45 protein-coding genes (1 of these 45 running past the window's edge) are annotated in these 57,671 nt (G+C 41.0%); 21 read left to right on the top strand and 24 right to left on the bottom strand.

The genetic code is table 11. The features are described 5' to 3' along the window. The 13 genes from uvrB to B3317_RS10055 form a co-directional block, all read left to right on the top strand. Positions 1-1,640: the 3' portion of an excinuclease ABC subunit UvrB gene (uvrB, locus tag B3317_RS10115; protein ID WP_291111124.1), read on the top strand. Its footprint begins 376 nt before the window's first position; only the last 1,640 of its 2,016 coding nucleotides appear in the window; its start codon lies beyond the left edge, outside the window; it ends in the stop codon at positions 1,638-1,640. A 403-nt stretch (positions 1,641-2,043) separates the two neighbouring features. Further along, entirely contained in the window at positions 2,044-2,301 is a 258-nt protein-coding gene (locus B3317_RS10110; protein ID WP_291111122.1) for a hypothetical protein, read from the top strand. 445 nt (positions 2,302-2,746) lie between these two features. After that, positions 2,747-6,805: a two-component regulator propeller domain-containing protein gene (locus B3317_RS10105; RefSeq protein ID WP_291111120.1), complete on the top strand. Its 4,059-nt coding sequence runs from the start codon at positions 2,747-2,749 to the stop codon at positions 6,803-6,805. A gap of 657 nt (positions 6,806-7,462) precedes the next feature. Further along, on the top strand, positions 7,463-10,483 hold the full coding sequence (locus B3317_RS10100; protein WP_291111118.1) for a SusC/RagA family TonB-linked outer membrane protein: 3,021 nt from the start codon (positions 7,463-7,465) through the stop codon (positions 10,481-10,483). A 27-nt stretch (positions 10,484-10,510) separates the two neighbouring features. Further along, positions 10,511-12,133: a RagB/SusD family nutrient uptake outer membrane protein gene (locus tag B3317_RS10095; protein WP_291111116.1), complete on the top strand. Its 1,623-nt coding sequence runs from the start codon at positions 10,511-10,513 to the stop codon at positions 12,131-12,133. Between the two features lie 226 nt (positions 12,134-12,359). After that, on the top strand, positions 12,360-13,475 hold the full coding sequence (locus B3317_RS10090) for a basic secretory protein-like protein (RefSeq protein WP_291111114.1): 1,116 nt from the start codon (positions 12,360-12,362) through the stop codon (positions 13,473-13,475). Positions 13,476-13,490: 15 nt separating this feature from the next. Beyond that, complete coding sequence (locus B3317_RS10085; protein WP_291111112.1) at positions 13,491-15,809, top strand: GH92 family glycosyl hydrolase; 2,319 nt, start codon at positions 13,491-13,493, stop codon at positions 15,807-15,809. 21 nt (positions 15,810-15,830) lie between these two features. Next, a complete protein-coding gene (locus B3317_RS10080; RefSeq protein WP_291111110.1) occupies positions 15,831-17,216 on the top strand; it encodes an alpha-L-fucosidase in 1,386 nt (461 codons plus the stop codon). 112 nt (positions 17,217-17,328) lie between these two features. Beyond that, on the top strand, positions 17,329-19,680 hold the full coding sequence (locus B3317_RS10075) for a GH92 family glycosyl hydrolase (protein WP_291111108.1): 2,352 nt from the start codon (positions 17,329-17,331) through the stop codon (positions 19,678-19,680). 405 nt (positions 19,681-20,085) lie between these two features. Next, a complete protein-coding gene (tatA, locus tag B3317_RS10070; RefSeq protein ID WP_291111106.1) occupies positions 20,086-20,286 on the top strand; it encodes a twin-arginine translocase TatA/TatE family subunit in 201 nt (66 codons plus the stop codon). A gap of 122 nt (positions 20,287-20,408) precedes the next feature. After that, positions 20,409-20,843 carry a GNAT family N-acetyltransferase gene (locus B3317_RS10065; protein ID WP_291111104.1) on the top strand — a complete coding sequence of 145 codons (435 nt, stop codon included), beginning with the start codon at positions 20,409-20,411 and terminating at the stop codon, positions 20,841-20,843. A gap of 447 nt (positions 20,844-21,290) precedes the next feature. After that, entirely contained in the window at positions 21,291-21,713 is a 423-nt protein-coding gene (locus B3317_RS10060; protein ID WP_291111102.1) for a hypothetical protein, read from the top strand. Positions 21,714-21,725: 12 nt separating this feature from the next. After that, on the top strand, positions 21,726-22,676 hold the full coding sequence (locus B3317_RS10055; protein ID WP_291111100.1) for an NAD(P)-dependent oxidoreductase: 951 nt from the start codon (positions 21,726-21,728) through the stop codon (positions 22,674-22,676). Here the strand turns inward: B3317_RS10055 and B3317_RS10050 are convergent, their stop codons facing one another. Beyond that, complete coding sequence (locus B3317_RS10050) at positions 22,677-23,156, bottom strand: low molecular weight protein-tyrosine-phosphatase (protein ID WP_291111098.1); 480 nt, start codon at positions 23,154-23,156, stop codon at positions 22,677-22,679. Between the two features lie 133 nt (positions 23,157-23,289). On the opposite strand from B3317_RS10050, the gene B3317_RS10045 reads away from it, so the two are divergent. Together B3317_RS10045 and B3317_RS10040 are read left to right on the top strand one after the other, a co-directional pair. Next, positions 23,290-24,162, top strand: coding sequence for a LytR/AlgR family response regulator transcription factor (locus B3317_RS10045; RefSeq protein ID WP_291111096.1), 873 nt, complete (start codon positions 23,290-23,292; stop codon positions 24,160-24,162). Positions 24,163-24,375: 213 nt separating this feature from the next. Further along, the gene (locus B3317_RS10040; protein WP_291111094.1) at positions 24,376-25,251 is read left to right on the top strand and encodes a 4Fe-4S binding protein; all 876 of its coding nucleotides are present in this window, start codon (positions 24,376-24,378) and stop codon (positions 25,249-25,251) included. Between the two features lie 18 nt (positions 25,252-25,269). On the opposite strand, the gene bla is transcribed toward B3317_RS10040, so the two are convergent. From bla to B3317_RS10010, 6 genes are all read right to left on the bottom strand, one after another. After that, positions 25,270-26,151, bottom strand: a complete 882-nt coding sequence (gene bla / locus B3317_RS10035) for a class A beta-lactamase, subclass A2 (protein ID WP_291111092.1) — start codon at positions 26,149-26,151, stop codon at positions 25,270-25,272. Positions 26,152-26,154: 3 nt separating this feature from the next. After that, entirely contained in the window at positions 26,155-26,442 is a 288-nt protein-coding gene (locus B3317_RS10030) for a chaperone modulator CbpM (RefSeq protein ID WP_291111089.1), read from the bottom strand. Between the two features lie 18 nt (positions 26,443-26,460). Next, positions 26,461-27,384, bottom strand: a complete 924-nt coding sequence (locus tag B3317_RS10025) for a J domain-containing protein (RefSeq protein ID WP_291111087.1) — start codon at positions 27,382-27,384, stop codon at positions 26,461-26,463. A 108-nt stretch (positions 27,385-27,492) separates the two neighbouring features. Then, positions 27,493-28,080 (bottom strand): 3'-5' exonuclease, encoded by a 588-nt coding sequence (locus B3317_RS10020; RefSeq protein WP_291111085.1) that lies wholly within the window; start codon positions 28,078-28,080, stop codon positions 27,493-27,495. Then, positions 28,074-28,649: a DUF5063 domain-containing protein gene (locus B3317_RS10015; protein WP_291111083.1), complete on the bottom strand. Its 576-nt coding sequence runs from the start codon at positions 28,647-28,649 to the stop codon at positions 28,074-28,076. The genes B3317_RS10020 and B3317_RS10015 overlap by 7 nt, the downstream gene beginning before the upstream one ends. A 117-nt stretch (positions 28,650-28,766) precedes the next feature. Beyond that, positions 28,767-29,504, bottom strand: coding sequence for a DUF5131 family protein (locus B3317_RS10010; RefSeq protein ID WP_291111081.1), 738 nt, complete (start codon positions 29,502-29,504; stop codon positions 28,767-28,769). Between the two features lie 322 nt (positions 29,505-29,826). Here B3317_RS10010 and ffh point away from each other — a divergent pair, with 322 nt between their 5' ends. Then, a complete protein-coding gene (gene ffh, locus B3317_RS10005) occupies positions 29,827-31,146 on the top strand; it encodes a signal recognition particle protein (protein WP_291111079.1) in 1,320 nt (439 codons plus the stop codon). Positions 31,147-31,214: 68 nt separating this feature from the next. On the opposite strand, the gene B3317_RS10000 is transcribed toward ffh, so the two are convergent. From B3317_RS10000 to B3317_RS09960, 9 genes are all read right to left on the bottom strand, one after another. Beyond that, positions 31,215-32,423, bottom strand: coding sequence for a hypothetical protein (locus B3317_RS10000; protein WP_291111077.1), 1,209 nt, complete (start codon positions 32,421-32,423; stop codon positions 31,215-31,217). Positions 32,424-32,618: 195 nt separating this feature from the next. Then, positions 32,619-33,422: a M48 family metalloprotease gene (locus B3317_RS09995; RefSeq protein WP_291111075.1), complete on the bottom strand. Its 804-nt coding sequence runs from the start codon at positions 33,420-33,422 to the stop codon at positions 32,619-32,621. 248 nt (positions 33,423-33,670) lie between these two features. After that, positions 33,671-34,408 (bottom strand): bifunctional demethylmenaquinone methyltransferase/2-methoxy-6-polyprenyl-1,4-benzoquinol methylase UbiE, encoded by a 738-nt coding sequence (ubiE, locus tag B3317_RS09990; protein ID WP_291111073.1) that lies wholly within the window; start codon positions 34,406-34,408, stop codon positions 33,671-33,673. 21 nt (positions 34,409-34,429) lie between these two features. Beyond that, a complete protein-coding gene (locus B3317_RS09985) occupies positions 34,430-34,996 on the bottom strand; it encodes a zeta toxin family protein (protein WP_291111071.1) in 567 nt (188 codons plus the stop codon). 95 nt (positions 34,997-35,091) lie between these two features. After that, positions 35,092-36,042: a phosphoribosylaminoimidazolesuccinocarboxamide synthase gene (locus B3317_RS09980; RefSeq protein ID WP_291111069.1), complete on the bottom strand. Its 951-nt coding sequence runs from the start codon at positions 36,040-36,042 to the stop codon at positions 35,092-35,094. A 606-nt stretch (positions 36,043-36,648) separates the two neighbouring features. After that, the gene (locus B3317_RS09975) at positions 36,649-37,635 is read right to left on the bottom strand and encodes a PhoH family protein (RefSeq protein ID WP_291111067.1); all 987 of its coding nucleotides are present in this window, start codon (positions 37,633-37,635) and stop codon (positions 36,649-36,651) included. A 186-nt stretch (positions 37,636-37,821) separates the two neighbouring features. After that, on the bottom strand, positions 37,822-38,427 hold the full coding sequence (locus tag B3317_RS09970) for an SIS domain-containing protein (RefSeq protein ID WP_291111065.1): 606 nt from the start codon (positions 38,425-38,427) through the stop codon (positions 37,822-37,824). Between the two features lie 121 nt (positions 38,428-38,548). Next, positions 38,549-39,760 (bottom strand): cofactor-independent phosphoglycerate mutase, encoded by a 1,212-nt coding sequence (locus tag B3317_RS09965; RefSeq protein WP_291111063.1) that lies wholly within the window; start codon positions 39,758-39,760, stop codon positions 38,549-38,551. Between the two features lie 233 nt (positions 39,761-39,993). Continuing rightward, positions 39,994-40,653, bottom strand: coding sequence for a hypothetical protein (locus B3317_RS09960; RefSeq protein WP_291111061.1), 660 nt, complete (start codon positions 40,651-40,653; stop codon positions 39,994-39,996). A 352-nt stretch (positions 40,654-41,005) separates the two neighbouring features. Between B3317_RS09960 and B3317_RS09955 the strand changes: the two genes are divergently transcribed. Further along, the gene (locus tag B3317_RS09955) at positions 41,006-42,661 is read left to right on the top strand and encodes a hypothetical protein (protein ID WP_291111059.1); all 1,656 of its coding nucleotides are present in this window, start codon (positions 41,006-41,008) and stop codon (positions 42,659-42,661) included. Between the two features lie 114 nt (positions 42,662-42,775). Here B3317_RS09955 and thrA read toward each other — a convergent pair whose 3' ends face one another. The 8 genes from thrA to rsfS all read right to left on the bottom strand — a co-directional run bounded on the left by thrA (position 42,776) and on the right by rsfS (position 53,497). Continuing rightward, positions 42,776-45,217: a bifunctional aspartate kinase/homoserine dehydrogenase I gene (gene thrA / locus B3317_RS09950; RefSeq protein WP_291111057.1), complete on the bottom strand. Its 2,442-nt coding sequence runs from the start codon at positions 45,215-45,217 to the stop codon at positions 42,776-42,778. Between the two features lie 59 nt (positions 45,218-45,276). Next, a complete protein-coding gene (locus tag B3317_RS09945; protein ID WP_291111055.1) occupies positions 45,277-46,776 on the bottom strand; it encodes a S41 family peptidase in 1,500 nt (499 codons plus the stop codon). 91 nt (positions 46,777-46,867) lie between these two features. Beyond that, complete coding sequence (locus B3317_RS09940; RefSeq protein WP_291111053.1) at positions 46,868-47,476, bottom strand: L-threonylcarbamoyladenylate synthase; 609 nt, start codon at positions 47,474-47,476, stop codon at positions 46,868-46,870. 203 nt (positions 47,477-47,679) lie between these two features. After that, positions 47,680-48,843 (bottom strand): FISUMP domain-containing protein, encoded by a 1,164-nt coding sequence (locus B3317_RS09935; RefSeq protein ID WP_291111051.1) that lies wholly within the window; start codon positions 48,841-48,843, stop codon positions 47,680-47,682. A 194-nt stretch (positions 48,844-49,037) separates the two neighbouring features. After that, positions 49,038-49,856: an enoyl-ACP reductase FabI gene (locus B3317_RS09930; protein ID WP_291111049.1), complete on the bottom strand. Its 819-nt coding sequence runs from the start codon at positions 49,854-49,856 to the stop codon at positions 49,038-49,040. Positions 49,857-49,988: 132 nt separating this feature from the next. After that, entirely contained in the window at positions 49,989-50,876 is an 888-nt protein-coding gene (locus B3317_RS09925; RefSeq protein WP_291111047.1) for a DMT family transporter, read from the bottom strand. Positions 50,877-51,025: 149 nt separating this feature from the next. Beyond that, a complete protein-coding gene (gene ftsH, locus B3317_RS09920) occupies positions 51,026-53,059 on the bottom strand; it encodes an ATP-dependent zinc metalloprotease FtsH (RefSeq protein WP_291111045.1) in 2,034 nt (677 codons plus the stop codon). 78 nt (positions 53,060-53,137) lie between these two features. Next, on the bottom strand, positions 53,138-53,497 hold the full coding sequence (rsfS, locus tag B3317_RS09915) for a ribosome silencing factor (protein ID WP_291111043.1): 360 nt from the start codon (positions 53,495-53,497) through the stop codon (positions 53,138-53,140). 142 nt (positions 53,498-53,639) lie between these two features. Here rsfS and miaA point away from each other — a divergent pair, with 142 nt between their 5' ends. The 4 genes from miaA to B3317_RS09895 all read left to right on the top strand — a co-directional run. Next, the gene (gene miaA, locus B3317_RS09910) at positions 53,640-54,554 is read left to right on the top strand and encodes a tRNA (adenosine(37)-N6)-dimethylallyltransferase MiaA (protein ID WP_291111041.1); all 915 of its coding nucleotides are present in this window, start codon (positions 53,640-53,642) and stop codon (positions 54,552-54,554) included. A 221-nt stretch (positions 54,555-54,775) separates the two neighbouring features. Then, a complete protein-coding gene (locus tag B3317_RS09905) occupies positions 54,776-54,910 on the top strand; it encodes a hypothetical protein (RefSeq protein ID WP_291111039.1) in 135 nt (44 codons plus the stop codon). A gap of 82 nt (positions 54,911-54,992) precedes the next feature. Beyond that, positions 54,993-57,473, top strand: coding sequence for a glutaminase domain-containing protein (locus tag B3317_RS09900; protein ID WP_291111037.1), 2,481 nt, complete (start codon positions 54,993-54,995; stop codon positions 57,471-57,473). 16 nt (positions 57,474-57,489) lie between these two features. Beyond that, positions 57,490-57,671, top strand: a 182-nt coding sequence (locus B3317_RS09895) for a hypothetical protein (RefSeq protein WP_291111035.1), incomplete at its 3' end; no start/stop codon positions are given.

Genomic DNA, 57,671 nt, shown 5'->3' with positions numbered 1-57,671 from the left:
CATCCTTACTGTCGGGACGGCGCGATGTAATCGTGGTATCTTCCGTTTCCTGCCTTTACGGTATGGGAAACCCGGAGGATTTTGAAAATTCGACCATCTCTATACATGTCGGTCAGAAGCTTGTGCGCGATGTGTTTCTGCGTGGGCTGGTCAGCGCTCTGTATTCCCGTAATGAGATTGAGCCTAAGGCCGGGAATTTCAGGGTAAAAGGGGATACAGTCGATGTATTTCTCGCCTATGGCGACCCTATTGTAAGGGTCGTATTTTGGGGGGATGAAATAGAGAGTATAGAGTGCCTCGACCCGTTGAGCGGTGTTAAGATAGATCAGTATGACGATTTTCGTATTTATCCTGCCAATCTTTTCGTGACTACCAAAGACCGGATGGTGAGGGCTATTGCCGAAATAGAGATAGACCTTGGACGTCAGGTCGATTTCCTGCAGTCTATAGGTAAACAACTGGAGGCAAAACGGCTTTATGAACGCGTGACATATGATCTGGAAATGATCCGTGAAGTAGGACATTGCTCAGGTATAGAAAATTATTCACGTTATTTCGACAATCGTAAACCGGGTACGCGTCCGTTCTGCCTTTTGGACTTCTTCCCTGAGGATTTTATGCTTGTAATAGATGAAAGTCATGTAACCATTCCTCAAATACGGGCGATGTACGGTGGCGACCACTCACGCAAAGAGAATCTGGTGGAATATGGCTTCCGCTTGCCTGCAGCATTGGATAACAGGCCCCTGAAATTTGAAGAATTCGAATCGCTTGTACCTCAAACGATATATGTAAGTGCGACTCCGGCTGATTACGAACTGATGAAATCGGAAGGAATTGTCGTTGAACAGCTGATACGGCCGACAGGCTTGCTGGACCCTCCTATTGACGTCCGTCCGAGTCTGAATCAGATAGACGACCTGATGGAAGAAATACAAACACGGGTGGATAAGAACGAACGTACACTTGTCACCACCTTGACTAAAAGAATGGCAGAAGAGTTAACCGCCTATCTCTCAAATAATGGAATGAAGTGCAGCTATATCCATTCCGATGTGGATACACTGGATCGTGTGCAGATAATGGATGACTTACGCAGCGGGGAGTTCGATGTATTGGTCGGAGTAAATCTGTTGCGTGAAGGACTCGACTTACCCGAAGTCTCACTTGTCGCTGTCCTGGATGCCGATAAGGAAGGATTTTTGCGTTCCCACCGCTCTCTGACTCAAACGGTCGGGCGTGCCGCCCGTAATGTAAACGGGAAAGTAATCTTCTATGCGGATAAAATTACGGAGAGCATGGAGAAGACCATAAATGAAACCAACCGCCGCCGCGAGATACAGATGGCCTACAATAAGGAACATGGTATTACTCCGCAGCAAATACGCAAGGCGCGTACGTCGGTCTTCAGCCTGCGTAAAGAGGAACAATTCTCGGTGAAATCATACACTCAGGATTCATCTATAGCTATAGCATCGGAAGACAAAATACAATATATGACGAAAGATGAGCTCAAAAAGGCGATTGAAAAAGCACGTAAGCAGATGTCGGCTGCCGCTAAGAAACTCGAGTTTTTGGAAGCTGCCCAGTTCAGGGATCAGGTGATTAGGCTGGAAGATGAGTTGAAGGCGAAAAAATAATATCCAAAAAAGCTAACAATCATTTTCAGAATAATCTTACTCCTTGATTCGCATTCTTTACTCTTCTTCAAGAAATCTGCATTTGCATTTAAAGCAAGTGCAATCCGGTCCAATATTTCTTATTTATTTTTATCCTCGGAATCTTGTTGATATAGACCTTTAAATTCTCCGGCAAACCGGATATTTCTACCCTGATGTGTCGTATTCTTCTTTTCAACCACTTCACTCATAAGTTTTCTCTTTTATCGAGAATATCTGAAATTAACTTATTTTATCAGAAAAGCATGATTTTTTATCTGTTTTTTTGAAATTACATTTTATAAAGCTAAAAATCGGATTATATTTTAATATTGTTGTGTATATAAAACATTGAACTTATTTTTGAAGGACTAAAACTACATTTATGGAAACGATAACCGACTTTACAGAAATTCAAAACGGCTTATTGAACGTTTATGAGCCTTGCCATATTCCGACAGATAGATATAATGGTATGCTTCTCAGCGACTTTATTAAAAAATTCAGGTGGTTTAATATAAAATATCCATATAAAGAAGACAGGAAGCGGTTTCTGATAGAACTCCGCGAAGAGGATTGTATAATTACATGTAAAATGAAAGATAATATCTGTGTCGGTGCATATATTACTGAAAACAATTAATTAATTTATATATAACAAGCTCCGGGTGGAGTTTCTTTAATATTTCTCATTAAAAAAAATGCCATATTCTATAATTTTGTGGGGATTCTTTGGGTTTTATATACTTTGTTGGTTATTTATAATTTATTCGTTGTACAATGCCTCAAGTGATATAGAATTATAATAAACACTATTCTCTCACCAATGATGTATGTAAGTTTAAGCAATCGATTGTAAATAAGTAAGTAGATCGTTGTCTTGTCAGGATGCCCCCGGAATATTAAAGGGGGCATTTTTTTTATGGTGTTTTCAATGGCTTTTTACCTGATTGACAAAGCGGAAATATAGTTGTGTTGTCTTTGTGCGTGATTATAAATATTTTTTTCGAAAAAGTATATTTTTTAATTTATCCGAATGTAAATTGTATTTTTGTAAAAAAGAATCTCCCTTTTATCAATCCATGGTTATGAAATATCTGCTTTATCAATTTAGTAATAGAAAAAATATCAGGGATTTCAGGAAGTTTTATTTGTTGGCAGCTCTCCTTCTAACTAATATTTTCCTGACCTATGCATCATATACATTACATAGAGCCGATAAACTCGATTTGTCGAATAATGCGATTCTTTGCATGTATCAGGACAAAGATGGTTATATGTGGTTTGGTACATACGATGGATTGAATCTGTATAACGGGAAAAATACCTTTGTTTACAGGTCTGAATTCGATAATGAGTTCTCCTTGTGCAGCAATATTATTCATAATATCACACAAGCAGACGAAGGCAGCCTGTGGATATCTACATTCCTGGGACTTAATAAGTTTTCGCTGAAAGAAAGAAAAGTTATAGAATCATATCCCGAATTGCCGGAAGCCAAGCTTCTGGCGGCGGATAAGAAAGGAAATACATGGGTTATAAGTAAAAAGAACTATATATCCCACTATAACCGGGAGGATAAGAATTTTACAGATATTCATTTGCCGGGGGCTGACATGGCTAACGTGAAGGCGCTGTTTGTCGGTGGTGATGACGAACTCTATATGGTTACTGCCGATGGAAAACTGAAGAATATAGAAATCGCCGGCGCATCGAAAAAAAATGATATCAGATTGCAGATTAATGAATCATTACTCCACGATAAAAGTATAATAAATGCTTACTATGAAGATAACAAGATTTATTATGTAAGCGCCGACAGGAAACTCTATCTGTACGATCTCTCAGATAATAAGAGGATACTGATTACGGATTTATCATCGCTGATAGGAAAATACGGAGGGATATCCCGGGTGATTTCTTTCAAATCCGATTTGTTTGTCTCCTTCAATGATAATGGGCTGATAAGGTTGGATGTAGAGAATGAATATAAACCTGAAACCGTATATCTCGGGATAAGGGTATTCTGTTTGCTGAAAGATAAGAAGCAGGATGTGCTCTGGATTGGTACTGATGGGAGAGGGGTACAAATGTATTATCAGGGACACGATCTGTTCGGAAACATTATATTCGATAACTTTTTTTCAGGAACTCAAAAGCCTGTCAGGTCCATTTATGCAGATGAATCACAGAACCTTTGGGTGGGAACGAAAGGTGATGGCATAATGCGGATCAAGAATTATGATGAACATAACCAGCGTGAAGTATCCCAGTCCCAGTTTGTAAATTATACAACTGCCAACGGGCTATCGAGCAATCTTGTATTTTGTTTTTTGAGAAGTAAATATCGGGATATACTCTGGATAGGAACCGAAGGACCGGGTTTCTCCTATTACTCATATAAGGATAACACGATAAAATCTTTATTGGAGGAGAATGGGAGTGCAATCGGGAAAGTTCATTCGATTTGTGAAGTGAATGATTCTACTCTATGGATGGCGACGGCCGGTAATGGTTTGCTCGAAGTTATCATAAAAGATGAAAATTCCCGCCTTTCGGTTAAATCAGTGAATGAATACATTCTGAAAAAAGGAGATAAAACCTGCGTTGAATTCCATTCCATGTTTTATGACGGAGCATCTACTCTATTCATCGGAAGCCGGGGAGGCTATGGCGTGGCGCGTTATAATATAAGAAGTAAGCAGTATGATTTCATCCAGATGAAAAATGCTGAGAATACTGCTATCGGAGATGTATTATGTGTTTATCAGAGCAAAGATTCTACCTTTTATATAGGAGCCAGTTCAGGAATGACCCGGATACAGTTTCTAAAGGATGGCAATACGCTAATTAAGCAGTTTGACCGGAGGAATGGCATGATTAATGATATGATTCATGGAATACTCGAAGATGCCGATGGGTGTATCTGGTTGAGCTCAAACAAAGGCCTGATAAAATACAATCCGCACAACGACTTTTTTCATAATTACTCATATCCCGATCTCAAGGTGACAGAGTTTTCCGACGATGCCTATTGGAAATGTCCGCAAACCGGACGGCTTTTCTTCGGCGGAATAAACGGGCTTACATGGGTAGAGCCTAAAGAAGTCAATCTGCAAAGCAATTATAAACCCGACCTCTACTTCTTCGACTTGCAGATAGCAGGTGAAAGCCGCTCTCTATATGATTACACAAACAAAAAAGACGGATATCTGGAGATAGGGTCCAATATTTCTTCATTTACCATTTCTTTTGTTGCAACGGATTATATAAACGGCGAAAATTATGAATACTCTTACCTGCTGGAAAACTATAATACAGCATGGACTGAACTTCAGAAAACAAATGAAGTTACATTCACTAATCTGCCACATGGTGAATATGTACTGAAGGTCAAGTATAAAAATGATGTGTTTGACTCGGAAGAGAAGTACTATTCATTGAAAATAAGGAAGCTGCCGCCATGGTATCTGACCGGCTGGGCTTATCTGGCATATGTAGTGGTGTTTGTCCTCATCTGCTCTTATATTATATACCTTATCCGTAAACGAATAATGGATAAGCAAATACAGATTGCACAGAAGATAAATGAGGAACAGAAAGAAAAGCTACTGGAGGCAAAACTAAATTTCTTTACTAATGTTACTCATGAATTCTGTACTCCTCTGACAGTGATAAAAGGGGTAACGGACTATATTGAGAAGTCGGCCGAAGTGGATAAGAATATCCGTAAATATACAGGTATATTACGAGACAATGTGGCTAACCTGAGTGGACTGATACAGGAGATTCTCGATTTCAGGAAGATGGAAGAGGGTAAGTTCGACTTTAGTTATATCGAAGAGGCTTCGGTTTCAGATTTGGTGAGAAAGCAAATGGAGTGGTTCATTCCTATTGCAGAAGAAAACAGCATAATATTTGAAGTCTCAATGCCTGACGATTTATATTGGAATACGAATATATTCGGCTTCAACCGGGTCTTGGTAAATCTGGTTTCTAATGCCTTTAAATATACTACGGAGGAGGGTGAGGTGAAAATATCCGCAGAAATAAATGAAGAGGAACTTACCCTCCGTGTATACAATACAGGACAGGGTATAGAAGAGTCAAACATATCGTCCATATTCGATCGCTACGGCGTACTTGAAAATACGGAGGTGGATAACTCCTATCCACTAATGACATCACGGCACGGACTGGGGCTATCCATCTGCCATGATATAGTAGAGTCTCTTGGTGGAAATATCTCGGTCAGGAGTGAAGTCGGTAAATTTGCCGAATTTATGGTCGTATTGCCGGCTCTTCAGGTAACAGATAAAGAGCAACCGGCAGATAATGAGGATAGTTACCCTGTAGATACAGATTCGTTGATACAACCCCCGGGTGAAAAGCAGACTATACTGATTGTTGATGATAATAAGGATATAGTGTGGCTCATCTCAGATATTTTATCCGACAACTATTATATCAGAAGTGCCTATAATGTTCCCGAAGCCCTCAAAATAATAGAATCGGAAACTCCTTCTCTTATTATTACTGATATTATGATGCCGGGAATGAATGGTCTGGAATTCATAAACAACCTGAAGAATGATAAATTTACAAAACATATACCGCTCGTAATTGTATCGGCTAAAATCAGTGAGAAAGAACAGGCCGAGGGCCTCGATATAGGAGCAGACGCTTATCTGACCAAACCTTTTTCGCCTCTTGTGCTTCGTTCGGTTATAAACCGTTTATTGGTGGTGAAAGATGAATTGAAGGACTACTTCTATTCACCCGAAAGTGCGTATAAGTATTCAGACGGGCAATTGATTCATCAGGAAGATAAAGCTTTCATGGATTCTGTCATCGATATTATATCGGATAATATGGAAGAAGAGAACCTGCGGCCCGAATTCATCGCTGAAAAATTGAATATGAGCACCCGTAGCCTTTATCGTAAATTCAAGAAAATAACAACACTCTCCCCTAACGATTTCATTAAAGATTATAGGTTTACACAAGTTGCCAAGCTGCTTATTACAACGAACCTCACCATTCAGGAAATCATGTATAAAGTAGGGATTAACAATAAGTCATACTTCTACCGCGAATTCCTGAAAAAGTACAATATGACCCCCAAAGAATACCGGCTGCGCAAGTGATCTGACGTGATTCCCGGAGAAATCTTGGGTTAGTATCTTAATATACCAAATAAGTATCCCAATCCGCCATTGGCGGATTGGGATACTTATTTGCGCAAAGAGGATAATTTAAAACGTTTTTATATTAATTAACATTGCAAATGATTGTTTCTGATACCCACAAGTAAAGAACAATGGAGATATTTCTTTAAAAGGATATATATTTTCTATAAAGCTAACAGTATATATGTTCAAAGTATTACAAAATACGGCAATAATTAACAGCATTTTTTCTTCTGGAAATTTGGTGTTTAGCTGTATTTTGCTAGAGAGAGAGAGAGAGACGTAATTTACTAAAAAATAGTTTAATCTTAGCAGAACAGGGATTTAAAAAATCTATTTGTTCCGCATTTTTATACGTTAAAAAATCATTGACCTTATTTCAGAAAGTTAAAAACCTTCTGGAATAAGGTTTTTTTGTGTGCGAAATTTTCTGAATAACCTTCTGATGCCCATTGTATTCATGCATGGCAAACATATTTGATTATTAACCCTTTAAAATCTTTATTTATGAAGAACCAGCTAATCCTTTATTTATGATGTTCAGGCACTGAGGTATTTATTATCTCCTAAGTAAAGTGTGTATTTATTCCCAGTTAACTTAATAAAAATTATATTATGAGAAAATTTGTAGATAAAATTTCAACATGCTACTACAAAAGCTATGGTAGACGGATACTTTTTTTACTACTCATGTTTATACTTGTTCAATATTCATTTGCTTCAGGAGCTGCAAATGATATAAAAGACACTAATAATATTACACAAAATAGTACAACAGTAAAAGGTACTGTTAAAGACCAAAGCGGAGACCCGCTGATTGGTGTAAGTGTTGTAGTGAAAGGAACTACAACCGGTGCGATTACAGATGTAGACGGGGGATTTTCTGTAAGGATTCCCGATGGAAATCATACTCTTGTATTTTCTCTTGTAGGATTTCATACTCAAGAGATTGCTTTAAGAGGAAAAACAAGCTTAGATATAGTGATGGTTGAAAATGCTAAGGTACTCGACGATGTCGTTGTTGTCGGTTATGGAACAATGAAGCGATCTGATGTTGCAACTGCTATTTCAACTATTAAACCGGAAGACTTTAATAACGGAGGTGCAGCTAATCGTGATGTTATGAGTTTGCTGGAAGGAAGAGTAGCAGGCTTGTCTGTAACTCGTACGGGAGGTAGCTCTCCTACATCCGGAGTTGCTGTTCAGATGAGAGGTGTTGTTTCTATTAACGGAGATAAGAGCCCGCTGATTATCATAGATGGAGTTCCCGGAGGAAATCTTAATCTATTACAACCGGGCGATATCGAATCTATGGATATTTTAAAAGACGGTTCTGCTGCTGCAATATATGGCTCTCGGGCAAATGCGGGAGTTATCATTATTACGACTAAGAAAGGAACAAAGGGAACACCTCGATTCGAATATTCTACCTATTTCAGCAGGTATTATAAATTTAATACCCCTGAATTTATGAATGCAGATGAGTTTAAATCTGCAATGTCATCTTTAGGTAATGACCCTTCGAGCTATGATAGAGGAGGCAATACGAATATGTATGACGAGATAATTGATAAAAATAATTTATCTCAGAATCATAACTTCTCAGTGACCGGAGGTTCGGAATCTACATCCTACAGAGCTTCTGTATTCTATGGAAATCTGAGTGGTATAGGCAAAGCTAACACAAGAGAGCAATGGGGCGGGCGTTTCTCGGTAACATCGATAGGACTTAATGATAAGCTGACATTCCAATCCAATATTTCCCTTATTCAGGAAAATATGAACAGATTGGGAAATGAAGGTTGGGAGTCAGCCCTGAAAGCTAATCCTACAAATCCGATGTACAATGAGGATGGAACATTCTATGAAGACCTTACTTCTGATGAAAATAAGTATGCACGATTATTCGAACAAAAGAACAGAAGATATGAAATTACGTCGGGACTTGATGCAAAACTGATATTTGAACCGATAAAAGACCTTAAATTTTCTATGTTCGGTAGCTTGACGCGCAATAGCTATGATGATAATGTATATTATGAACAAAATTCCAGAACATCTCTTAACAGTTATGAAGGTGGTGGATATGCAAGTAAATATCATTATGTAAGAAATAAAAGCGCCGTAGAGCCTACAGCAGAATATTCCAAGTTATTCCTAGATAAGCATAATGTATCCATTGTCGGTGGTTATAGCCATCAATATACAGTATGGGAAGAGTTTTCAGCAAACAATTCAGGCTTCCTTAATGATGCAACAGGAGAAAACGACCTTGGCGCCGGTAGCTATCTGAAGACCGGAAAAGCAGGAATGGCTAGTAATAAAGAATCTGAGACATTAATTGCATTCTTTGGACGTGTCAATTATATCTTTGACAATAAGTATATTCTTCAGGCATCGCTTCGTCGCGAAGGTTCTTCAAAATTTGGAAAGAACAATAAATGGGGTAATTTCCCTTCCATATCTGCGGCGTGGAATGTTTCCAATGAGAGTTTTATGGAATCGGTTTCTGCTCTATCAAATCTGAAACTGAGAATTGGCTATGGAGAAACCGGGAACTCCGGGATCGGACCATACCAATCAATCTCAACACTTGGTACCGGCAACCCTTACCTGACAGACGATGGAACATGGCAGCAAACTTATGGGCCAAATAAGAATCCGAATCCGAATCTTAAATGGGAAACCAAAAAGGAATGGAATATAGGTATCGACTTCGGCGTAGCCGGCAATCGTATTAAAGGAGCAATTGACCTATACAAGAGAGAGGCGGATGACTTATTACTTCAGAATGTATTGGCTCCTCAGCCTTCTAATATTCATGGAAGTTACACAACCAATATCGGGTCCTTATCAAGTGATGGTATTGAACTTACATTAAATGCTACGGCTATATCGACTAAGGATTTGAATTGGAATGTCGCCTTTACGGGATCAAAAATATTTACCAATAAGCTGAAGAAATTCTCTGCAAATTCTGCAGACTACTATTCTACCGGGGGTATCGGTGGCTATGGAGCGTTAGGTGATGCTGTACGTTTATATGAGGGAGATGAAATAGGTAATTTCTGGGGCAAGCGTTTTGCAGGATTTGATGCCGATGGCGATTGGCTATTCTACAATAAAGACGGAGAGGCTGTAAGTGCCAATAAAATAACAGATGCGGACAAAACTGTGATTGGTAACGGTGCTCCAAAATGGAGACTCGGTTTGGTGAATACTGTTTTTTATAAAAACTTTGATTTTACTGTCGGATTCATCGGCAAATTCGGTTTTGATATCCTCAACCGTCAGAAAATGGCATACGAAAATGTAGAAACTTTGAGGAGTGGTTATAATGTTTTGAAAACAGTCTTTACTGATGGTGTAGATGCGTCCTATCAATATTCTGATTATTATTTGGAAAATGGTAATTATGTAAAATTAGATAATCTGACAGTAGGATATACATTACCGAAGATTCCTTATATTTCTTCAGCTCGTGTGTATGTTACGGCCCGCGATTTGTTCTATATTACAAGTTACTCGGGAGAATCTCCTGAATTAGACGATACCGGATTATCTCCAAGTATGGCTCCTTATGTAAGTTCTCCGGTAACAAGAAGTTTTTCTATTGGTTGTAATATCCAATTCTGATTATAAATCATTTGAAAAAATAATAATATGAAAAAGATAGTAAATTATATATCAATGGCATTTATATCCTCTCTCGTTCTTATTTCCTGTACAAATCTGGACGAGACAGTATATCATGACCATACAACAACAAATTTCTATACAAGTAAAGAAGAAGTAATATCAGCTGTGCTGCGTCCTTATACGCATAGTGGTGCTACATTCGTCTGTCAGTCCCGCGAAAATGTATGGAGGTTGAACGAACTCTCTGCAGACCAATTAGCCTGGCCTCAAAAGGGAATACATGGTTATGATAATGCAAAATGGATACAGTTACATTATCATACATGGGCTACTACTCACGATCAGGTGAAGGGTTGCTGGAATCTTATATTTATGGGACTTGGTTTTTGTAATTCAGGAATAGAAAATCTTGAAGCCCGGGAAGCGTCATCTATGGGTATTACTGAAGCTGAGCGTCTGGCATATATTGCTGAATTGAAAGCTAACAGAGCATACTATTACCTGAATGCAATGAATATATGGGGAAATGTTCCTATTGTGACATCGGTTGGTGAAGTTCAGTATCCTCCAACAAACTCAAGACAAGAAGTATTTAATTTTGTTGAGTCGGAACTTCTAAGTGTTATAAATGATATTCCACTAATGTCGAATAAGAATTCAGGTCGTTTGACGAAGGCAGCAGCTTATGCTCTCCTAGCCGATTTATATCTCAATGCAGAAGTCTATACAGGTACTCCCCGGTGGGATGATTGTATCACGTACTGTAATAAGATTATTGCAGGAGAAGGAGGATCGCAACTGGGAACAATGAAATTGGACGAAGATATCCTTACTACATATTCAACGACTAATACAACATCTTCGTATGAAAATATTTTCGTAATGTCATATGATTACCAGTTGACTACAACCCGTTGTGGATGGTCCGGCGATTTTTATCATTTCCGTCAAAGATATATAAACGGAGGAAACCGTGATGGTAATAATGGTGTTGTAGTTATTCCTACAGCTTATGATGCTTTCGATGACAGAGACCTTCGTAAGAAAGAATGGATGCTTATCGGCCCTCAATATCAATACGGTACTAGTATCCCTCAAAACGGTACTGTTGAATATGCTAATGAACCTTTAGTATTTGTGAATGAGATAAGAAAGAAAAAGGCTGGTGGAACAGAGTCTAGTATGACAACCGGAGAGGAAAATAGTGGTGCCAGATTCCACAAATACCGTGAAGATATCTTTGGTTCAACTTACTTCTGTAGTAATGACTGGGTATTATACCGATTAACAGAGATTTATTACATGAAAGCAGAGGCATTGATGCGTAAAAACGGAGGAACTGCAACTCAGGAAGCAGTTGACCTTATAAATGAGACAAGGGAAAGAGCCTTTACTGCAGCGGATTGGCCAGCAATGAAATATACAACTACTACTCTTACTATGGATGAACTTCTGGCTGAAAGAGGACGTGAATTTATATTCGAAGGAAAGAGAAGAACTGATCTTATTCGCTTTGGAAAATTCCTTACGGGAAGTTGGTGGGATCATACTCCTACAAATAGCTCTCATCTATTGTTATTCCCGATTCCTTACGACCAGATGATGGTAAATCCTGGTTTGGTACAAAATCCTGGTTATACAAATTAACTTTAGATAGATATCATCAGCAGCTTTTCTGGAGAAGAGAGTTGCTGATGATTCTTTTTTTTGACTCAAATCCTCAATACTATTGTTGAAATCATAATACACAGAAAATAACGATGTAATTCTTATATAAGTTCTTCAGGATACCTTTATTGCCGAACAGGATAATTAACCTTTTTCCTATAATAATTATACTTGCATCAAATCTAAACCCTATAACGAAAACATAATGAAAAGAATTTTATTTCTGGCTTTTGCGCTATCATTTCTGACCTGTCAGAGTCAGGAAGTTAAAACAGATTATCCGCAACTAACAGACAACAACCTCACCACCTACTATATAGGTAAAACGGGTACTAACAAAATGACATTTCAGGTCTCGTACAACTCTCCTGTACTGAGCTACAAAATATATTCTTCGGGTGATAATCCCGCCCACGACCCGGCTAACTGGGTACTGAAAGGTTCCAATGACGGAAAGAAATGGACCATTGTTGACGAACGGAAAGATCAGAAATTCTGCTCCCGTTTTCAGGAAATATTATGCGTCGCGCAAAAACCGGCTGCATATAAACAATATATGCTCGAAGCCGGCACAGCGGATAAAAAAGAGAATCTGGTTATAGCGGATGTATTGTTATCAGACAGAAATATGCTGGCAGGATGGGAAGATTTCAACTATCCGAATATAGATTTTGAGGTAAAATCTCCCGACACGGAAGGCGCGAAAGTATATAATCAATTGGTGCAGAATCCCGATGAATATATAAAATACCATGCCCGTAAAGTCGCTGAAATCTTATACTATACTGACAAGGACAGCATAAACGATGTAAGAAACATCAGATATACACTGGAAGATCAACCGGGTGTATCGGCAAAGGGAGGCAGTACCCCTAACATCAATATTTTCTACAGCACACAGCATATCGAAAAGTCAGCGAAAGAATCCCTTTTCAAGCTTGATTTCGAAACACGCGGGGTGCTTTACCACGAACTTACACATGGTTACCAGTATGAGCCTAAAGGAATTGGTAACTATGGAAACAATAAAACATTCTGGGCATGTATAGAAGGAATAGCCGATGCCGTAAGGGCTGAGGCCGGTTTATTTGATATGAGTACACGCAAGCCGGGCGGTAATTGGATGGATGGTTACCGCACCACCGGCTTTTTTATCCAATGGCTTACAACGAAAGATCCGGATGCTATCCGTAAGTTCCACCTTACTGTGGAAAAAATGGATGTATGGAGCTTCGACGGAGCTATAAAATTGGTTTTCGGCCCCGAAGCCAGTATCGAAGGAATATGGAACGAATATCAGGAATTTCTGAAGAAACAATAATTCAATAATATACAAATGAAGTTAAGCACACTCACTCTTTCTTGCTTACTTATGAGCGGTATAGTATCCGCGCAGGACAAAGTATCTTTTGTCAATCCGATGATAGGTACGGTAAAAATGGGACATACATTCCCGGGAGCATGCGTGCCCCATGGGATTGTCCAGTTAAGCCCCGATACGGATACTATCCCTCATAGTATAAATGGCGTATATCAAAAAGATACTTATAAGTATTGTGCAGGTTACCAGCACGACGACAAAACAATTGTAGGATTCAGCCATACGCATCTTAGTGGAACAGGGCATTCCGATCTCGGGGATATTCTCATTGTACCCGTAACAGGTGAACTGAAGTTTAATCCCGGCGTAGCCGATAAACCCCGTTCAGGTTACCGTTCAAGCTATTCGCATGATACGGAGGTTTCCCATCCGGGTTATTACGAAGTCGTATTGGACGATTATAAGGTAAAAGCGCAATTGACAGCTACCGAAAGAGTAGGAGTGCATAAATATACTTATCCCGAAAACGAAGAACAAAAGATATTGCTCGACCTTGTTCATGGCATCTATAATTACGATGGAAAGGTATTATGGGCAAGCCTCAGAGTTGAGAACGACACCCTGATTACAGGCTATCGCATCACCAACGGTTGGTCGAGGGAAAATTATACCTACTTCGCCATATCTTTGTCGAAGCCGATAAAAAACTATGGCTATGTAGATCGTGAGAAACCGAAATATACAGGTTTCTGGAGGAAATTTAATCTGTATAAGAATTTCCCTGAAATAGCAGGCCGTAAGATTGTAGCCCATTTTGAATTCGGTTCGGATAATTCACCTCTTATAATGAAAGTCGCCCTTTCGGCAGTAAGCACAGAGGGAGCTCTCAAGAACCTGAAAGCGGAAGCAGCGACAAAGTCATTCGATAAAATTGTCGCCGAAGCCTCGGCTAAATGGGAAAAAGAACTGGATGTGATAGATATAAACGGTGATGCCGACAAGAAGACAATGTTCTATACTTCCCTTTACCATACCATGATAAATCCGTCGGTTTATCAGGATGTGGACGGACAATATCGCGGTATAGACCATAATATACATCAGGCGAAAGGATTTACCAACTACACTATTTTCTCCGTATGGGATACTTACAGGGCGCTTCATCCGCTATTCAATATTATCAACAGGGAAAGAAGCGTAGATATAGTAAACTCAATGATAGCCCATTATGAACAGAGTGTACACAAGGCATTGCCTGTATGGTCGCATATGGGAAATGAAAACTGGTGTATGATAGGTTATCATTCCGTATCGGTACTGGCCGATGCTATCGATAAAGGACTGAATATTGATAAGCAAAAAGCACTGGAAGCCATGATAAGTAGTTCGAATGTCGATTATTACGATGGAACGGGCGAATATAAAAAATTAGGCTATGTGCCTTTCGATAAAAACGGTAGCGGTTCGTCTATTACACTCGAATATTCATATGACGACTGGACGATTTACAATACAGCTCTGAAAGTGGATAATCAGGCGGCTACAGATACTTATAAAAAGAGGGCCTTGAACTATCATAATGTTTTTGATCCTGAGCTGGAATTTGTTCGTGCCCGATACAGCGACGGACGCTGGAAGACTCCGTTCAATCTGCTGAGTACACACGGGGAGGGCTTTATCGAAGGAAACTCCTGGAATTACTCATTCTATGTGCCGCACGATGTAAAGGGACTTATTAAACAGATGGGAGGAGATAAACAATTCGTACAACGCCTCGATTCTCTTTTCACCATGCATTTACCCGATGAATTCTTTGCCGATACGGAAGACGTTACCCGCGAAGGGGTGATGGGTAACTATGTACACGGCAATGAACCCAGTCACCACATAGCATACTTATATGCATGGACCTCACAACCATGGAGAACTCAGTATTGGGTACGCGAAATTATGAACCGTATGTACCGTAATTCCATTGACGGACTTTGCGGAAATGACGATTGCGGACAGATGTCGGCATGGTATATCTTCTCGGCTATGGGATTCTATCCTGTTTGTCCGGGTTCGAATGAATATGTATTCGGCGCTCCGTATTTTCCTTACATGAAAGTGAAGGTGGGTGACGGAAAGTATCTGGAAATAAAAGCAGATAAGGTGAGTGACAAGATGCGTTATGTAAAATCGGTTAAGCTGAACGGAAAGCCTTATACAAAGGCATATATCACATATGACGACATAAAGAACGGGGCGGAACTGACATTCGAAATGGCTGCTGCCCCTAATAAGAAAAGGACATTCAGCGAAGAAGAGAAACCTTATTCATTGTCAAAATAGACAATAAAAAAACGTATTATTATGAGGAAAATATATTCTTTAATCCTCCTGTTATTCTTGTCGTTATCTGTTATGGCTCAGGCAGGAAAATCTTTGGTACAACTTCAGCAGGAGTTTGTAGACCTGAGATTCGGGATGTTTATCCATTTCAATATACCGACATTCATGGAGGACGATTGGGCTGATCCCGATGCGTCTCCGGCTATATTCAATCCTGCGAAACTCGATTGTAGTCAATGGGCTAAGACAGCCAAAGAGGCCAACATGACATACGGGTGCCTGACTACCAAGCATCATAGTGGATTTTGCATATGGGATACGAAAACTACCGATTACAATGTGATGAACAGCCCTTTCAGGAGGGATGTGGTAAAAGAATATGCAGATGCTTTCAGGGCACAGGGCTTGAATGTAATGCTTTATTATTCTATTCTCGATACACATCATAAACTCCGTCCGGGATGGATTACGCCAAAGCATATAGATATGATAAAAGCCCAATTGACCGAGCTATTGACTAACTATGGAGAGATAAAGGCGCTGATTATCGACGGATGGGACGCTCCCTGGTCGCGTATTTCATATGATGAAGTTCCGTTTGGGGATATTTATTCCCTGATAAAGTCTTTACAGCCGAACTGCCTTGTTATGGATTTGAATGCTGCTAAATATCCGGCAGAAGTTTTGTATTATACGGATATTAAGTCGTATGAGCAGGGTGCGGGGCAACATATTTCAAAAGAGAGTAATAAACTTCCTGCATTATCCTGCCTGCCCATCAATTCGGCTTGGTTCTGGAAACCCGATTTCCCTGCAACTCCGGTAAAATCGCCTGAAATGCTCGTCAATGACAATATCATTCCTATGAATGAGGTTTATTGTAATTTTATCCTGAACGCGGCCCCTAACCGTGACGGGCTGATAGACGCCAACGCGGCCGATGCTTTCAGGAAGATAGGAAAACTATGGAAAAATAAAGGACCTGTCGCTAAACTGCCGGCTTATCCTGCCCCCGTTATTTCTAAGAATATTGCAAAGAATAAGAAGACAAATGCCAGTTGGAGCAATGATATGAATATTATGGATTTTGCCAATGACGACAATTTCCGTTCGGCATGGGAATCCAACAAGGCCATAAAAAAGCCTTGGCTCGAAATCATTCTGGATAACACAGAACAGGAGTTCAATTTGATTACCATTGCTCAAAGAGGAGAAAGTAATTTCAGCAAATACCGGATCGAGTATTTCCACAATAATAAATGGCTACCTCTTTTATCCGGTGAAAACAATGATATAATAAAAGTACATAGATTTAATAAAGTTTGGGCCGATAAAGTCCGCATACAAATAGATGAATTTAGTAAACCTCCCGTTATTACCGAATTTGGAGTATATAATGAGCGATAAGAAGTAACAGAAAATATTAATAATATATTCGAATGATAACCTATGTTAGTTATTGTGCATACCAGAGTAATAAATAGGTCTGCGACCTTAACTACACGCTAAAAAAGATAATATGAAAAGTAAATTGCCCTTAGGGCTCCTTCTCTCGGCCTTATTGCTGGTTTCGTCATGTAAAGAAAAATCTCAGGTTACAGGAGAACCGGCGGATCTATCCCTCAATGCCTATGTAAATCCTTTTGTAGGTACATCCGGATTCGGAAATGTCTATCCCGGTTCGCAGATACCTTTCGGGGGAATACAGATAAGTCCCGATACGGATAAAGATTATTACGATGCCGCTTCCGGTTATAAGTACAATCATATGACTATCATGGGGTTCAGTCTCACCCATCTTAGCGGAACGGGGATTCCCGATCTTGGAGACTTCCTTTTTATTCCCGGTACGGGAGAAAAGAAATTTACGCCGGGTACACACGAAAATCCCGATGAGGGCTACCGTTCACGATACAGCCATGAAAGAGAATGGGCTTCTCCAAACTACTACGGAGTTGATTTGCTGGACTATAATGTGAAGGCTGAGATGACCTCCGGTATGCGCTCGGGGATATTCAAGTTTACTTTCCCTAAGACAGACAGTGCCTTTGTTATGGTGGATATGGATCATGTACAATGGTTCAAAACAGCATGGTCGCAACTCCGTATAGAGAACGATTCTACTATCTGCGGTTTCAAACTTGTGAATGGATGGGGCCCTGAGCGCTATGTCTACTTTGTAGCCAGATTCTCCAAACCATTTGCCCGTTCGGGTATTATGCAGGACGGCAAGCCTGTTATCTATGATACAAAGCGTTTCCGGAGCGATCGTGTTGCCTATGGGAATAAAATCATAGGATGGCTCGATTTTGATGCAAAAGACGGAGCCGGGATAGAAGTGAAGGTTGCCATATCATCTACAGGAACCTCAGGCGCATATACAAATCTGAAAGAACTCGATAATCAAAATTTCGAAAATCTCAAGAAACAAGGTGAAATATTATGGGCAAAGGAACTTGGTAAATTCAAGGCCAAAGGCACAAAAGAGCAGCTCGAAACATTCTATACTTCGGTTTATCATGCGTCTCTGCATCCTTTTGTTTATCAGGACGCGGACAATAATTACAGGGGACATGACTCAAATATACATCAGGCCGATAAATTCACCAATTATACAGTATTCTCTCTATGGGATACTTATCGTGCCCATCATCCGCTACTCAATCTCATAAACCCTGAACGTAATGCCGATATGGTAAATTCCATGCTGGCGCATTACGACCAGAGTGTGGAGCATATGCTGCCTATCTGGTCTTTCTATGGAAATGAAACATGGTGTATGATAGGCTATCATGCGGTGTCCGCTATTGCTGATGCCATTGTAAAAGATGTGAAAGGGTTCGACTACGAACGGGCTTATCAGGCGATGAAAAGGACTGCGATGAATCCTAACTACGATTGCCTGCCTGAATATACCGCGTTGGGCTGGGTGCCATTCGATAAGGAACGGGAATCTGTATCCAAGACACTGGAATATGCTTATGATGATTACTGTGTAGCTATGGCCGCAAAAAAATTGGGTAAAGAAGAAGACTACAAATACTTCCTGAACCGTTCGCTAGCTTATCAGAACCTGATAGATCCCGAATCCGGATTTATGCGGGGACGCGACTCTCATGGAGAATGGCGTACACCTTTCGATGCAGTCGCTTATACCGGGCCGGGCTCGGTACACGGTTGGGGTGATATTACCGAAGGATTCACATATCAGTACACATGGTATGTGCCTCAGGATGTACAAGGATATATCAATGAAATGGGAGGGAATGAGGTATTTGCCCAGCGTCTCGATTCTATGTTCACAATGGAGTTGCCGGATGATATCCCGGGGGCGCACGATATACAGGGACGGATTGGGGCATACTGGCATGGCAACGAGCCTTGCCACCAGATACTATATCTTTACAATTATGTGAAACAGCCATGGAAAGGACAGGAAAAGATACGTTACGTACTGGATACCTTCTACGGAAACAAACCTGATGCGTTAAGCGGGAATGATGATTGCGGACAGATGTCGGCATGGTATATCTTCAACTGTATGGGCTTCTATCCCACTTGTCCGTCGAGCAATATCTATGCTATCGGTTCTCCGGGACTTGAAGCTGTAGAGATGACTCTCGGTAATGGAAAGAAAATATCCATGACTACAGAGAATTACAGCAAACAGAATGTCTATATCCAGTCTATGACCCTCAACGGAAAGGAGTATAACAAGACTTATATAACCTATGACGACATAAAGAACGGGGCTGATATAAAGTTCGTTTTGGGAAGCAATCCGAACAAAGACTGGGGCACATCCGACGAATCTGTTGCGCCGTCTATATCAAAGCCAAATCAAACATTGCGTTATCAAAAGAGTAATTAAATAATAAACAGGTGAGAGAAGTGGCTGTCTCAAAAGTATTTTTCACTATCTATTTACATACGCTACGCTCCTGTGACCGTTGGTTGTCATGTTGAACGGAGTGAAACATCTCGTTTCTTAGGGTCGAGATTCTTTACTCCGTTCAGAAACAACGTTCGGCAGAGCGAAGCAGAGCCAATGACAATAGGAAGTAATACTTTGCTAGCACAATATTACTTTTGAGACAGCCACTTCTTTATTAAATTATGATGGCCGGTCAGCATCTATAATCACTTTAAATAACGGTGGCCAGTGATTTGACGCGATTTGAATATAAAAAATGCAAAAAAATGACTGGAATAATATTATTCTGACTACTTTAGTAAACTAATTATTTAATAAGTAAATATAATTGAGATAAACCAGATGAACACATTATTATTTCTAGGCAACCTTGGAACCGGAGAGATTATTATCATTGCCATCGTTGTTTTATTATTATTCGGAGGAAAGAAAATTCCTGAACTTATGAAAGGTATCGGAAAAGGCGTCAAGAACTTCAAAGACGGGGTAAACGGCCTTGAAGATGATATAAAAGGTACTACAGAGAAGATAGACAACAAATAAGTTTGTTCTGTCATGTTAAGGATATATGAAACTCGGGCTTTACAGTCTGGGTTTCTGTTTTTTATAAATTAATCAGGCGGAGGAAAACAGGTATCTTCATTTGCCCGGATTATTATTCGATTATGAGAATTTTGGAGATCAGAGAGTTTACGCAGGAAGGATTTAAGGCTGTACAAAAACTTACCGGGACATTAATCTCTTCCGGTACGATTCATTTGACAGAGTCATATTATAGGGAGTTATTGGCTTCAGATAACAGTCATCTGTTCTTTATTACCGATGGTGGGAATATTGCCGGAATGCTTACTGTGGGCGTATATAAAAGCCCGACAGGGGCAAAGGCATGGATCGAGGATGTTGTAGTTGACGATTCATACCGCGGGCAGGGCTTAGGCAGATTACTTGTAGAACATGCGATAAGCTTTGCAAGATCGTTAGGTGTTGATTCGTTGATGCTGACCTCTAATCCTTCACGTATAGCGGCTAATAAGCTTTATCAGTCTTTGAATTTCACACAGAAGGAAACAAATGTGTACCGTATGACGTTTGAACAATAATATCGATTAGTAATGCGCGCTAATATTTAAAGGCCGGGTGTTACTTTATCTATATAATTTTATCTATATATTGCTTTTAGCCGATAGCTCTTTGAAAGATCTGGAAGGATTTAAAAATTTAATGTTTAAGAATTTAAAGATTGGGAAAAAGTAAAAAAGCAGGAAAAGTTGTCAAGTTTACATACGCTACGCTCCTGTGACCGTTGGTTGTCAGATTTTAACAAGTAGTAAGCAGTGAGTAAAAAGTTACGGGTTGGCTGGCACCCTGTTTTGTTTCACGCAAAGACGCAAAGACGCAAAGTTTTTACATTTTACGGGTTGTTAATTGCTAATTGTTGACTGTTTACTGTTTACTGAAAAGTTGTCAACTTTGTCAGATTTTAACAAAACAGTTGCGAGTCATAACCTGTAACTAAAAAATGAATATTATTACATACAAATACAATTATGGATATATGTCTGGATTTTGACGGTACATGCGTATCGCACGAATTTCCCAAAATAGGGAAAGATATAGGAGCAGTGCCTGTTCTGAAAGAACTGACGGAAAAAGGTCACAAACTAATCCTTTTTTCGATGCGGAGCGACCGTAAGAAAAAAAAGAAAGTAGACGGACAGGAAGTCGTGGTAGAAGAAAATGTACTGACCGAAGCTGTACAATGGTTTGCCGATAATAATATCCCGTTATATGGCATACAGAAAAATCCTACACAGCGATTCTGGACTTCTTCGCCAAAAGCTTACGGACATCTCTATATAGACGATGCCAATCTGGGCTGTCCGCTGATTACGGATGATCCCGAGGCCGGCAGGCCCTACGTGGATTGGATGAAAGTACGGGAAATGCTTATAGAAAAAGGAATCCTATAAAAAGGTAACAGCATGAAGAAGATATTGATGGGGCACAACTTCGTAAGAGAAGGATTTGCTTCCCTCGAAGGAAAATATGAAGTTATATATCCCGAAAAACAATTGTTTACGAGGATAGAAATACTGGAACGGATAGCAGATGCGGATGCTTTTGTTCCTAATTTCTCATTTCAGACCGATGAAGAAATGATAGATGCGGGGAAAAAACTGCGGCTGATAGCTAATTATGGCGTGGGATACAACAATATAGATACCGCTTACGCAGCAACAAAAGGTATTACGGTGACCAACACTCCGCAATCGGTGCTGGAACCGACCGCGGAGTTATGCTTTGCCCTGATGATGGCAACTGCCCGCAAGGTAGCCTATTACAATCATAAGCTGCATAATGGAGTGCGTCTCGACTGGAGTCTGTATGGCGATCTGGGCATGCCTGTCTATGGGCAGACGCTCGGCATATACGGTATGGGACGTATCGGGCAGGCGATAGCCCGCCGTGCGGTGGCTTCGGGAATGAAAATTATCTATCACAACAGGCATGCCTTGCCTAAAGAGGTGGAAGAGAAATACGGCGCGGTGTATGTAGATTTCGATACATTGCTCAAAGAATCCGACATTGTATCGCTGAATGCGCCTGCAACAACCGAAACGTACCACCTGATAGGAGAACGGGAATTGAATAAGATGAAGAGTTCAGCTATTCTTATCAATACCGCCCGCGGGCAGCTGGTAGATGCTCAGTCTCTGGCTAAGGCCTTACAGGCCGGGACAATATATGCTGCCGGGCTGGATGTGTACGAAAACGAACCGAAAATTCCACAGGAACTTATCGGGTTGGATAATGTCGTGCTTTCCCCTCATGCCGGAACAAAGACATATGCCGCCCGCCTGGATATGGAACAGGAAGTGGCAAAGAATATAATCAACTTTTTTGAAGGAGGGGAGATAGATAAAGTGAACTGATTACAGTTCGTTTTTCTTCAGTTTATCCAGTAATCCTTCACAGGCGTCTTCCAGTAAATCGAGGACTAGTTCGAAACCGTCAGCACCCGAATAATAAGGGTCGGGGATATGGTCGTGACCGAATCGGTTCGAAAAATCTACCATTCGGTACACTTTCTTCTCCGATTCCAAATCAGGAGCAAGGCGCATAATGTTATGGTAATTGCTGTCGTCCATAGCCAGTATGACATCAAACCGGTCAAAATCCCGGCTTGTAAACCTGCGTGACAGCGAATCGAACTTATAGCCCCTGCGTGCGCCATGCTGTCTCATCCGGTGGTCGGGCAGGTCGCCATCGTGATAGCCTGATGTCCCTGCCGAATCGATAGATATTTTATCTTCGAGTCGCTGCTCCCTGACCATCCTTTTGAGAATGCCTTCGGCGGCGGGAGAGCGGCAGATATTTCCGAGACAGACAAAGAGTATTTTATATTCTTTCATAAGAGTATTTTAATTTGAGAATGGCAAAGATACAAAATCCTTATTTTAGAGCCTGTCTAAATTTTGCTCGTTCCAATTTTTAGGACTATTTTCAGGCATTTTTTTAAAGCATATTACTGTTTATATTATATAGATGAGTAGAATAATTAGATATTTAAAAGAGCCGTATCCGGTCAGTGAAAAGCCGTGGCAGACTATTGTCGTGGCATTTATTGCTGTCTTTCTGCTACTCGCTCTGTTCCAGCCTTTCCAGCTACAAGGTGAATTTAATAAATGGTTGATAATAGGAGGGTATTCTCTGGTGACGGCAGTATGTACTTCAATCGTAACTTATGTGTTTCCTGCGATATTCAAAAAATTCTATAACCCTGCCTGTTGGACTACATGGAGGAATACACTCAATAAACTGATTATAATCCTAACTATTAGTATCGGTAATTTTTTGTTTGATATTTCTATCAGACATAGAGATCCGGAGATACTCCTATCCGTTTTTACCTTCTATGTGGTTGCTACATTTATGGTCGGGTTGGTTCCTACTATTGTCATATCATTCTTTATACAGAATAATGCACTGAAACGGAATCTGCGTGAGGCAAAAGAGAGTAACAACAGGCTGCTCGAACGTTTGGCTGCGAATCAGCAGGCTTTGCCAGCTAACTCCGGCATAATTACATTGAGTGGCACTACAAAAGACTCCGTTAGTTTCAATCCTGAGACACTCCTTTACATCGAGTCATCGGGGAACTATACTACATTTTATTATCAGGAAAACGATATTGTAAGACAAAAACAACTCAGGGCTACCATCAGTCAGATAGAGACAGACCTGCAATCTTATCCTGACATCGTACGCTGCCACCGGGCTTTCATGGTGAACATAGCACAAGTCGTTTCAGTCACAGGAAATTCGCTAGGATTCCAGCTAAAACTGAGATATACAAAGGACGAAGTTCCCGTATCGCGTACCTACACAAGACTCATCCGTACCCGTATCGCGGGATAATAAGCTTATATTTTATTATAACTGGCTTATGATGGGCAGACATAGCTGTTTGTCACATTTATTGCTGTCTGTCACAGAACTTTTGAAACTGTTTCTATACGGTCTATATTTGCCTCAAATCAAGAAACAATTATTATATGAATAGGATTGCTTTTACTTTAGGCTTTGTCTCAGGATTATTGTTGGCTCTATTAATCTATTAAAATATAATGTATGAAATTCAAACATTTTGTTCCTTTACTTATCGGACTTTTACTTGGATTCTCTTTAGGCTGGTGGGGATTTCGCATCATTTTCCCCTGGATTGGCGGCTGGATTACGATAGGTTCGTTGATTGCGTCTAGGCTAGAGGGGAAGAATAAAGATCTGGGGCGTCGTATCACTATTTTAATGATTTCACCGGTGTTTCTTCTCTTTTTGGGAGTCATGCAACGGGAGAATCTGCAATTGGAAGAGAATGTGTTTTATATATTATTATTTATTTCCACCGGACTATTTATCCGGGTACTGGTGCATTATGCCATTGCCAAGATTATCGGCCCGTTGATCTGGGGACGAGGTTTCTGTGGCTGGGCCTGCTGGACAGCTGCTATCCTGGAATGGTTGCCGATAAAAGAAAACCGTAAGATTCCGGTCAAATATACCCGTATGCGTTATCTGGTATTTATTGCTTCTATATTGATACCTGTAGCTTTTATTCTGCTGGGTTACGACTGGCAGACAAATCATATAAATGAAGATGGAGGTATTGTGCAAGGTGGAAAGCCCGGGGCTCTGATCTGGTTCCTTGCAGGTAATGGTCTTTACTATCTTGTTGCTGTGATCCTTGCCTTTAAATTCAGGAAGAAACGTGCCTTTTGCAAAATCGTCTGTCCGGTGTCACTGGTTATGAAAGCGCAGACAAGCATCGCTTTGATAAAGGTAAGTCCTTCCGGAAACGAATGCACCTCTTGCGGTTCCTGCAACCGTAATTGTCCGATGGACGTGGATGTAGTAAATTATATCTCGAAAGGGAAGAAAATAAGCTCAAGCGAATGTATCTTGTGCCGGAAATGTGCGGATATATGTCCGCAGGGCGCCATCAGATAAATTCGCTGCCTCTCATGCCTATTTTGTAAGGGAGTCATATACAGCCTTCGATATTTCTGCTATCATCCGCATATTCGTGGCATCGTCTTCCATCGAATCTGCGATAAAAACGGCAAGTGAATAATAACGGCCATCGGGCAACCGGATGATTGCAATATCATTTTCCGCGGCATTCAGCCCCTCGGCATTACGGAAAGATGAGCCGGTCTTATGAGCGACAATCGTTCCCGGAGGCAGCAGCCCTTTGATCTTCTTCGGTCCGGTTGCAGTATCCACCATGGCATTCCACAGAAAGTCGTAGAAATGTTGAGGCAGTATATTGCCTGTCCTGAATTTTTCCAATACCCGTGCAGCTGTAAGAGGAGTACTCCAGTTGGTATATTGTACTTCCCACGGGCCATGCATTTCTTCTTCGGTGGCGGCAATGGCAAAATCGGAAAATCCGAGGTTTCTTATATACCGGTCTACTGCGGAGGTACCACCCACAAAGCGAAACAGGATATCACATCCGTTGTTATCGCTTAGGGAAACTGTATATTTTAAGATTTCTCTAACTGGTAATTCGATGTTTCCATCGGGATAATCGTCTCTCAGAGGGCTATGGGTACCGGGTAAGAGTTCAGCTTTACGAATGAATATTTTATGATCGAGCGACAGGTTGTTCTTATTGAGATAGTCGAGGACAGCCAGAGCCAAATGAAATTTGTAAGTGCTCTGTGTCGGATAATGGAAATCGTTATTGACCGTCAATGTGTCTTTTCCATCGACTATCAATGCAACTCCGACAGTAGCCCGTTTGCCTCCGATAATTTTTGCTATATCATTTCTTAGCACATCATTTTGTGAGAAAGCATAAGTTGCGATTGCAAATACGCTTATAAGCAGGAATAGGTGTTTCATATATCAGTCTATTAGCCTTAGCTGTTCTTTCAAACGGTGTATTTCTTCCTGCATGTCATCTATCTTGTCCAGCAGGTTCCGGATAACGTCTATACCCGCCACGTTGATTGATAGGTCGTAATACCACCGCACATACTGGTCGAGGTATTTTAGCTGGGAGATATGTATATAGCGCTCGTTCCCGACAATACTGACTTGTATAAGCCCTTCGTTTTCGAGTTGTACGATAAAGTCGGGCTCCACCTGATTCTGTATGCAATACTCCTGTATGATGATTAATTCTGATGTCATAACGTTGATACTTTAGGGTTAAGACTTCGCTAGCTTTTCGAACAATTCCTTTTGTTCATGATTCAGATTGACCGGTATCTCTATCGAGTATGTTATAATAAGGTCTCCAAACTGTCCGTCTTTCTTGTAAACGGGAAATCCTTTGCCTTTCAATCTTACTTTTGTTCCATTCTGAGTCCCTGCCGCTACTTTCAGTTTTACTTTTCCGGTGAAGGTGTCTACTGTCTCTTCTCCGCCAAGAACAGCTGTGTACAGATTCAGGTTGGCATTGGTATATAAATCGTTTCCTACCCGTTTAAATTTAGGATCTTCTTCTATAACAAATGTAATATACAGGTCGCCGTTCGGCCCGCCGTTTTTACCCGCTGCTCCTTGTCCTGCAAGTTTTATTACCTGTCCGTCGGACACTCCGGCAGGAATGGTTATGCGCAGGTTCTTACCATTCAAAGTGAGTGTGCGCTTATGGGTTTCAGATGCATCGCGCAGGCTTAAATGCAGTTCCGAGGTATAGTCTTGTCCTCTGTACCCTCTGCTTTGACGGCTGCTACCCGACGAAGATCTTCGTCCTCCAAACAGCGATTCGAAGAAATCGGAAAATCCCCCTTCATCCTCTCCTCCGAAACTATACGAACCTCCCCCGAAACCGCCAAAGCTGCCATAGTCGGCAAAACCACCATTTTGTGATTGCTGCTGACGGGCTTTTTCGTATTCTTCGGCGTGCTTCCAGTTTTCGCCGTATTCATCATATTTCTTCCGCTTTTCGGGATCGGAAAGCACTTCGTTAGCTTCGTTTATCTGCTGGAACTTCTTTTTTGCTTCTTCATCATTTGGGTTGATATCAGGATGATACTTTCTGGCCAGTTTGCGGTACGATTTTTTGATATCGTCCGCACTGGCTGTCTTGGATACGCCCAATATGCTATAATAATCTATGAATGCCATATGTGATTAATTTCAAGATTTAAAAATTTCATTATTCAAAGATTGGAAAAAAACAATCCTTGACTCTTCATTTTACCTCTTAGTCTCTCTGTAAGTCCCGCTTGGGGATCAGGGAGCTGTTTTTTTCCTTACTTTCAATTCATTGTATATTCTAAGGCAAGCCCATGCATCAATGGCAGCATACATTTTCTGTGCATCGGATAGTACATCCGCTTCCCAATTTGACAGGCGCTGACCTTTCGATATTCTTTTTTCAAAAAGTATGCCATAAATACGTTGCAGGCCATTATCTTCAATGCCATAACTTTTCACAAAAGACTGGAGTTCAATGAAATTAGACGGAACGAAGGCCGCATTCCGCTTATGTATGGCTGAAAAATCGTCTTTCAGGGAGAGCCCTATTTTTTTTATTGCCGGATCGATAAGTATATCTGCCAGACAATCGGGCAGTCCGATTATGTTCAGCCGAAAAAGGAAACAGGTGTCATCAGTTGATAACTGCATCAATGCAATCTGATGGGATACACCTTTACGAAAAGCAGGACGGGTTTCAGTATCGAACCCGATAGCCGTTTGTTTTTTGAGATAAGCAGCGGCTTTCTCAGCCTCACTTTCACTTTGTACAACAATTATCCGCCCTTCGAATTTTTCCATTGGCATTACGGATAATTCTTCTTTTGAAATTGTTCTTACCATAATTCTTCACTATCAGTCTGTTCAAGGTCTTCGTCTCCGAGTATATCCGGTTCAGTCGGGTATTTTATCGAATGCAATGCCCGTAACACGTTCACAAGCTTTTGTCCCCAGTATGATTTGAAGTTTTCCATACATACATAGAGGGCGTCATTCATATTTTCGGTAATACCCCGTTCGAATATGGTGATAAAGTTTTTTGTATCCTGATAGATGTCCGCAAGGTCCTCACTTATACTCGCCGATATAGGCGTTTCACTATATTTCATATCCTGAAGAAATACTTCGAGGTATGTATCGTTATTTACATATACATTGTATAATTTGGAAGTGATAAAATTGTATATGTCTTCCGTAACTGTTATCTCCGGTTCTTCATCATTTACCGTATCTGTTTCCGGTACAAGGGTTGCTTTCAGATATAGCAGGGGGAGAATCTTTGTCAGTTTGTCGGTCAGTTCTGTTTCCGTGATTTCATCGAAATTTTCCAGAAAAGCACAATACTGCACGGCTACAGTCACGAATTCAATCGCATCTTTCGAGTATACTATTTCTTTTAGTTGGTCTGTCATTGTTGTTCTTTATTTTCTCCGGTATATTTTGACACGCGGATTTTTCTCTGTTTTTTATAGATAACAAATTTAGGCGATTATTTGTTAACTAACGAAAGGAAAAGATATTTTAAATGTTTATCTTTTCCCAATGTACTTCTTGTAATCTATTCCGGCTTTCTTCGCCTGTGAATGCTGCATCCGGCGAGGTATCGTATACGATTTCCCGTCTTTAATAAAATTCGTCCCTGTTTGTTTGAACCAAAAAGAGATATCGTTTTCTACACAGAGGTCGTGTATTTCCATTATCCAGTCGAAATCGCATACCCGCGTGTCCTTTCCCGATTCTCCTCCGGCAGTGATATGCTCCACCCATGAACCTATATCATAAGGCTTCAGGTCTACCCTTTCTAACAGGGGTTCACAGATAATTATTTTGTGCTTAATCGGGGCTTTCTTGTAGATAGGTAAACGGTAATCGACCCTGTCCTGATTTTCCACCGTGCAGGCTATAGTCACATTGTCGTATCCGTCTCCCCAATCGTCGGGCAAGCCTATCTGTAATCTGTCGATTCGTTTGGTTATCATCAAAAAGCTGAGATCGCTGCGCTCACGCATCATATTCCATGCCTCGGGCCGCCATTCGTCCGCGTCGGCATGGAAGAAGTCGGAATTGAAGCAGGTAAAGACATCTTCGCCGGGAGGAACTTTATATTCTCCGTTTCGTTTTTTCTTTACCGGCTTGTCGAAGTCCTTAGTCTGCTTAACTATGGTGCTGTCTACACCACGCCTGGCATCGCCACGGTACATGTAGCAATTGAGACAACCTGCGCTTATTTTGTGGCAACCATGCCACGGATTCCAAAGTGACGACATCAGAAACGAAAATTTTTATCTATATACTGAGAGAGTTTTATAAAACGTAAATATACAATGTTTGGATAGAATAATGAAAAAGATAAATGTATTATTAAATGAGATGGGAGCAGGCAAGATATGCGATACAAGTTGTTTACTGTTAACCGAATTGAAGTGTAGATTGCCGGAACCAAAGCTAGGGAATAAAGATTTCTGATATTGTTTGGCATATTCATATAATTATGCATGGTAAGAAAAGCACAATCAGTTTTTCACTTTATAGCAAAAGTTTATATCTTTGTGCTCCCATATAACATTGATAATAAATAACAACAATAATATGTTTGAAAGTCTAAGTAATAGATTAGAACGTTCGTTTAAGATCCTGAAAGGTGAGGGTAAGATCACCGAGATAAACGTTGCCGAAACGCTGAAAGATGTACGCCGCGCATTACTTGATGCCGACGTAAACTACAAAACAGCCAAGCAGTTTACCGAAACCGTTAAGGAAAAGGCATTAGGACAGAATGTGCTTACGGCCGTGAAGCCTGAACAGTTGATGGTGAAAATCGTTCATGACGAACTGGCTGCCCTGATGGGAGGTACGGCAACCGATATCAATCTGAAAGGTTCCCCGGCTGTTATACTTATGTCGGGTCTTCAGGGTTCGGGTAAGACTACTTTCTCGGGTAAGCTGGCTAAATTGCTGAAATCGAAGAAAGGCAAAAATCCTTTGCTTGTGGCCGGAGACGTTTATCGTCCTGCTGCTATCGAGCAGTTGAAAATACTGGGTACGCAGATAGAAGTTCCTGTATATTCGGAAGATGATAATAAAAATCCGGTGCAGATAGCTCAGAATGCGATCAGGTTTGCCAAGCAAAACGGGAATGACCTTGTAATTATAGATACCGCCGGACGTCTGGCTATAGATGAGGAGATGATGAAGGAGATAACAGCCGTAAAAGACGCTGTGAGACCTGACGAAATCCTCTTTGTAGTAGACTCCATGACAGGGCAGGATGCTGTAAATACCGCCAAGGAATTTAACGACAGGCTCAACTTCGACGGAGTTGTATTAACCAAGCTGGATGGTGATACCCGTGGTGGTGCTGCGCTGTCTATCCGTTCGGTAGTGGATAAGCCGATTAAATTCGTGGGTACAGGCGAGAAGATGGATGCACTCGATGTATTCCATCCTGAACGTATGGCCGACCGTATCCTCGGTATGGGTGACATCGTTTCACTCGTGGAAAGGGCACAGGAACAATATGATGAAGAAGAAGCGCGCCGCCTGCAAAAGAAGATTGCAAAGAACCAGTTCGACTTCAACGACTTTATCGGACAGATACAACAGATAAAGAAGATGGGTAACCTCAAAGACCTTGCTTCCATGATTCCGGGAGTGGGTAAAGCAATCAAGGATCTGGACATTGATGATGATGCCTTCAAAAGTATCGAGGCTATCATCTACTCCATGACACCGAAAGAAAGGTCTCAGCCTGAAATCCTGAACGGAAGCCGTCGCCAGCGTATTGCCAAAGGTAGCGGTACATCTATACAAGAGGTGAATAAGCTGATTAAGCAGTTCGACGAAACCCGTAAGATGATGAAGATGATGACACAGATGAAGGGAGGCAAGATGCCTAAGATGAGGAGATAATGCTCTTACAAATAAGATAATCCAACCCGGCCTGTGATATCACAGGCCGGGTTTTTGTTGTATATACACTATCGTTTAGCTTTTCCTTCCAGCTTGATGTCTTTTTCCATAGCCTGTGTTTGTACAGCTCTGTAGATGACGTCGTCGAACGAATTTTCTACTTTGTCTTTATCCATTTTCGACAGTTCGGCTTCTATATGCTGCTGGCGTTGTTTGCTCAGGTTTTTTATTTCCTGTTCCAGTTGCTTGCGTTTCTCTATCAGGGCATTTACATAGGCCTGGCGCTCTGAGGCAGACATCTTCTTCATTTGGTCGGGTAAATCTGCAGCAGGGATTTCTGTAAGAGCCTTGCCGGACATTACTTCATTGACCAGCTCTTCCGAGCCATAGTAAGCGTCTTTATTCGCCGCCGACAGGTTATATTCTGCCCGTCTCGCATTAATGGCCGCATCACCCTTACTTACTTTTGCGCTCTGTATCTGCTTTACTTCTGTCAACTCAGATGATTTGCCGTAATAGAGCCGGGTCTTATCCAGTTCATATTGCAGGGAGTTGATGCGGTCATCATAAGGAGTCCTTACCTCTATATTATTTACGCTCATATCCGTCTGCACATATTCTCCTTTTGTCTTACCGGCGATCTCTTTCCATATGCGGGCGGCAGTAGGTTCATTCCCCATGAGGATGGTATTGATTACAATCCCTTTCTTTATCGCTTCCGAGCAGGTTTCAGGATAATGTATGTCGTTTCTGTAGTCCATATGCGGAGGATAATCACCGACAAGAAATATCGCTCTGTAAGTATTAGGCAAGTTGTCCCATTGCATCTTATTCACACCTTCATACAGTGCCTGATTCACACTTTCGGGTCCGTCTCCGCCTCCCGATGCATCCATAGCCATCAATTGCTCGTAAAGATTGTCCATATCAGTGCCTAAAGGAATAATTCTGGTTATAAAATCATCTCCCCTGTCACGATAAAAGAGCATACCCACTTCGATATCGGGAACCGGTTCGCTTTGGGAAAGGCTGCTTGTTATGGACCATATTTTTTCCTTCGCTGCCCCGATCAATCCCGACATACTGCCAGTGGCATCGAGTAGAAATACTATCTGCATTTTGGGCCTGGCTATCCGGTCTGCTTTCTCTTGAAGCTCACTTGCCGGTAATGCAGGTGTGATAGGATGCCCCGGGCTTTTGAAGAGGGCTACACATGTGCAATAGATGAATATACTTACAGGAAGCATCGATAATAGAATGTAAAGTCGCTTTTTCATATGCTTTAGTATTAAGTTAGTTATTACCAGTTATATCTAAAGCAAATATAGACTACATTAATAATGCAAACAGGGCAAAACGGGTGAACAGGCTTTCTTAATTGGTGAAAAAGGATTATGACTATTCTACAGAAGAAAAAGCAAGCCTGCGAAGTCATACTTTGCAGGCCTGTGTATCTGTTCGATCAACGAATCTTATTTGGAAGAGATAAGAGACGCGCGGAGTGAATTGTTCGAATTAACTCCGATAAACTTAGAGGCGGCACTCAGCTCAGCTGTATCATCATCAGCTGCGGCCTGATCGGCAGTTTCCATTTCAGCGAATTTGTTTAATGCAGATACTAGAGCACTGGCAGATACATTCTTCTTTGTCAATAGATTGTATGCATATTCATCTGCTTTCTTGTTTTGGTCGTCAGTATAAGGAATCTGTATAAGTTCGTTGATTACCGTCCCCATTTTATCTCCTGAGAAAGAAAGCAGTTTTTCCAATTGTGCAGAACCTGCTTTAGTTGCATTATCCTCAGATGCGACTTTTAATAGTGAATCGCGAACATCCTTGTTTGCAATATGTCCTATCTGAGTAGATATAACAGCCAGAAGCTCTTCATCAGACAGCATATCCATCATACCTGTATAGATACGGATACTTCCGTCAGAAGTAGCCAGAATGTTTACTTCAGGGTTTTCATATACTTTATAGTTAAGGCTTAGGCCGTCTACAGAAATATAGTCTGTAGCTACCAGTCCTGCCAGTCTTTTGTAATAGTCTGAGTCCTCTCCGGCAATAGTATTGTTGCTATCCATAAACTCTACCATTTTCACGGATACCTTATTGGCTACCATATCAGAAGCCATATCTCCGGCAACATCGCCTACAGCTTTTGTTACAGACTTACTAGCATTTTTTAAGGCTTTTCCGAATTGGGCATTTGCAGGAAGTGATAGAGCGCACATAACAGCAACAAATACTGTTGCTAAAAATAATTTTTTAGTCATAGTTCTAAATGTTTGTTAATAAATAGATTCGATTTATGTAGTTTTATTAATAAAAAATATTACAGGTGTATTCTATAAAGTTATTCTCCTTCGCACTCGATCTCTTTCAGAAGGCAAATATATTATATTATTCCCGAACTAAAGAACTATAACTTAAAAAATGGAACTTTTAATATTCCCATTGTCCTTTCTCCGGTATAGATAAATTTGTGGAGAAAAGATAATATTATTTAATTAAAAATATTTATTTATTTAGAAGCCAGATACATAGAACATGTACCCATTGTGTATGTTTTATAAGATGCTTCCGAGAATCCGTTCTTTAGAAGCGTGTTGGTCATATCTTTACCCTGAATAAAGGCTTGTATGGATTTTGGAAGGTAAGAGTATGCTGTTTTATCTTTGGAAATGATCCGGCCTATTGTGGGGATAAACAGATTGGTATATAGCCAGTAACCCTGCTTCATCGGAAAATGCGCGGGAACAGTCAACTCCAATATCATCAGTTGCCCTCCCGGTTTTAGTACCCGTAATATTTCTTTGAGCCCCTTGTCAAGATCCTCAAAGTTGCGTACTCCGAATGCGACCATGGCAGCGTCAAAAGAATTATCGGGAAAAGACAGCGCCATGCAATCCTCTTTGGCGAAGCTGATTTTATCTGATAGGCCTGCTTTAGCTACTTTTCTCCGGCCAACCTCCATCATTCCTTCGGATATGTCTATGCCCAGTATAGATTGCGGCTTCAGTATATCATAGGCCTGGATGGCCAGATCACCTGTTCCTGTGGCAATATCGAGTATCGTCTGGGGATTCAGCTTTTTTAGCATAGATAATCCTTTCTTACGCCAACTGATATCGATTCCCATCGACATAGTACGGTTCAATGTATCATAGTTTTCAGCAATAGAGTCGAACATGCGTTCTACTTGAGCCCCTTTAGTTTCGGAGCCGGAATAAGGAACTATTTTTTCGGCGTCGTAGGTCATTTCCGTTGAGGGTTGTTGGATTTATACGTTTTTAAGATAATAGAATATATCTTCATCGTAAATATCGATGATTTTTGTTCTGTTACCTTCCGCGATCATCTGGAAAGGGTCTGTAGAATTATCTACCAGAAGCCAGTAATCGGCAATAGGGATAAACATAGAGAAAAGGTTTCTCATTCCGGCATAATAGCGCCTTATGACTACATCATCGTCTACATGATGTCCGCCGAAGCGAACGCGTTGTTCGACACGTCTGATAGCCAGTTCGGGCGATTCGAGCCAGAAATAAATCAGGGTAACAAAATAGCCTTCCTTCTGCGCCCTGCGTATGAAGTTAGCATATGATTTAGTCGCCAGCGTGGTCTCTATTGCAAAATCTTCCTGCATACGCAACATTTCGTTCATGCGCATAATCATAAGGCGGCCTGCATCGATAGCTACCGTCTCGGGCTGAAAAGGGGAGAGGCCTTTGGCTATTTCATCGGCATTGATAAACTCCTTGCAGTCGAGTAGTTCGGGAAACATGGCATACGACGCGGTTGTTTTTCCCGCGCCGTTACAGCCTGATATGATATAGAGATTTGGCATTTAAACTAAATAATAGATAAATTTAATTATATACTTTCGGACCACAACTTGTTTTTGTTGTTTTGCTTACCCGAATAATAAAAAGGCCTGCGGCCTTAATCTCTCTTTTTTAAATATTCGTTTATATTCTTTTCAAGGCGTATAGCGACATCGGCAGCTTCCGCCTTTACAAATTTTTCACCTACTATCTTTTCATATAGTTCGATGTAGCGTTCCGAGACGGAGTTGCAGTATTCTTCGGTCATTTCAGGCACCTTCTGCCCGTCTTTTCCCTGGAATCCGTTATCCATTAACCATTTGCGTACAAATTCTTTCGACAGTTGGCGTTGTTCTTCCCCTTTGTCGAACAGTTCCTGATAAGTGTCCGCATAGAAATAGCGGGAAGAGTCCGGTGTATGGATTTCGTCGATCAGATAAATCTTGCCGTCTTTTTTCCCGAACTCGTATTTTGTATCTACAAGTATCAGGTTCTTCTGAGCTGCCATTTCGGTTCCACGTTGGAACAGCGCATAAGTATATTTTTCCAGTTGCTCGTATTCTTCTTTGCTTACCAGTCCCTGAGCGATAATTTCCTCTTTCGAAATATTCTCATCGTGTCCTACATCTTCTTTTGTAGTAGGAGTGATGATAGGAGTAGGAAATTTTTCATTTTCTTTCATTCCTTCCGGTAGCGGCACTCCGCAAAGCGTCCTTGCACCGGCTTTGTATTCGCGCCATGCGCTACCGGTGAGATATCCGCGGATAACCATTTCCACCTTATATTGTTCGCATCTCAGACCAACGGTTACCATAGGGTCCGGGGTATCCAGCTTCCAGTTAGGGACAATGTCGGCAGTAGCATCCAGAAACTTGGCTGCAATTTGGTTCAGGACTTGTCCTTTGTAGGGAATACCCTGTGGTAATACAACATCGAATGCTGAAATACGGTCGGTAGCGATCATCACCAGTAAATCGTTACCTATTGAATATACGTCCCTCACTTTACCATGATAAACGTTTGTCTGACCCGCAAAATTAAAATCTGTTCTTACTAAAGTATTCTTCATTTGTTTAAAAATCTAATTTGTTCAGTCTTATAACAAAAAAGTACGCTCAAAGTTACGCCAAAGTTGCTTAAAAAGCAATAAAGATGTTAATTAATAGCATGCTCCTCCAAGTTGCTGATAGCTGTGGAAGTAAAACTAAAACTTGACAAATCTGACAACTTTTGCACAATTTTTTATCTGGCGTTTTATTTAAGTATTGTGAAACATTTAAATATGTCATTAATTTTTTTCTGATTACTTACTTTTTCATTCTGAAATTCCAGTATGCCGGCTGCTTCTTATATAGATAAATCAGATTGGGAGTATTGCAACTTAATTGATAATCTTTTTGTGTTTTTATACAGAGCTATGCTAATAAGAAAGAGTGTGTGTCAAAAGTATTTTTTACTTTCTATTTACATACGCTACGCTCCTGTGACCGTTGGTTGTCATGTTGAACGGAGTGAATTGAATTGAAAATCGGCGGAGCCAAAATCGCCGAAGCGAAGGCGAGGCAAATATCTCGTTTCTCAGGGTCGAGATTCTTCGTTACACTCAGGATGACAAAGAGGGTAGCACATTGATAGTGCTGTTCCCCTTTTGACACACCCTCTTTTTCTAATAAATCTATATTCTTTCACCTTTTACGGTTTTTGCTTTTATCTCTTCCCGCTTTTCCCTTTTATCCTCTCTTTCGTATGCATCCACAATGCTCTGAACGAGTTTGTGACGGACAATATCGGTCTTGTTAAACTCGATATAGCCTATCCCTTTCACATCTTTCAGTATGCGCAGGGCATGTTTTAGCCCCGACTGCTGGGACGGCGGAAGGTCTATCTGGGTAATATCGCCCGTGATAATCATTTTGGCGTTCATACCCAAACGGGTGAGGAACATCTTTATCTGGTGCGTGGTCGTATTCTGGGCTTCGTCGAGGATAATGATGGCATCACTGAGCGTTCGACCGCGCATAAAGGCCAAAGGGGCTATCTGTATCGTCTTGTTTTCTATATAGTCCTTTAGCTTGGCAGGGGCTATCATGTCTTCGAGCGCGTCATACAAAGGTTGCAGATACGGGTCTATCTTATCTTTCATATCTCCGGGCAGAAAACCGAGCTTCTCTCCGGCTTCCACTGCCGGACGGCTGAGGATTATCTTTTTCACCTCTTTGTTTTTAAGGGCTTTTACCGCCAGAGCGATAGCTGTATAGGTCTTCCCCGAACCCGCGGGTCCGATACCAAACACCATATCGTTTTTGTAAAAGCTGTTTACAAAATTCTGCTGGTTGGGAGTACGGGCAAAGATAGGTTTGCCGTTCAGCCCGTAGATAATGAGGTTGTCCTGCTTGATTGTATTAGGAGATTTTCCTTTTACAATGTCTATTATATCTTCTTCTGTGAGTTTATTCCGCTCATTCGCATATTTTTCAAGTTCCCTTATCTTTTCTTCAAAGAGAGGGACATCTTCCGCATTACCGATCGCTTTTATGGCATTGCCACGCGCTACGATACGCAGCTTTGGAAAAAGGGTTTTTAATAATTGTATATTGGCGTTATTTATCCCGAAAAAGACAACAGGGTCTATATGTTCTAAAATAATTATTTGTTCTATCATTCAATTCTGTATCAAGAATGTACCATGTGATTTATTATGTTTTGTCGGGTAGTGGTATGTAATGGTATGCAAAGATAAGGATATTCGATAATATATTTCGTTATTCATCTATAATTATTCTTTCAGCCAACAATATGCAAAGGATGGATATTGATGGCTGAAATATTTTAGAGTTATATTCAGGAACTACTTGCTCATCTCTCTCGATTTATCTCCCAGATATCCCCCATGGTGGCGTTTGGCATAATCGGCGGGTGAGAAGCTGATCCTTTTCATTGTACCCACTACAAGTATATCGCCTATTACGGTCATTACTGTGGTCGAAGTGGTCGGGGTCAGTCCAAGATTGCAGACTTCATCGGGCCGGCCGGTAAGGATGCAGACATCGGCTTTCTGGGCCAGTAAGCTATCCGGATCACTGGTGATGACAATAAACTTTATCCCCGGAATAAGATTTTTTGCAAGAGATATAAGTTCGATAATCTCCCGTGTCTTTCCTGAATTGGAGATAGCCAGAACGATATCGTTTTCCTGCAATATCCCCAAGTCGCCATGCTGGGCCTCACTCGGATGCAGGAAGACGGACGGCGTCCCTGTAGAGCTGAATGTAGTTGCAATATTTTGTGCTATTTGCCCGGCTTTTCCCATGCCGCTGGTTACCAGTTTGCCTTTCTTCTTGTTTACCTGTTCTACAATAAGGTCTATGGCTTTTGTATAAGCGTCACTTACCGGAATATTCAGTATGGCACTCGCTTCGGTGCTCAACAGGGAACGGATATCTTCAGTACTCATGCATTTAATTTTTTGCTACGTCAAAGATATAACATTTATCTCATTTTATACAAAAAGGTTTCGGTCATGGAATCCGAAGGTATTGCATTAACGAATATAATTCAAACGGCTTCTAAAATTCTTATTTGCGGCTAAACAAAGTCTCCATAAATTCCTTCCCTTTTATCAACCCGTATGCGCCCTTTGGCGATTCGAACTCATCATATACCTGTATATCATCCGCTTCCCCGTTCGAACGATAGATAAGGAACGGTATAGGCTTGTTTGTATGAGTCTTTATAGCACATGGGGTAGGGTGGTCGGGCAGGATGGCGATAGTAACCGGCTCATCCCAGCCTTTAGTCGCTTCGTATATAGGCTTTACAACCCGGTCGTCAAGAAATTCGATTGTCCTTGTCTTTAGTTCATAGTCGCCTTCATGCCCGGCTTCATCGCTGGCTTCGATGTGAAGATATACGAAATCATCGTTTTTCAACGCTTCTATGGCTGCCTGCGCTTTTCCTTCATAATTGGTATTCCACAATCCGGTGGCCCCTTCTACATGGATGAGTTTCAAACCTGCATATACACCGATACCCATAATAAGGTCTACCGCGGAAATTACCGATCCGCTTTTTATTCCGAATAATTCCTGTAATGTCTGCATCTGCGGACGGTATCCCGGAGACCATGGCCAGATGCTGTTTGCCGGGTCTTTACCTGCGGCGATCCTTTTTTTGTTTACGGGATGGTCTTTCAATAACTCCTGTGACTTTAAGATCAGCTGATTCAGATAATCGGCGGTTTCTTTTGCGTCAGGTGTTTCCGGCTTTATCAGAACGTCTTTGAACGGAGTCCCTGTAACATCGTGGGGGGCTGTGCAATCGAGGTTTTTATTTCCTCCTTCAAGTTTCAGCAGATGGCGGTATGATACGCCCGGATAGAAACTTGCTTTGCCGTCATTCAGTTCTTTATCCAGAAAATGAATAAGTTCTGCCGCTTCTTCATTCGAGATATGCCCTGCCGAATGGTTCTTGATTTTACCGTCTTCGATGCAAATCAGGTTGCAGCGCATAGCCATTTCTCCCGGCAGAATATCCACTCCCATACTGGCGGCTTCGAGTGATCCCCTTCCTTCAAAAACTTTCGGCACGTCATACCCGAGTACCGACAGGTTGGCTATTTCACTGCCCGGTTTGAATCCGGGAGGGATAGTGTCCAGTTCACCGCTTTTGCCTTTAGCGGCAAGCATGTCTATATATGGCTTCTTGGCCACTTGTAACGGCGTTTTATTTCCTAATGCGGCGATAGGCTCATCGGCCGCGCCATCGGCGAGGATTATAATTGTTTTCATTTGTATTCTATTCTACTTACAATAAAATACAAAATTGACGATAATTTATCAAAAAAACAATTATTGTTGCATTTAGCTTACAATGGTTAGCGATTGTTGTATATTATTCTTGTAACTGCAAGGATGTTAAAATCTGACAACCAACGGTCACAGGAGCGTAGCGTATGTAAATCTGACACTTTTGTCAGTTAACAGTTAGCAGTTAGCATTCGTGACGTGTTAGCACTTATTACTTAAAACTCATCACTTATAACTACCCGCAGGGCCTTATTTTTCTTCTTTTTGTGTTCCGCTTTTCTTTTTTGGGAAGAAGTCAGCACTTTCATCTCCCTTTCCATATATTCGTTTTTCGGGGGATATTCCGTGATTGCCGCGGCACAGGTCTCCAATATTTCTTCTACCGGTTTTTGTGCCATACCATTATCTGTTTCTTCTGTTTTTTCCAAAGTCCCGGCTTCGTCCTTCATTGTGCATTCTTTCGTGACTTTCTCCTCCCCTTTGGGGAGGCCGGGAAGTGCTGTTTTCTTATCCTGTCTGTCCAGCAACATCTTGATTGTTCTCAGGTCGGGAGGGCATTCTTTCTTCGTAACTGTCTTTTGCTTAAAGACAATTTCGCCCGTATATTCATCGGGGACATAAATATCCTTTTCTACCGTTGTGTAAAAACCTTCGAGTTTCTTTTTCAGCGAAGCCTGTACCATCGTCATCATTTCAGCTTCGCGGCGTGCCACCGTCTGTTCTATTTCCTGCCGAAAATCGTCCTTCGTATCCATCCAGTAATAAAAGGTCTGCCGGCTGATACCTGTTGCCTTACATACCTGGGATATAGTAAAAAACTCGTCTTCAATCAGGCTTATAATCTTTTCTGTTAATTCTGTTCCATACTTTGCCATAGTCGTTTATTGGTATAGATAAACGAGATTTTTATTTATGCAGAATTTTAACAGTTACTGGATGTGAAATAATTTCCCCGCTGATGAACTGTTGCAAGAACGAGGGACGGCAAGATTAAACATTATACCGTAAAAATTCAAAAATTCTACAAAATTGACCGGTATTATTGTACATAATATAAATGAGAATAAACGGATAAAATACTGTTTCCAATCATATTCTTTTGGTGAACTGTATAGTTTTATAGCTAGTGACTCAGATTATTAAATAATGATACATATCCTTAATAACAAAAAACGGGAAAAAACGTTTTTTATATTTCTGACTGCTCTTATCTTGCTATCTGCGGCAATGATAACACTTTATATTCCTTTCGCTCCCGGTCATGATTTCTATTTCCATTGCGGGCGGTTGCAGGCACTGATTGACAATCTGGGAAACCCATTTCTTATTTATCTGGACTATGATGCAGCAAACGGCTACGGATATTTTACAAAAGCTTTTTATCCGGATGTCATGCTGATTCCTTTTGCCATATTGGGTAAATTTATTCCCTTGATATATGTTTACCTCATTATGCTGTTTTCTATTACTGTCCTGTGCGGTATTTCATCCTATTTGTTTGTAAACTATCTCTTTAAGAATTCTTTTGCTGCCGCGGCTTCATCATTGTTATATACATTCAGTGTCTATCGCTTAAATTGTTTATATGAACGGGCAGCATTGGGTGAAAGTATATCTCTAATGCTTATTCCGTTTGTTCTTTTAGGGCTTTGTCTTATAATTAAGGGTAATTACAAAAAATGGTATATCTTAGCCATAGCATATAGCCTCCTGATTTTCACACACCTGATTTCATCGGTGTTGATATTTGTAACGGTAATCATTTTGCTTACCGTCAATTACAGGAGCTTGATAAGAGAGCCGAAACGTCTCGGCTATTTAGTACTGGCAGGAATCGTAACCATAGCTATTACAAGTTATTATCTGTTTCCCATGCTGGAACAAATGGCGTCCGATACATTTTACGTTGAGGATAAGAGCCAGCGTCTTGTCGCAATAACAGATATGACATTTAATATCTCCTATACAATGCAAAGTGTGATTAGCTATCCGGACGATATTTATACTAAACTGAATGTCTGGTACTTTTTCCCGCCAATAGGGATATTGCTTATTATGCCTGTTTTGTTACGTTTTTTTGTTCGTAATAAATCCGGACAATTGAAATATGCCGATATTAGTGTAATCATAGGCTTGATTTGTATCACGCCAAGTTTTGATATATTTCCATGGGATGTTTTTCCGTTCCGCCTGCTGGATTTTATCCAGTTCCCGTGGAGGTTGTTTGGTTTTTCCAGCCTTTTCTTTGCTATAGCCTCGGGATATTATTTGTCGCAGATACTTAAAACAACAAAAAAGCAGCTGATAGGGAGCATTATTGTGTTTGCAGTCTTTGTATTCACATACACAATTATTGATAATGATGCTTATTCGTATAGCGAGAGGAGAGGTTATAAATATACAGTAGGCAAAGATACGCCATTGCGGGAACAGTTACAGATGCACTCGAAGAAAGATTCGTTGCTTGTATATTGGCGCGTTGCGGGAAGAGAATATTTTCCCACAAAGCTATCCAGCTTTGATTATATTTGGTCAAGGGGTGATACTGTGAAAAGTAAAAATGCCACGACATCTATATCCGGATTCCGCAAAAATAAAGGGATAACGAGTCTTGACATAGATGTATATATTCCTGACAGCCTGGAACTTCCCCTGGTATATTACAAGGGATACGCGGCTGAAATAGATGGTAAAAGGCTTCCTGTAAACGAAAGCTCCAAAGGACTGGTACAAATTCCGGTGTATAAACAAGGGCATGTGAAAGTTTGGTACAACGGTACAATTATCCAGCGTATAAGCTATTGTGTGTCAATTATCAGCATCGTCATATTGTGCCTTTATATTTTCCGCGATTTTTTCCGGAAGAAATTTCGCATATTATAAGAGCCTGAATCTTTCCCTCTGACGCGATTTTACGAATCATATCCTGCCTGAGCAGGGTTAATCCGTTTGTTCTGACATTGATTCTACCTTTTGGGAAGAGTAAGGGAGAGACCCTTATCTTATATTCGCGATACTGATAATATCCGAAAACACTCCGGCAGCCGTGACGCTTGCTCCTGCACCATATCCTTTTATTATCATAGGGTATTCGTTGTATCGTTCGGTGGTTATCTGTATGATGTTATTACTACCTTCGAGATCGTAGAAAGGATGATTTTGCCCCACTTCCTGTAAGCCTACTTCACATTTTCCATTCTCGTATTTGGCAACAAAACGGAGATGCTTATGCTCGCTTTCCAGTTTCTTACGTCTTTCTTCAAATTCAGAATCCAGTTGACGGATATTTGCCCAGAATTCTTCAATTGTGCCATTGAAGTATTCCTGCGGAACAAACAGGTTTTTCTCTACATCGGCCTGCTCTACCTGATATCCGGCCTCACGTGTAAGGATAACCAGTTTGCGGACTACATCCATCCCGCTGAGGTCGATACGCGGGTCCGGCTCCGAATATCCGCTTTCCTTAGCCAGATAGATGGCTTTGCTGAAAGGAATATCTTTGCTTATGGTATTAAATATAAAATTGAGCGTACCCGAAAGTACAGCTTCTATTTTTACGATTTTATCTCCTGAATTGATAAGGGAGTTCATTGTATTGATGATAGGAAGCCCGGCGCCCACATTTGTTTCGAACAGGAACTTTATATTGCGTTCGCGTGCTGTATTCTTCAGCTTTATATAGTTGTCGTACGCAGACGATGCCGCTACCTTGTTGGCTGTGACCACCGAAATGTTTTGTGACATCAGGTCTCCATATATCTGTGATACAGGCTCACTGGCGGTACAGTCTACAAATACGGCATTAAATATATTCATATTTATAATCCCGTCGCGCAGTATTTCGGGCGAACTTGGTATACCTTTTTCGTCCAGCTCGGTTTTATAATTATCAAGGTTTATACCTTCGCGGCAGAACAGGGCTTTGCGTCCTCTGGCTATACCTACAACATTTAACTTGAGTGCATACTGTTCCATCAGCTTCGGTTGTTGCTGGCGGATTTGCTCTATCAGGTTTCCTCCCACTGTACCGATGCCGACAATGAAAAGGTTCAATGCCTTATATTCCGACAGGAAGAACGAATCGTGAATAGAGTTCAGGGCTTTACGCAGGTACTTATTCTTGATGACGAATGAAATATTTACCTCCGAAGCTCCCTGCGCACAGGCAATGACGCTGATGCCGCTCTTACCGAGTGTCTCGAATAATTTTCCGGCAATACCCGGAGTGTATTTCATATTCTCACCGACGATAGCGACTGTGGCAAGTTCGGTTTCAAGTAATACCCGGTTGATACTGCCTAATGAGATCTCTTTTTCGAATTCTTCTTCAAGCACCCGTACGGCAAGCGTTGCGTCCGCTGAACGGACACCTATGGAAGTGCTGTTTTCGGACGAAGCCTGTGAAACCAGGAATACACTGATGCCATTCTTAGCCAATGCACGGAATATACGGAAATTGACTCCGATAATACCTACCATACCCAACCCCTGTACCGTAATCAGGCAGGAGTCAGAGATGGAAGAGATTCCTTTTATCATGGCTTTGCTCTTTCTGGTTTCACCGTTATGTGAAATATATGTACCCGGAGCATCAGGTTTGAATGTATTCTTTATGCGGATAGGTATATTTTTGTGATATACCGGGAATATTGTAGGCGGATAAATCACTTTTGCCCCGAAGTTACAAAGTTCGGTGGCTTCGGTGAATGTAAGGCTTTCAATTACATGCGCATTGTTTATTACTTTCGGGTCGGCTGACATAAAGCCGTCGACATCGGACCATATTTCCAGAATATTGGCATCTAATGCCGAGGCGAATATGGCTGCGGTATAGTCCGATCCTCCCCGTCCGAGATTGGTAATTTCCCCGGTTGTTTTACAGGTGGATATAAATCCGGCAACCAATACTTTTTTCGATGAATTTTCAAAGGCATTCCGTATCAGCTTATTTGACAATTCCATATCAGGCGTATGTTTCCCAAACGCGCAATCGGTCTTGATAAGCTGTGTTACATCGAGCATCTCATAATCTGAGAATGCATAACTAATGATAAGAGTAGACAGGCGTTCTCCATAGCTGACTATCTTATCTGATGTTTTTGGAGAAAGGTCGTTGATAAGAAATACTCCTTTGAAGATATTGCTTAATTCATCCAGGAGTTTGTTGACTTCAACCGCCAGTTTTTCGCGTTGAGATTCGGATATATCAAGTTTGCAGACAACCGTTACATGTTGTTCCACTATTTCCCTGAATTCCCGTTCGTATGAATAATCTCCGGCTGCGGCCAGCTGGGAGGTCGTTAATAATTTGTCCGTTATACTTTTGAAAGCTGAAACTACTACGACTATGGGTTCGTTAACCCCGCTTATTATTTTCTTTACATTGGCTATGTTCGCGGCGGAACCTACGGATGTGCCGCCAAATTTCATTACTTTCATTTAGTATATTGTTGGTTTTGCGTTTATTGCTTTATTTGATATTTAAACTTTTGATGTCTTTATTTATCTAAAAGTATTTTAGCCCGTTTCTTACTCTGTTCAATAAAAGGAACTTTCTTGGCTACCCAATCGGTATGTGCTATAGACTTCGTTGTTTTAACGCGTGCAACTCCCGTAATCTGTGCTATAGCTTCTGCCAATAAAGGTTCGGATGAATCTCCGAGTTCAGAGAATCCACCCTTCCAAGTGTCTAATATAGGGATTCTGGTTTCTTGTCTGACTCCATTATCATCTTCATAATAGGCATCAACCATTTCATATCCCTCTTCCCACTCTGAAACCTCATAGTCCGGAGTTAGGCCATAGATATAATTTCCTTCACCATTTGCATCGGTTATGCGGGAGACAATCGGTTGTAATTGCCATTTGATACGATCACTTTCCGCTTTTATAGTAATTGAACCTTTGTCTTTCCCTACAGTTGTTTTCCCTACATGGTATACAGTCATATATGGTCTTAAACTGTGGATAAGTAATTCACTGGCCGAAGCTGAGTTTTCAGTGGCAATAATATATACACGGCTTATATTTAACCGGGGAATTTCGATGTTTGTATTATATACTTTATCAAGGAAATATTCATTAAATCCATTTGAACCATATTTTGCAACCAGTGAATCTGAGAAATATTTATTGTATGTTTCTTTTGCGAATATTTTACTGGTGGTTCTGTCTTTGTACAAGGCGCTTGCCAAATCCATTGCAGAGGTAAGGTATCCACCTAAATTATAACGCAGATCAAGTACAAACTCTGTGATTCCCTGATTATTCAAGGTCTGCATACTCTCTATAAGTTCTATGTCATAATCGTAGTTGCTGCCATCTTCATCCGTACCTCTTTCGAATGCGTTATACATCAGATATCCGATACTGGTTCCCAAACTTTTGATAACTTTACTTATAAATACCGGAGATGTTTTAGTTGCAGAGGCTTGGATTGTTTCCAGTGTTTGCTTTATTCCGTCTTTATTATAAACAGATAATTTAAACGAAGTTCTCCCTTCAAAAATTACAGAATAATTTTCATATGTCAGAGGCGTTTCATCTATTTTATATATTATCTGTCCTCTTTTCAAACCTTTAGCTTCTGCATCACTTCCTTTATTTACGGATATTATAAAGAGACCTATAGATGAATTTTGGTCGGTTTTCGTGGGAAAATAAGAGTATGGGATATAGTCGAATCCAAGGCTCGTGTCTGCATAAAGACTTTTAGTCTTTTTAGACACATCCTCTTCTATCCAGGAAAATCTGTCCCCGTTCACATCTTTATATTTATAAAGAATATTATAAAAGAATTTATCAGGATTCTGCGTATAATTGGGAGATGCCGGTAGTTCATCATTCCAAAGGTAAACCCGTTCCATCCTGTCATATATCCATTTATTCGTATATTCTTCATCAGTCAGGTTAGAATCGGAATTTGAGTCCTCATTGTCCTTACACGCAGTAAAAGATAATGCTATGATTAATATAATAAATGTCAGTTTTGCTTTCATAAATATTAACTATTTGGTGCGTATTATAATAAATTGCCTGCAAAACTCTATATTTTATAGACGTTTGCAAATATATGGATTATATATCCTTTTACAAAATTAATTCCCCTTTGCCCTGTCGCATTATTTCCGGTTCATCGCCCGTACAATCCACAATTGTAGACGCTTCTATACCACCATATCCTCCGTCGATAACAATATCTACCAAGTCCTGATATCTTTCATAAATCAGTTCCGGATCTGTAGTGTATTCTATCACTTCATCATCATCTTTAACGGATGTTGTCATTATAGGATTGCCTAAAGTATGAACGAGTTCGCGTATAATATTATTGTCGGGAATACGAATACCTACGGTCTTTTTGTTCTTGTATATTTTAGGAAGGGATGAAGTCGTATTCAGAATAAATGTAAAAGGGCCGGGCAGGTTCTTCTTCATCAGCTTGAATGTATTGTTGTCCACTCTGGCATATTCGCTGATGTTGCTCAGGTCGTAGCAGATAATCGACAGGTTGCTTTTCTCGGGATTAATGTCTTTCATCCTGCATATTTTTTCCACTGCCCGTACATTGAGTGCATCGCAGCCAATGGCATAGACTGTGTCGGTAGGATAAACAATGAGCCCGCCGTCCTGCAAAACTTTTACAATCTTATCTATCTCTTTCGGATTAGGATTTTCTTCGTATAACTTTACAAGCATAGTATAAATTCAGACAATAGTATTTTTCCCAATAATCAATCACTGTTTATTTAATACAATCAAGCTCTGTGTCAGGGGTCAATTGTATTATTGTCAAAGATATGGCAATAATCTTTAATCTTTCTTCACAAATCGAAAAAACTTAAAGAATTAACATAGACTTAATACCTTTTGGCTGTAAAGGATAATTACTGTTTCGCGGATTAATCTTTCTTACAACGGACCGAGAAATGATTGTTTCTTGAGCTGGGAGACCAGTCTATGGAACTGGTACTATTGTCTACTCTTCGCTTCCAGGAATTTGCTCCATTGTAGGAACTGCTGGCCCACCAGTGGTTGCTTACACCATAACCGGTTACTCTGTTTTGATTTGCAAATCCCACCAGATAACCTGCAAATCCTCCCTGGTCGGAAGGCTTACTGGTTCCCAGGTACGCGCCGGCCGCTTCTGTAGAGTTTTTCATTACATTACCTACGTTTGCATCAGTCGCTGTTGTCTGGGAGCTGTACAGATCGGGACGGAGCTTGAGGGCTTCCGTCAGCATGTACCATTCTGTGTCGGTTGGTAAATGCCATCCGGAAGGACATACACCCTGACGCCTGACTTCGGTAGATGCTCCGGCCGTGCCATATTTTTCGTCATTTGCTTCGTAAGTAGGCGGATTGTCAACGTTGCCTTGGCCGTTTGTGGTATTGCCTTTCTGCGAAGAGGCGGCAGCCCAGTTATATAATTTGCCATTCTCGCGGATGCGGGCGGCGGTTGCACCTGTGTTGCTGGGGGTATAGTATTGCATAGCGACATAAGTATCCGCAGGACTATTGGTTAAGCCTTGCGTATAGCGTAGATTTTGTGTCATCCATATTCCCGCGTCGATTATGACGACTTCGACAGGGGTACAGCTATATGGACTACCTGCCTTAACTGAATGAAAACGTGCCGTATGGTATGTTTCGCCGTCTCTCGAGTCGACCAGCTCGGCTTCAGGACCTGCCAGAGATGGAGGAATGGTATTTGTGGGGTATGAAACCAGTGGTTGCCATTTACTTCCTGTCCACACATGTACTCCCGGGCATAGTCGGTCGGCTTCACTTGTTTCTATTTTCTTTGTGTTATATACAACTGTTCCTATATAGTCAGAATTGCTTGTGGTTCCGCTGGCAATGGTGAGTGTATTGTTCGCCGCCAGTTCCACACGGGGAAGCATCAGCCCTTTGTTGCTGGTACCATTCGGATTTTCCTTCAGGTCTAATAATGCCCCTTTCGACGGTTCCTCGGTAGAACCGATTGTTACTTGGGAGAATGCTCCTATAGGAGATAATACAAGTATTGCGATGGATATGTGAAGTAATGAAAAACAGATTTTCATATTGACTGGTATTATGATTATAAACAAATCTGGGGAAAAGTTAGTTCTCGATTAATCAAGAAATCGTAATATATAGCTTTGGTTTTGTCTGATTGTAGCAAATGATTGCCAGTGTATTTTTGATAAGATGGTGGTTAATGTAAAGAACGGCTCATAAATAATGTTTTATGAGCCGCTGGTCAGGTATTATTTGTTTACTTCTTTTCTATATAGTCTTCAACAATTGCCTGAGTAAGCCCCATGTTAGAGAATCCTCCGTCGTGGAACAGGTTTTGCATAGTTACCATACGTGTAAGGTCTGAGAACATCACGATACAGTAATCGGCGCAGGATTCCGCGCTGGCATTACCCAGTGGCGACATCTTCTCTGCGAAATCGAAGAATGCGTCCAGTCCGCCGATCCCTTGTCCGGCGGTAGTCATTGTAGGCGATTGGGAAATCGTATTTACACGTACTTTCTTGTCGCGGCCATAAATGTATCCGAAGCTGCGGCCAAACGACTCAAGCAGGGATTTGGCATCAGCCATATCATTGTAACCGGTGAATGTGCGTTGAGCAGCAATGTGGGTAAGTGCAAGAATAGAACCTCCTTCAGCAATGGCATCCAGCTTTTTAGCTACCTGCATCATTTTGTGGAAAGAGATTGCCGAGATATCGAGAGTCTTATCCAGAAATCCGTAATCAAGGTCGTCATATGCTCTGCCTTTGCGCAGATTGAGTGACATACCGATAGAGTGGAGTACGAAATCGATTTTTCCTCCGAGAGCTTCCATCGATTGTACGAATACTTGTTCAAGGTCTTCTACACTTGTGGCATCGGCAGCGATAACTTTTGCATTCAGTTTTTCTGACAGGGCTTTGGTTTCGCCCATTCTTACGGCTACCGGAGTATTTGATAGTGTAATGATTGCTCCTTGTTCCACGGCTTTTTCGGCCACTTTCCATGCAATTGATTTTTCGTTCAATGCACCGAAAACGATTCCTCTTTTACCTTTTAATAAATTGTTACTCATTTTTATCGTTATTTGATGATTATTAGCTACTTATAAAAAATGTGATAGCTGTTTATTAATCTTTATCGCACAAAAATAGTAAAAATGTGCAATAGTTGATGCTAATAGATATAAAATTTACAGGATGTGCTCTCAACTTGCCGGAACCTCGGATTTCTTCTTGTCTGTAAGAATTACCAGTAATACGGCACCTATAATAATCAATAACCCGAACAGGCCGTTCCATCCGAATGGTTCGCCAAAATGGAATATCCCCACAGCTGTAGCGACTACGGGCTCTAACGATCCGAGTATGGACGTAATGGTAGACCCTGCGTGCTTTACGGCTGCAACAAGCGCGAGATTGGATATAACTGTCGCAAATAATGCCAGACCGAGAAGATTGAAAATGGACGGTATATCCGGTACCAGTTCAATACCTGTGGTAGAATAGGAAAAGACCGCAAATATAAATCCGCCGAAAAGCATCACATAGAAAGTGATGGTTTCGGGCTCCAGTCTCTTTATTTCAGGGCTGTTGAGCCATACGATATAAATGGAATAGGTGAAGACGGTCATCAGTACAGCCAGTAATCCTGTTGTACTGATAAATCCGGAATCGCTCCAGCATAACAGAGCCACACCTGTCAGGGACAGGATAGCTGCGAATAAAAGATTGCGGGACAATTTCTCCCGATAGAATATAATCATCATACAGGAGACCGACACAGGATAGAGAAAGTGTATGGTGGTGGCAACTCCGCTCGAAATATAATTGTAAGAATAGAGCAGGCCCATAGCTGTCAGCGTATATAATAGGCCCAGGCAGAGAAGCTGCGCCGCAGCCTTTGGTGATATCCGGAGGTTCTTTTTTCTGATAAGGCATACCGTTCCTATGAGTAATACCGAAATCAGGCATCTGTAGAAAAGTATGGATGGCGCATGCATCCCCGTTTTTAGTAGCGGAATGGAGAAGAATGCAATGAGTCCGAATGTTCCCGATGAGGTGAGTGCGAGTATGATGCCTTTTGTCTTGTTCATGTTATCTTTCTTTAACGGGTGCAAATCTAATAAATATTTTTCGGAAGCCTGCTACTTTGATATGTGAGGATAGGAAAGGCAAAAAATAAAAACCCTTTACTTTCATTTGTAAGTAAAGGGTTTGATATATTGTTTAATGTGGGTGTTTATTATTCAGACTGTCCTTCCGGGGTTATCATATCCGTATTATCTCCACTTTTCTTAATCTCTATTTCCACATTTTTAGGCGGCTCTTCAGTCTCCTTTAATATTTCTTCCGAACGGGAAACCCACTGGCGCTCACCAAATATCTTTTTCAGGTCTTCGGCAAATATGACTTCCTCCGTTACCAGCAGATTAGCCAGTTTTTCATGACCGTCGGAATGTTTGCGAAGCAGATCCTTAGCTCGCTCATATTGTTCGTTTATCATTGCCTGCACTTCCTTATCTATCAGCAGGGCAGTTTCCTCGCTATAAGGCTTGGTAAAACCATAAGCTTCTCCCGATGAGTCATAGTAACTTATATTCGGCAACTTCTCGCTCATTCCCAGATATGAAATCATGGCATATGCCTGCTTGGTTACCCTTTCCAGGTCATTAGCGGCGCCGGACGATATATGACCGACAAACACCTCTTCCGCGGCCCGGCCTCCAAGTAATGCGCACATTTCGTCCAGCATTTGCTCTTTGGTCGTAATTTGCCTTTCTTCGGGCAGGTACCATGCAGCCCCGAGGGCTTTACCCCGCGGAACAATAGTAACTTTGACCAAAGGATTGGCATATTGCAGGAACCAACTTAATGTGGCATGTCCGGCCTCGTGTATGGCAATGGTCTTTCTCTCATCGAGAGTTGTCACTTTATTCTTCTTTTCCAGACCTCCCACAATACGGTCTACTGCATTGGTGAAGTCGTCTTTCTGAACAACTTTCTTCCCTTTGCGGGCGGCAATCAGTGCAGCTTCATTACATACATTGGCAATGTCCGCTCCTGAGAATCCCGGTGTCTGACGGGCAAGGAATTCCACGTCCACTGTATCGTCGATTTTTACGGGGCGAAGATGTACTTTAAATATTTCCTTACGGTCGTTCACATCCGGCAAATCGACAGTTATCTGGCGGTCGAAACGTCCTGCACGAAGTAACGCTTTATCCAGAATATCGGCACGGTTGGTTGCAGCAAGAATAATGATACCGCTGTTTGTACCGAAACCGTCCATTTCCGTTAACAACTGATTCAATGTGTTTTCACGTTCATCGTTCGAACCCATATTTAGGTTGCGTCCACGGGCGCGTCCGATAGCATCTATCTCGTCGATAAAGATGATACACGGCGATTTTTCTTTAGCCTGCTTGAACAAATCCCTTACGCGGGATGCTCCCACACCGACGAACATTTCCACAAAGTCGGAACCCGACAGGGAAAAGAACGGAACATTCGCCTCTCCTGCAACGGCTTTTGCCAACAATGTCTTACCTGTTCCCGGAGGGCCTACAAGCAATGCACCTTTTGGTATTTTACCCCCTATTTCGGTATATCGGGAAGGGTTTTTAAGAAATTCCACAATTTCTTCTATTTCTTCTTTGGCTTCCGACAGTCCGGCTACATCTTTGAATGTAACACGCAGATCGGAACCTTTGTCATATAGCTGGGCTTTTGACTTGCCCACGCTGAATACTCCGCCGCCACCGCCGGAACCACCGCCTGACATACGGCGCATCATATAGATGAAGAGTCCGAATATCAATACGATAGGCAGGAAGCTCAGGAGTATATCCCATGCGCTGGTCGTATTCGGTTCATAGCTGACATCGATGCTGTAGTTATGTTCTGCCCTTACCTTGTCGTAAAAGTCAGAAAATTTATCGGCCGAAGGTATTTTTACCAAAATAGAAGGTTTATCCCCGGCCTTATCGGCATCTGCCTTAAATACATGATTGACCGAGTCTTTGCGGACAGTGGCCTTTAGTGTATTGCTTTTATTGTCGACTACAATTTTGCTTATGCTGTTATCTTTCACATAACCCTGAAATTCGGACCATGCTATCTCTTTCTGAATTCCGCCTGTATTCTCGGAGAAAAAGTACATTCCGATAATAGCGGCAAATACAATCAGGTACACCCAATAGAGATTAAACGGCATCTTAGGGCCTTTCATTCCCGGCGTTTTCGGCTTGTTATTTTCTCCTTTATTATAATTATCCATATATTATTCTGAAAGTAATATCTTTTTAATTGGTTTTTGGTTTTACGGAATACAACAATCAATAAAGGCTATTTGTTGTCAGTCGATATCGGGGATATTTTCCAACTTGGCATCGGCCCATAAATGCTCAATGTTATAAAATTCACGCAATTCCGGTAAGAACACGTGTACAATAACCGTACCATAATCTATTCCTACCCACCGGCCTTCTCGTAATCCGTCGATAGAAATGGGACGTTCTTTCTTCTTTTTTTTCAGTGAATCCACGATTTCATCCGATATAGCACCTACTTGTGTAGGAGTATTTCCTTCGCATATAACAAAGTATTGGCAGATAGTTCCTGGTAGTTCTGTCATATCCACTATGACAATATTCTTTGCTTTTTTATCCTGACATGCAGCTACGATGCTGTTTGCTAAACTTTTACCTTCTTTCATTCGTAATTTTAAAGTGTTTGAATCTGTTTTAACCTACAAATATAAGGGGTTTTTTGAACAAATCGATTATATATTATAGAAGAACAAAGATTTAAATAAAGAAAGATGAAGAGGTAAGATAAAATCAGCTTACTTTTGTATTATGAAAATGTTTGATCTGATAACAATAGTAGGCCCTACTGCATCCGGCAAAACAAATTTTGCCTGTCATCTGGCTCATTCTCTCAATACCGAAATCATCAGCGGAGATTCCCGGCAGGTGTATAAGTCCATGGATATCGGTACCGGTAAGGATCTGGCCGATTATATAGTGGACGGAAAAAATATACCGTATCATCTGATAGATATCCGTGAAGCAGGAGATAAGTATAATATTTTTGAATATCAGTCAGATTTTTATCAGGCTTATACTGATATCAGTAACAGAGGTAAACTCCCCATTTTGTGTGGAGGGTCAGGTCTCTATATAGAATCTGTCCTGAAAGGGTATTCGCTTGTAAATGTTCCTGAGAATAAAGAATTGAGAAAAAAATATGAAAAACACAGCCTGCAGGAACTTACCGATATATTGGCAACGTTTAAAAATCTCCATAACACCACTGATGTAGATACTGCCCAACGTGCTATCCGTGCTATAGAGATAGAAGAGTATAAACAAGAACACCCTTTGGAGCAAAATGAATTTCCTCCGTTAAACAGCCTTGTTGTCGGGGTAGATATTGACCGGGAGCTTCGCCGCGAAAAAATATCGAAGCGTCTGAAAGCCCGCCTCGATGAAGGGATGATAGAAGAGGTGCAAAATATATTGGATGAAGGAGTTGCGCCTGATGACCTCATTTATTACGGACTGGAATACAAATATGTCACTCTCTATCTGTTAGGGAAACTATCTTATCAGGAAATGTTCTCACAACTCGAAATCGCTATCCATCAGTTTGCCAAACGACAGATGACCTGGTTTAGGGGGATGGAAAAGAGAGGGATTCATATTCACTGGATAAATGCATCACTCCCCATGAACGAAAAGATAGGAAAGGTGCTGGGGCTCTTTCAATAAAAAATAAACAGGAAAACACGATTATATTCCTCAAACTCGATATAACTATTTTCGTTATATCGAGTGCGAAAGTATGATATCAGCTATTGCCTTTTGGGTTAATGCAGGGTTAAATCATAAAATTGGATATATATTCTTGTTTCTTGAATAGGATTTCAGTATTCATGTAAATTATATAAAATAGATTTACAGTGAATTAAACAGCCTTTTATTTAAGCATCATGAAAAAAATATTTTTATCTCTATCCCGGTATTCTTATTTTCTTTCTTCCGTCCTTCCGGAGAGGGGAAATGAACAGAAACACATTTCCGGTATTACCTCCGGAAACCATCAGAAAAATCCATATGCCGATTAGATGAAACTCGTTATAAACTCTCTTCTGATGCAGGTTATACCCCTAAGAAATAAATAATAACTAATTATAAAAAACCAATTTAATGAAAAAATTACTATTTTTTTGTCTCGGCATAAGTGTTTTGCTGAGTTGCAAAACTGAGAAAGTACATGATTATGAAATCGTCAAAAATGATCTGAGGGCTCCGGCCTATCCTCTGATAACGATAGACCCTTATACTGCGGGCTGGTCGTTTACGGATAATCTCTATGATGGAAATGTAAAGCACTGGACGGGGAGTGATTTTCCCTTTATCGGTGTAGTCAAAGTGGATAATAAGGTCTATCGCTTTATGGGAATAGAAGAAACTCCGATGCAAACAGTTGTTCCAAACTCGGAACAAGGGGGTTGGACAGGAAAATACATTACCTCTAAGCCCGCTGGGAACTGGTTCAATAAAGACTTTAACGATGCCGGATGGAAAGAGGCTCCTGCAGCTTTTGGCTCCATTCCGCAGGAAATTACAGCTAAGACAGAGTGGAATACCGAGTATATATGGGTAAGACGTGTTATCAATCTGGATGAAGACTTATCCGGAAAGAAAGTGTATCTTGAGTATTCCCATGACGATGATGCGATTATCTATATCAACGGTATCGAAGTTGTCAATACAGGAAATGCCGCTAAGAAAAATATTCTGGCTCCATTATCAGAAGAGGTGATTGCTACACTGAAAAAAGGAGAGAATATTATTGCCGGTTACTGTCACGATCGCGGAGGATTGGCCCTGCTTGATTTTGGATTGGTAATGGAAAAAGATCATAAGAGATTATTCGAAACCACAGCTGTTCAGAAATCCGTAGATGTACAGGCTACACAGACCCATTATACATTTACATGTGGTGAAGTAGATCTGAAACTGACTTTCACCGCACCTTTATTTATGGAAGACCTGACTCTTCTGTCGCGCCCTGTAAATTATATTACATACAATGTTTCATCTAATGACGGCAAAGCACATGATGTAAGCCTGTACTTCGAAGCGTCACCTGTTTGGGCGCTGGACAAACCGTTGCAGCAATCGGTAAGCGAAGGATTCGAAGACGGGAACCTTATATTCCTTAAAACCGGAAGTCTCGATCAGAAAATATTGGGAAAATCGGGTGATAACGTGCGCATCGACTGGGGGTATTTCTATTTGGCCGCCGAAAAAGGAAATACAACCTCAAGTATAGGAGACGCTGAAGAATTGAGAGCGAACTTTATAGAAGGTGTCAAAAAAGAATCTACTGAAAAAAGGGAGAATACAGGTGATAAGTTGGCTCTGACCCGTTCACTGGGTTCTGTAAATAATACTGTTGCCGGGAAAATAATGATCGGTTATGATGATATATACTCTATCCAGTACTTCGGAGAAAATCTGAGACCATATTGGAATAAAGATGGCGACCAGACTATCATAGGCATTTTCCATAAAGCAAATCAGGAGTATGATAAGTTGATTGAAAAAGCATATCTGTTTGATAAGGAGTTAATAACGAAAACAGCACAGGCCGGAGGTAAAGAATACGCAGAACTCTGCGCTCTTGCTTATCGTCAGGCTATCACGGCGCATAAGCTGGTAGAAGCCCCGAACGGTGATCTGCTCTTTTTATCGAAAGAAAATTTCAGTAATGGTTCCATTGGTACGGTAGACGTGACATATCCGTCGGCTCCTTTATTCCTGTACTACAATCCTGAACTGGCAAAAGGTCTGCTAAACCACATCTTCTATTACAGCGAAAGCAACAAATGGGTAAAACCTTTTCCTGCTCACGATGTAGGCACTTATCCTCTTGCCAACGGACAAACATATGGCGGCGATATGCCGGTAGAGGAAGCCGGAAATATGCTGGTTCTTACTGCTGCGATCGCGCACATAGAAGGAAATGCCCAATATGCTGAAAAACACTGGGATGTATTGACTACATGGACTGATTATCTCGCTGAAAACGGACTTGACCCCGACAACCAATTATGTACAGATGACTTTGCCGGACATTTTGCACATAATGTTAATCTTTCTATAAAAGCTATAATGGGTGTTGCATCGTATGGTTATCTGGCCGATAAATTAGGTAAAAAAGATGTGGCAGAGAAATATACTTCCAAAGCAAAAGAAATGGCGAAGGAATGGGAGAAAATGGCAGATGACGGGGATCATTATCGTTTAACATTTGACAAGCCTGGAACATGGAGTCAGAAGTATAATCTGGTCTGGGATAAAATATTGGGGCTGGGTATCTTCCCTGCGGAGGTTGCACAAAAAGAAATTGCTTATTATCTTCGCAAACAAAATAAATACGGGTTGCCTTTAGATAACCGTGAAACCTATACCAAAACAGATTGGATCATATGGACAGCTACTCTTACTCAAGATCAGGAAACGTTCCAGAAGTTTATCAGTCCGCTATACTTATTTGTGAATGAGACCCCCGACAGGGTACCCATGTCAGACTGGGTATTTACTGATCGGCCGAATCAGCGCGGGTTTCAGGCAAGATCAGTAGTGGGAGGATATTATATAAAAATGTTAGATCGTTAATTAAAAACACAAAAAAATGAGGAGAATAGGATTATTATTCTTAAGCATTGTCGGTTTGCTGGGCGCGGCAAAAGCACAGCAAGCAGAATTAGTTGACTATGTCAGTCCCCTGGTAGGTACCCAGTCTAAATTTTCTCTATCCACGGGCAACACCTATCCGGCCATTGCCATGCCATGGGGAATGAACTTCTGGATGCC

Origin of the sequence: Dysgonomonas sp. UBA7710, assembly GCF_002482385.1 — a bacterium.
Classification (GTDB): Bacteria; Bacteroidota; Bacteroidia; order Bacteroidales; family Dysgonomonadaceae; genus Dysgonomonas.
Note: the sequence above shows the minus strand (reverse complement) of the source record. Positions and strands in the feature narration are given on the sequence as shown.

Bases quoted from the DNA above. Each gene is read 5' to 3' on its own strand.
- B3317_RS10110 (WP_291111122.1), top strand. From the start codon at position 2,044: ATGGAAACGATAACCGACTTTACAGAAATTCAAAACGGCTTATTGAAC.
- B3317_RS10105 (WP_291111120.1), top strand. From the start codon at position 2,747: ATGAAATATCTGCTTTATCAATTTAGTAATAGAAAAAATATCAGGGAT.
- B3317_RS10100 (WP_291111118.1), top strand. From the start codon at position 7,463: ATGAGAAAATTTGTAGATAAAATTTCAACATGCTACTACAAAAGCTAT.
- B3317_RS10095 (WP_291111116.1), top strand. From the start codon at position 10,511: ATGAAAAAGATAGTAAATTATATATCAATGGCATTTATATCCTCTCTC.
- B3317_RS10090 (WP_291111114.1), top strand. From the start codon at position 12,360: ATGAAAAGAATTTTATTTCTGGCTTTTGCGCTATCATTTCTGACCTGT.
- B3317_RS10085 (WP_291111112.1), top strand. From the start codon at position 13,491: ATGAAGTTAAGCACACTCACTCTTTCTTGCTTACTTATGAGCGGTATA.
- B3317_RS10080 (WP_291111110.1), top strand. From the start codon at position 15,831: ATGAGGAAAATATATTCTTTAATCCTCCTGTTATTCTTGTCGTTATCT.
- B3317_RS10075 (WP_291111108.1), top strand. From the start codon at position 17,329: ATGAAAAGTAAATTGCCCTTAGGGCTCCTTCTCTCGGCCTTATTGCTG.
- tatA (WP_291111106.1), top strand. From the start codon at position 20,086: ATGAACACATTATTATTTCTAGGCAACCTTGGAACCGGAGAGATTATT.
- B3317_RS10065 (WP_291111104.1), top strand. From the start codon at position 20,409: ATGAGAATTTTGGAGATCAGAGAGTTTACGCAGGAAGGATTTAAGGCT.
- B3317_RS10060 (WP_291111102.1), top strand. From the start codon at position 21,291: ATGGATATATGTCTGGATTTTGACGGTACATGCGTATCGCACGAATTT.
- B3317_RS10055 (WP_291111100.1), top strand. From the start codon at position 21,726: ATGAAGAAGATATTGATGGGGCACAACTTCGTAAGAGAAGGATTTGCT.
- B3317_RS10050 (WP_291111098.1), bottom strand. From the start codon at position 23,156: ATGAAAGAATATAAAATACTCTTTGTCTGTCTCGGAAATATCTGCCGC.
- B3317_RS10045 (WP_291111096.1), top strand. From the start codon at position 23,290: ATGAGTAGAATAATTAGATATTTAAAAGAGCCGTATCCGGTCAGTGAA.
- B3317_RS10040 (WP_291111094.1), top strand. From the start codon at position 24,376: ATGAAATTCAAACATTTTGTTCCTTTACTTATCGGACTTTTACTTGGA.
- bla (WP_291111092.1), bottom strand. From the start codon at position 26,151: ATGAAACACCTATTCCTGCTTATAAGCGTATTTGCAATCGCAACTTAT.
- B3317_RS10030 (WP_291111089.1), bottom strand. From the start codon at position 26,442: ATGACATCAGAATTAATCATCATACAGGAGTATTGCATACAGAATCAG.
- B3317_RS10025 (WP_291111087.1), bottom strand. From the start codon at position 27,384: ATGGCATTCATAGATTATTATAGCATATTGGGCGTATCCAAGACAGCC.
- B3317_RS10020 (WP_291111085.1), bottom strand. From the start codon at position 28,080: ATGGTAAGAACAATTTCAAAAGAAGAATTATCCGTAATGCCAATGGAA.
- B3317_RS10015 (WP_291111083.1), bottom strand. From the start codon at position 28,649: ATGACAGACCAACTAAAAGAAATAGTATACTCGAAAGATGCGATTGAA.
- B3317_RS10010 (WP_291111081.1), bottom strand. From the start codon at position 29,504: ATGTCGTCACTTTGGAATCCGTGGCATGGTTGCCACAAAATAAGCGCA.
- ffh (WP_291111079.1), top strand. From the start codon at position 29,827: ATGTTTGAAAGTCTAAGTAATAGATTAGAACGTTCGTTTAAGATCCTG.
- B3317_RS10000 (WP_291111077.1), bottom strand. From the start codon at position 32,423: ATGAAAAAGCGACTTTACATTCTATTATCGATGCTTCCTGTAAGTATA.
- B3317_RS09995 (WP_291111075.1), bottom strand. From the start codon at position 33,422: ATGACTAAAAAATTATTTTTAGCAACAGTATTTGTTGCTGTTATGTGC.
- ubiE (WP_291111073.1), bottom strand. From the start codon at position 34,408: ATGACCTACGACGCCGAAAAAATAGTTCCTTATTCCGGCTCCGAAACT.
- B3317_RS09985 (WP_291111071.1), bottom strand. From the start codon at position 34,996: ATGCCAAATCTCTATATCATATCAGGCTGTAACGGCGCGGGAAAAACA.
- B3317_RS09980 (WP_291111069.1), bottom strand. From the start codon at position 36,042: ATGAAGAATACTTTAGTAAGAACAGATTTTAATTTTGCGGGTCAGACA.
- B3317_RS09975 (WP_291111067.1), bottom strand. From the start codon at position 37,635: ATGATAGAACAAATAATTATTTTAGAACATATAGACCCTGTTGTCTTT.
- B3317_RS09970 (WP_291111065.1), bottom strand. From the start codon at position 38,427: ATGAGTACTGAAGATATCCGTTCCCTGTTGAGCACCGAAGCGAGTGCC.
- B3317_RS09965 (WP_291111063.1), bottom strand. From the start codon at position 39,760: ATGAAAACAATTATAATCCTCGCCGATGGCGCGGCCGATGAGCCTATC.
- B3317_RS09960 (WP_291111061.1), bottom strand. From the start codon at position 40,653: ATGGCAAAGTATGGAACAGAATTAACAGAAAAGATTATAAGCCTGATT.
- B3317_RS09955 (WP_291111059.1), top strand. From the start codon at position 41,006: ATGATAACACTTTATATTCCTTTCGCTCCCGGTCATGATTTCTATTTC.
- thrA (WP_291111057.1), bottom strand. From the start codon at position 45,217: ATGAAAGTAATGAAATTTGGCGGCACATCCGTAGGTTCCGCCGCGAAC.
- B3317_RS09945 (WP_291111055.1), bottom strand. From the start codon at position 46,776: ATGAAAGCAAAACTGACATTTATTATATTAATCATAGCATTATCTTTT.
- B3317_RS09940 (WP_291111053.1), bottom strand. From the start codon at position 47,476: ATGCTTGTAAAGTTATACGAAGAAAATCCTAATCCGAAAGAGATAGAT.
- B3317_RS09935 (WP_291111051.1), bottom strand. From the start codon at position 48,843: ATGAAAATCTGTTTTTCATTACTTCACATATCCATCGCAATACTTGTA.
- B3317_RS09930 (WP_291111049.1), bottom strand. From the start codon at position 49,856: ATGAGTAACAATTTATTAAAAGGTAAAAGAGGAATCGTTTTCGGTGCA.
- B3317_RS09925 (WP_291111047.1), bottom strand. From the start codon at position 50,876: ATGAACAAGACAAAAGGCATCATACTCGCACTCACCTCATCGGGAACA.
- ftsH (WP_291111045.1), bottom strand. From the start codon at position 53,059: ATGGATAATTATAATAAAGGAGAAAATAACAAGCCGAAAACGCCGGGA.
- rsfS (WP_291111043.1), bottom strand. From the start codon at position 53,497: ATGAAAGAAGGTAAAAGTTTAGCAAACAGCATCGTAGCTGCATGTCAG.
- miaA (WP_291111041.1), top strand. From the start codon at position 53,640: ATGAAAATGTTTGATCTGATAACAATAGTAGGCCCTACTGCATCCGGC.
- B3317_RS09905 (WP_291111039.1), top strand. From the start codon at position 54,776: ATGAAAAAAATATTTTTATCTCTATCCCGGTATTCTTATTTTCTTTCT.
- B3317_RS09900 (WP_291111037.1), top strand. From the start codon at position 54,993: ATGAAAAAATTACTATTTTTTTGTCTCGGCATAAGTGTTTTGCTGAGT.